Annotated in this window: 58 protein-coding genes and 3 pseudogenes (1 of these 61 cut by a window edge); 36 read left to right on the top strand and 25 right to left on the bottom strand. The window is 60.6% G+C overall.

Features of this window, described 5'->3' with window-relative positions; genetic code table 11:
- The 8 genes from B5E41_RS18460 to B5E41_RS18425 form a co-directional block, all read left to right on the top strand.
- On the top strand, positions 1-1,368 hold the 3' portion of the coding sequence (locus B5E41_RS18460) for a beta-mannosidase (protein WP_088395562.1). 1,092 nt of this gene lie to the left of the window's left edge; 1,368 of the gene's 2,460 nt are visible here — the last part of the coding sequence; its start codon lies off the left edge, out of view; its stop codon occupies positions 1,366-1,368.
- Between the two features lie 38 nt (positions 1,369-1,406).
- The gene (locus B5E41_RS18455) at positions 1,407-2,168 is read left to right on the top strand and encodes a sugar phosphate isomerase/epimerase family protein (RefSeq protein ID WP_088395561.1); all 762 of its coding nucleotides are present in this window, start codon (positions 1,407-1,409) and stop codon (positions 2,166-2,168) included.
- An 8-nt stretch (positions 2,169-2,176) separates the two neighbouring features.
- Positions 2,177-3,310 (top strand): Gfo/Idh/MocA family protein, encoded by a 1,134-nt coding sequence (locus tag B5E41_RS18450; protein WP_088395560.1) that lies wholly within the window; start codon positions 2,177-2,179, stop codon positions 3,308-3,310.
- A gap of 279 nt (positions 3,311-3,589) precedes the next feature.
- Positions 3,590-4,621 carry an L-glyceraldehyde 3-phosphate reductase gene (gene mgrA, locus B5E41_RS18445; protein ID WP_088395559.1) on the top strand — a complete coding sequence of 344 codons (1,032 nt, stop codon included), beginning with the start codon at positions 3,590-3,592 and terminating at the stop codon, positions 4,619-4,621.
- Between the two features lie 226 nt (positions 4,622-4,847).
- Positions 4,848-6,461, top strand: a complete 1,614-nt coding sequence (locus B5E41_RS18440; RefSeq protein ID WP_088395558.1) for a glycoside hydrolase family 43 protein — start codon at positions 4,848-4,850, stop codon at positions 6,459-6,461.
- Between the two features lie 706 nt (positions 6,462-7,167).
- Positions 7,168-8,094 carry an ABC transporter ATP-binding protein gene (locus tag B5E41_RS18435; RefSeq protein WP_088395557.1) on the top strand — a complete coding sequence of 309 codons (927 nt, stop codon included), beginning with the start codon at positions 7,168-7,170 and terminating at the stop codon, positions 8,092-8,094.
- Positions 8,091-8,852 (top strand): ABC transporter permease, encoded by a 762-nt coding sequence (locus tag B5E41_RS18430; protein ID WP_064803152.1) that lies wholly within the window; start codon positions 8,091-8,093, stop codon positions 8,850-8,852. The genes B5E41_RS18435 and B5E41_RS18430 overlap by 4 nt, the downstream gene beginning before the upstream one ends.
- A gap of 106 nt (positions 8,853-8,958) precedes the next feature.
- Positions 8,959-9,696: an SDR family oxidoreductase gene (locus B5E41_RS18425; protein ID WP_088395556.1), complete on the top strand. Its 738-nt coding sequence runs from the start codon at positions 8,959-8,961 to the stop codon at positions 9,694-9,696.
- Here the strand turns inward: B5E41_RS18425 and B5E41_RS18420 are convergent.
- A complete protein-coding gene (locus B5E41_RS18420) occupies positions 9,647-10,582 on the bottom strand; it encodes a LysR family transcriptional regulator (protein WP_088395555.1) in 936 nt (311 codons plus the stop codon). The genes B5E41_RS18425 and B5E41_RS18420 overlap by 50 nt on opposite strands.
- Before the next feature lie 259 nt (positions 10,583-10,841).
- Between B5E41_RS18420 and B5E41_RS18415 the strand changes: the two genes are divergently transcribed.
- Positions 10,842-11,264 carry a hypothetical protein gene (locus B5E41_RS18415; protein ID WP_088395679.1) on the top strand — a complete coding sequence of 141 codons (423 nt, stop codon included), beginning with the start codon at positions 10,842-10,844 and terminating at the stop codon, positions 11,262-11,264.
- Positions 11,265-11,286: 22 nt separating this feature from the next.
- Here the strand turns inward: B5E41_RS18415 and B5E41_RS18410 are convergent, their stop codons facing one another.
- Positions 11,287-11,724, bottom strand: coding sequence for an EamA family transporter (locus tag B5E41_RS18410; RefSeq protein ID WP_088395678.1), 438 nt, complete (start codon positions 11,722-11,724; stop codon positions 11,287-11,289).
- Between the two features lie 436 nt (positions 11,725-12,160).
- Between B5E41_RS18410 and B5E41_RS18405 the strand changes: the two genes are divergently transcribed.
- Entirely contained in the window at positions 12,161-13,444 is a 1,284-nt protein-coding gene (locus B5E41_RS18405; RefSeq protein WP_088395554.1) for an MFS transporter, read from the top strand.
- A gap of 47 nt (positions 13,445-13,491) precedes the next feature.
- On the opposite strand, the gene B5E41_RS18400 is transcribed toward B5E41_RS18405, so the two are convergent.
- Genes B5E41_RS18400 through B5E41_RS18390 form a run of 3 tightly spaced genes read right to left on the bottom strand, consistent with a single transcriptional unit; the run spans position 13,492 to position 15,206 of the window.
- Positions 13,492-14,193, bottom strand: coding sequence for a TIGR02281 family clan AA aspartic protease (locus B5E41_RS18400; RefSeq protein WP_088395553.1), 702 nt, complete (start codon positions 14,191-14,193; stop codon positions 13,492-13,494).
- Positions 14,190-14,405 carry a DUF1289 domain-containing protein gene (locus tag B5E41_RS18395; protein WP_088395552.1) on the bottom strand — a complete coding sequence of 72 codons (216 nt, stop codon included), beginning with the start codon at positions 14,403-14,405 and terminating at the stop codon, positions 14,190-14,192. The genes B5E41_RS18400 and B5E41_RS18395 overlap by 4 nt, the downstream gene beginning before the upstream one ends.
- A gap of 18 nt (positions 14,406-14,423) precedes the next feature.
- Positions 14,424-15,206 (bottom strand): adenosylcobinamide-GDP ribazoletransferase, encoded by a 783-nt coding sequence (locus B5E41_RS18390; protein WP_088395551.1) that lies wholly within the window; start codon positions 15,204-15,206, stop codon positions 14,424-14,426.
- 159 nt (positions 15,207-15,365) lie between these two features.
- On the opposite strand from B5E41_RS18390, the gene cobT reads away from it, so the two are divergent.
- Positions 15,366-16,382 carry a nicotinate-nucleotide--dimethylbenzimidazole phosphoribosyltransferase gene (cobT, locus tag B5E41_RS18385; protein ID WP_088395550.1) on the top strand — a complete coding sequence of 339 codons (1,017 nt, stop codon included), beginning with the start codon at positions 15,366-15,368 and terminating at the stop codon, positions 16,380-16,382.
- Between the two features lie 115 nt (positions 16,383-16,497).
- Positions 16,498-16,881 carry a diacylglycerol kinase gene (locus tag B5E41_RS18380; RefSeq protein WP_088395549.1) on the top strand — a complete coding sequence of 128 codons (384 nt, stop codon included), beginning with the start codon at positions 16,498-16,500 and terminating at the stop codon, positions 16,879-16,881.
- A gap of 105 nt (positions 16,882-16,986) precedes the next feature.
- On the opposite strand, the gene B5E41_RS18375 is transcribed toward B5E41_RS18380, so the two are convergent.
- Positions 16,987-18,522 carry a sensor histidine kinase gene (locus tag B5E41_RS18375; protein WP_064810556.1) on the bottom strand — a complete coding sequence of 512 codons (1,536 nt, stop codon included), beginning with the start codon at positions 18,520-18,522 and terminating at the stop codon, positions 16,987-16,989.
- Positions 18,523-18,628: 106 nt separating this feature from the next.
- On the opposite strand from B5E41_RS18375, the gene B5E41_RS18370 reads away from it, so the two are divergent.
- From B5E41_RS18370 to B5E41_RS18340, 6 genes and pseudogenes are all read left to right on the top strand, one after another.
- On the top strand, positions 18,629-19,186 hold the full coding sequence (locus tag B5E41_RS18370) for a thermonuclease family protein (protein WP_088395548.1): 558 nt from the start codon (positions 18,629-18,631) through the stop codon (positions 19,184-19,186).
- A 4-nt stretch (positions 19,187-19,190) separates the two neighbouring features.
- Positions 19,191-19,823, top strand: a complete 633-nt coding sequence (locus B5E41_RS18365) for a uracil-DNA glycosylase family protein (protein WP_088395547.1) — start codon at positions 19,191-19,193, stop codon at positions 19,821-19,823.
- Between the two features lie 69 nt (positions 19,824-19,892).
- A complete protein-coding gene (locus B5E41_RS18360) occupies positions 19,893-20,381 on the top strand; it encodes an Lrp/AsnC family transcriptional regulator (RefSeq protein ID WP_004678404.1) in 489 nt (162 codons plus the stop codon).
- A gap of 724 nt (positions 20,382-21,105) precedes the next feature.
- Positions 21,106-22,131 (top strand): porin, encoded by a 1,026-nt coding sequence (locus tag B5E41_RS18350; protein ID WP_088395546.1) that lies wholly within the window; start codon positions 21,106-21,108, stop codon positions 22,129-22,131.
- 399 nt (positions 22,132-22,530) lie between these two features.
- Positions 22,531-23,426, top strand: a pseudogene (locus B5E41_RS18345) (LysR substrate-binding domain-containing protein).
- 206 nt (positions 23,427-23,632) lie between these two features.
- Positions 23,633-23,848, top strand: a complete 216-nt coding sequence (locus B5E41_RS18340; protein WP_088395545.1) for a hypothetical protein — start codon at positions 23,633-23,635, stop codon at positions 23,846-23,848.
- A 176-nt stretch (positions 23,849-24,024) separates the two neighbouring features.
- Here B5E41_RS18340 and B5E41_RS18335 read toward each other — a convergent pair whose 3' ends face one another.
- The 3 genes from B5E41_RS18335 to B5E41_RS18320 all read right to left on the bottom strand — a co-directional run bounded on the left by B5E41_RS18335 (position 24,025) and on the right by B5E41_RS18320 (position 27,195).
- Complete coding sequence (locus tag B5E41_RS18335; RefSeq protein WP_011425692.1) at positions 24,025-24,462, bottom strand: CBS domain-containing protein; 438 nt, start codon at positions 24,460-24,462, stop codon at positions 24,025-24,027.
- 1,183 nt (positions 24,463-25,645) lie between these two features.
- On the bottom strand, positions 25,646-26,329 hold the full coding sequence (locus tag B5E41_RS18325; protein WP_088395544.1) for a DNA alkylation repair protein: 684 nt from the start codon (positions 26,327-26,329) through the stop codon (positions 25,646-25,648).
- The gene (locus tag B5E41_RS18320) at positions 26,326-27,195 is read right to left on the bottom strand and encodes an NAD(P)-dependent oxidoreductase (protein WP_088395543.1); all 870 of its coding nucleotides are present in this window, start codon (positions 27,193-27,195) and stop codon (positions 26,326-26,328) included. The genes B5E41_RS18325 and B5E41_RS18320 overlap by 4 nt, the downstream gene beginning before the upstream one ends.
- A 161-nt stretch (positions 27,196-27,356) precedes the next feature.
- Here B5E41_RS18320 and B5E41_RS18315 point away from each other — a divergent pair, with 161 nt between their 5' ends.
- The 7 genes and pseudogenes from B5E41_RS18315 to B5E41_RS18285 all read left to right on the top strand — a co-directional run bounded on the left by B5E41_RS18315 (position 27,357) and on the right by B5E41_RS18285 (position 30,167).
- On the top strand, positions 27,357-27,749 hold the full coding sequence (locus B5E41_RS18315) for a hypothetical protein (RefSeq protein ID WP_088395542.1): 393 nt from the start codon (positions 27,357-27,359) through the stop codon (positions 27,747-27,749).
- Positions 27,740-27,930: pseudogene (locus tag B5E41_RS18310) on the top strand (alkanesulfonate monooxygenase); the annotation flags it as partial. The gene B5E41_RS18315 and the pseudogene B5E41_RS18310, both read left to right, overlap by 10 nt.
- A 264-nt stretch (positions 27,931-28,194) precedes the next feature.
- Positions 28,195-28,518: an ArsR/SmtB family transcription factor gene (locus B5E41_RS18305; protein ID WP_011425688.1), complete on the top strand. Its 324-nt coding sequence runs from the start codon at positions 28,195-28,197 to the stop codon at positions 28,516-28,518.
- Positions 28,515-28,925, top strand: coding sequence for an SRPBCC family protein (locus tag B5E41_RS18300; RefSeq protein ID WP_088395541.1), 411 nt, complete (start codon positions 28,515-28,517; stop codon positions 28,923-28,925). Before B5E41_RS18305 ends, B5E41_RS18300 begins: the two co-directional genes overlap by 4 nt.
- A gap of 48 nt (positions 28,926-28,973) precedes the next feature.
- Positions 28,974-29,195, top strand: a complete 222-nt coding sequence (locus B5E41_RS18295; protein ID WP_011425686.1) for a hypothetical protein — start codon at positions 28,974-28,976, stop codon at positions 29,193-29,195.
- 10 nt (positions 29,196-29,205) lie between these two features.
- The gene (locus B5E41_RS18290) at positions 29,206-29,676 is read left to right on the top strand and encodes a DUF1801 domain-containing protein (RefSeq protein ID WP_088395540.1); all 471 of its coding nucleotides are present in this window, start codon (positions 29,206-29,208) and stop codon (positions 29,674-29,676) included.
- A 35-nt stretch (positions 29,677-29,711) separates the two neighbouring features.
- Positions 29,712-30,167, top strand: a complete 456-nt coding sequence (locus B5E41_RS18285) for a DUF1801 domain-containing protein (RefSeq protein ID WP_088395539.1) — start codon at positions 29,712-29,714, stop codon at positions 30,165-30,167.
- A gap of 17 nt (positions 30,168-30,184) precedes the next feature.
- Here the strand turns inward: B5E41_RS18285 and B5E41_RS18280 are convergent, their stop codons facing one another.
- The 4 genes from B5E41_RS18280 to B5E41_RS18265 form a co-directional block, all read right to left on the bottom strand.
- On the bottom strand, positions 30,185-30,661 hold the full coding sequence (locus B5E41_RS18280; RefSeq protein WP_088395538.1) for an SRPBCC family protein: 477 nt from the start codon (positions 30,659-30,661) through the stop codon (positions 30,185-30,187).
- Positions 30,658-30,999: an ArsR/SmtB family transcription factor gene (locus tag B5E41_RS18275; protein WP_088395537.1), complete on the bottom strand. Its 342-nt coding sequence runs from the start codon at positions 30,997-30,999 to the stop codon at positions 30,658-30,660. The genes B5E41_RS18280 and B5E41_RS18275 overlap by 4 nt, the downstream gene beginning before the upstream one ends.
- Positions 30,996-31,682 (bottom strand): glutathione S-transferase family protein, encoded by a 687-nt coding sequence (locus B5E41_RS18270; protein ID WP_088395536.1) that lies wholly within the window; start codon positions 31,680-31,682, stop codon positions 30,996-30,998. The genes B5E41_RS18275 and B5E41_RS18270 overlap by 4 nt, the downstream gene beginning before the upstream one ends.
- Positions 31,683-31,784: 102 nt before the next feature.
- Complete coding sequence (locus B5E41_RS18265; RefSeq protein WP_088395535.1) at positions 31,785-32,603, bottom strand: class I SAM-dependent methyltransferase; 819 nt, start codon at positions 32,601-32,603, stop codon at positions 31,785-31,787.
- Between the two features lie 114 nt (positions 32,604-32,717).
- On the opposite strand from B5E41_RS18265, the gene B5E41_RS18260 reads away from it, so the two are divergent.
- Positions 32,718-33,443, top strand: a complete 726-nt coding sequence (locus B5E41_RS18260) for a DUF2270 domain-containing protein (RefSeq protein WP_088395534.1) — start codon at positions 32,718-32,720, stop codon at positions 33,441-33,443.
- Here B5E41_RS18260 and B5E41_RS18255 read toward each other — a convergent pair whose 3' ends face one another.
- The 4 genes from B5E41_RS18255 to B5E41_RS18240 form a co-directional block, all read right to left on the bottom strand.
- Positions 33,444-33,710 (bottom strand): usg protein, encoded by a 267-nt coding sequence (locus B5E41_RS18255; RefSeq protein WP_011425678.1) that lies wholly within the window; start codon positions 33,708-33,710, stop codon positions 33,444-33,446.
- Between the two features lie 211 nt (positions 33,711-33,921).
- Entirely contained in the window at positions 33,922-34,752 is an 831-nt protein-coding gene (locus B5E41_RS18250; RefSeq protein WP_088395533.1) for an ABC transporter permease, read from the bottom strand.
- Positions 34,749-35,555, bottom strand: coding sequence for an ABC transporter permease (locus tag B5E41_RS18245; RefSeq protein ID WP_011425676.1), 807 nt, complete (start codon positions 35,553-35,555; stop codon positions 34,749-34,751). The genes B5E41_RS18250 and B5E41_RS18245 overlap by 4 nt, the downstream gene beginning before the upstream one ends.
- A gap of 113 nt (positions 35,556-35,668) precedes the next feature.
- On the bottom strand, positions 35,669-36,442 hold the full coding sequence (locus B5E41_RS18240) for a transporter substrate-binding domain-containing protein (protein ID WP_011425675.1): 774 nt from the start codon (positions 36,440-36,442) through the stop codon (positions 35,669-35,671).
- A gap of 329 nt (positions 36,443-36,771) precedes the next feature.
- On the opposite strand from B5E41_RS18240, the gene B5E41_RS18235 reads away from it, so the two are divergent.
- Positions 36,772-38,988: an OmpA family protein gene (locus B5E41_RS18235; protein ID WP_088395532.1), complete on the top strand. Its 2,217-nt coding sequence runs from the start codon at positions 36,772-36,774 to the stop codon at positions 38,986-38,988.
- A 159-nt stretch (positions 38,989-39,147) separates the two neighbouring features.
- Here the strand turns inward: B5E41_RS18235 and B5E41_RS18230 are convergent, their stop codons facing one another.
- Positions 39,148-39,906: an alpha/beta fold hydrolase gene (locus B5E41_RS18230; RefSeq protein WP_088395531.1), complete on the bottom strand. Its 759-nt coding sequence runs from the start codon at positions 39,904-39,906 to the stop codon at positions 39,148-39,150.
- Between the two features lie 54 nt (positions 39,907-39,960).
- Complete coding sequence (locus B5E41_RS18225; RefSeq protein ID WP_088395530.1) at positions 39,961-41,736, bottom strand: cytochrome c biogenesis protein DipZ; 1,776 nt, start codon at positions 41,734-41,736, stop codon at positions 39,961-39,963.
- Between the two features lie 357 nt (positions 41,737-42,093).
- Here B5E41_RS18225 and B5E41_RS18220 point away from each other — a divergent pair, with 357 nt between their 5' ends.
- The 7 genes from B5E41_RS18220 to maiA all read left to right on the top strand — a co-directional run bounded on the left by B5E41_RS18220 (position 42,094) and on the right by maiA (position 48,383).
- On the top strand, positions 42,094-43,146 hold the full coding sequence (locus tag B5E41_RS18220; RefSeq protein WP_088395529.1) for an alpha/beta fold hydrolase: 1,053 nt from the start codon (positions 42,094-42,096) through the stop codon (positions 43,144-43,146).
- Between the two features lie 102 nt (positions 43,147-43,248).
- On the top strand, positions 43,249-43,989 hold the full coding sequence (locus B5E41_RS18215) for a response regulator (RefSeq protein ID WP_088395528.1): 741 nt from the start codon (positions 43,249-43,251) through the stop codon (positions 43,987-43,989).
- The gene (locus B5E41_RS18210) at positions 43,986-45,308 is read left to right on the top strand and encodes an ATP-binding protein (protein ID WP_088395527.1); all 1,323 of its coding nucleotides are present in this window, start codon (positions 43,986-43,988) and stop codon (positions 45,306-45,308) included. The genes B5E41_RS18215 and B5E41_RS18210 overlap by 4 nt, the downstream gene beginning before the upstream one ends.
- A gap of 595 nt (positions 45,309-45,903) precedes the next feature.
- Positions 45,904-46,035, top strand: coding sequence for a hypothetical protein (locus B5E41_RS32585; RefSeq protein WP_280950625.1), 132 nt, complete (start codon positions 45,904-45,906; stop codon positions 46,033-46,035).
- Between the two features lie 309 nt (positions 46,036-46,344).
- The gene (locus B5E41_RS18205) at positions 46,345-46,869 is read left to right on the top strand and encodes a hypothetical protein (RefSeq protein ID WP_141098783.1); all 525 of its coding nucleotides are present in this window, start codon (positions 46,345-46,347) and stop codon (positions 46,867-46,869) included.
- Between the two features lie 230 nt (positions 46,870-47,099).
- Positions 47,100-47,516, top strand: coding sequence for an organic hydroperoxide resistance protein (locus tag B5E41_RS18200; protein WP_088395525.1), 417 nt, complete (start codon positions 47,100-47,102; stop codon positions 47,514-47,516).
- A 231-nt stretch (positions 47,517-47,747) separates the two neighbouring features.
- Positions 47,748-48,383, top strand: a complete 636-nt coding sequence (maiA, locus tag B5E41_RS18195) for a maleylacetoacetate isomerase (RefSeq protein WP_088395524.1) — start codon at positions 47,748-47,750, stop codon at positions 48,381-48,383.
- Between the two features lie 48 nt (positions 48,384-48,431).
- Here the strand turns inward: maiA and B5E41_RS18190 are convergent.
- Together B5E41_RS18190 and B5E41_RS18185 are read right to left on the bottom strand one after the other, a co-directional pair.
- Positions 48,432-49,420, bottom strand: a pseudogene (locus B5E41_RS18190) (aldo/keto reductase).
- 13 nt (positions 49,421-49,433) lie between these two features.
- Positions 49,434-49,829 carry a (R)-mandelonitrile lyase gene (locus tag B5E41_RS18185; RefSeq protein ID WP_064803079.1) on the bottom strand — a complete coding sequence of 132 codons (396 nt, stop codon included), beginning with the start codon at positions 49,827-49,829 and terminating at the stop codon, positions 49,434-49,436.
- A 125-nt stretch (positions 49,830-49,954) separates the two neighbouring features.
- Here B5E41_RS18185 and B5E41_RS18180 point away from each other — a divergent pair, with 125 nt between their 5' ends.
- Complete coding sequence (locus tag B5E41_RS18180; protein ID WP_088395523.1) at positions 49,955-50,848, top strand: LysR family transcriptional regulator; 894 nt, start codon at positions 49,955-49,957, stop codon at positions 50,846-50,848.
- A gap of 29 nt (positions 50,849-50,877) precedes the next feature.
- Here B5E41_RS18180 and mobB read toward each other — a convergent pair whose 3' ends face one another.
- Genes mobB through B5E41_RS18165 form a run of 3 tightly spaced genes read right to left on the bottom strand, consistent with a single transcriptional unit; the run spans position 50,878 to position 52,940 of the window.
- Positions 50,878-51,396: a molybdopterin-guanine dinucleotide biosynthesis protein B gene (gene mobB / locus B5E41_RS18175; RefSeq protein ID WP_088395522.1), complete on the bottom strand. Its 519-nt coding sequence runs from the start codon at positions 51,394-51,396 to the stop codon at positions 50,878-50,880.
- Positions 51,393-52,022, bottom strand: coding sequence for a molybdenum cofactor guanylyltransferase MobA (gene mobA, locus B5E41_RS18170; protein WP_088395677.1), 630 nt, complete (start codon positions 52,020-52,022; stop codon positions 51,393-51,395). The genes mobB and mobA overlap by 4 nt, the downstream gene beginning before the upstream one ends.
- Before the next feature lie 9 nt (positions 52,023-52,031).
- Positions 52,032-52,940 (bottom strand): DMT family transporter, encoded by a 909-nt coding sequence (locus B5E41_RS18165; RefSeq protein WP_088395521.1) that lies wholly within the window; start codon positions 52,938-52,940, stop codon positions 52,032-52,034.
- Positions 52,941-53,256: 316 nt separating this feature from the next.
- On the opposite strand from B5E41_RS18165, the gene B5E41_RS18160 reads away from it, so the two are divergent.
- Positions 53,257-54,024, top strand: a complete 768-nt coding sequence (locus tag B5E41_RS18160; protein ID WP_088395520.1) for an SDR family oxidoreductase — start codon at positions 53,257-53,259, stop codon at positions 54,022-54,024.
- 211 nt (positions 54,025-54,235) lie between these two features.
- Here the strand turns inward: B5E41_RS18160 and B5E41_RS18155 are convergent.
- Positions 54,236-54,502 (bottom strand): transposase (locus B5E41_RS18155; protein WP_141098782.1); only part of this gene is annotated, 267 nt, incomplete at its 5' end.

Raw genomic sequence — 54,502 nt, 5'->3', positions numbered from 1 at the left:
TTCTACGATCTCTGCGACCGGCTCGGCCTGCTCGTCTGGCAGGACTTCATGTTCGCCTGCAACCTCTACCCCTCGACGGAGGACTTCCTCGACAATGTCGCGATCGAGGTGGATTACCAGGTGCGCCGGCTCTCTTCGCATCCTTCGATCGCGCTGTGGTGCGGCGATAACGAGCTTGTCGGTGCGCTCACCTGGTTCGAGGAATCACGGAAGGACCGCGACCGCTATCTCGTCTCCTACGACCGGCTCAACCGGACGATCGAGCAGGCGGTGAAGAAGGCGCTGCCCGGCGCGCTCTGGTGGCCGTCGAGCCCGGCCTCCGGCTATCTCGATTTCGGCGATGCCTGGCATGCCGACGGCTCCGGCGACATGCATTACTGGTCGGTCTGGCACGAGAACAAGTCGTTCGACAATTACCGTTCGGTGCGGCCGCGCTTCTGCTCGGAGTTCGGCTTCCAGTCCTATACCTCGCTGCCTGTCATCAAGACCTATGCCGAGGAGAAGGACATGAACGTCGCTTCTCCTGTCATGGAGCTGCATCAAAAGAATGCCGGCGGCAACGAGCGCATCGCCGGCACGATGTTCCGTTATTTCCGCTTCCCCAAGGATTTCCCGAACTTCGTCTATCTCTCGCAGATCCAGCAGGGCCTGGCGATCAAGACGGCGGTGGAATATTGGCGGTCGCTGAAACCCCATTGCATGGGCACGATCTACTGGCAGCTCAACGACACCTGGCCGGTCGCTTCCTGGTCGAGCCTCGATTACGGCGGGCGCTGGAAGGCGATGCATTATCTCGTCAAGCGCTTCTTCCAACCGGTGGCAGTCGCGGCCATTCCCTCCGAGGACGGCAAGACGATCCGTTTCTCGCTGGTCAACGACACGCTTGCCGATGTCAGTGTCGATCTTTCAGTTTCTGTTCTGACGATGAACGGCGAGCGGAAGCACCTGAAAGATGTGCAGGCGGTCTGCTCGCCGGATGCGGCGGTTACGGCTGCGACCATCGACGTCGCCGAGATCGGCGAGGGAACGCTGCTTGCCTGGCAATTCACAGCCTCGAACGGCATGGGCGGCGAGGGGCATTATGTCAACGGCACCTATAAGGCGCTGGAGCTCGAAGCCTCAGGGCTGACGGTCACCCATGAATATGTCGAGGCGAGTGGCGCGATCGACATCAACGTCACCGCGAAGGGACTTGCGCTCTTCGTGATGATCGAAAGCGAAACGGATGGCAAATATTCCGACAACGCCTTCGATCTCGCGGCCGGCGAAAGCCGCCGCATCACCTTCACCCCGGCACATCAGCTCGAACGCGGCAAGCTGCCGGACTTCCGGTTCTACGACCTGCATTCCTGCCAATCGGCGGATTGATCTTCCCCAGCATGGGCACGAGGCCCAAGGAGAACATGATGACGAAACTCAGCTACCAGCTCTATAGCGCGCGTAACTTCCAGCCCTGTTCGGCGATTTTCGAGAAGCTCGGCAAGGCAGGTTATGCCGAAGTCGAAGGCTTCGGCGGCATCTACGCCGATCTCGACGATGCCGGCCTGAAAAGCCTTCGCGCCGAGCTCGACAAGAATGGCCTGGTCATGGCGAGTGGCCATTTCAGCCCCGATTTCCTGGAGAAGGAAGTTCAGAAGTCGCTCAATATTGCCAAGATTCTCGGCATGGACTCGATCTATGCGCCGCACCTGGCGGCCGAACAGCGCCCCTCGGATGCCGCCGGCTGGACGGCCTTCGGCAAGCGGCTGCAGGAGATGAGCAAGCCTTACAAGGAGGCCGGCTACGAATTCGGCTGGCACAACCATGATTTCGAGTTCGTCAAGCTGGCCGACGGCTCGCTGCCGATCGAGCGCATCTTTGAAGGCGCGCCCGACATTTCCTGGGAAGCCGATATCGCCTGGGTCATCCGCGGCGGCGCCGATCCCTTCGACTGGATCGAGAAACTCGGCTCTCGCATCACTTCGGTCCACGTCAAGGATATCGCCCCGGCAGGCGAGGCGAAGGACGAGGACGGCTGGGCCGATGTCGGCCATGGCAAGGTCGAGTGGGCCAAGCTGATTGCAGCACTTCGCGGCACCAAGGCAAAGCACTTCGTCGTCGAACATGACAATCCCAAAGACATCGACCGCAACATCAGCCGTTCGATTGCATCCTTCAAGACTTATTGAGGCACATCATGACCAGGGAACTTGGCGTCGGCATCATCGGATGCGGCAACATCTCCACCACCTACTTCTCGCTCGCACCGCTCTTCAAGGGGCTGAAGGTGCTGGCCTGCGCCGATATCAACGTGCAGGCCGCCGAGGCCCGCGCCAAGGAATATGGCGTGAAGGCACAGACGATCGACGCGCTTCTCGCCAATGACGAGATCGACGTCATCGTCAACCTGACGATCCCGGATGCGCATTTTCCGGTGTCGAAGACGATCCTCGAATCCGGAAAACACGTCTATTCGGAAAAGCCGCTGGTGCTTTCGCTGGAGCAGGGCGAGGAGCTTCGCCGCATCGCCAAGGCGAAGAACCTTGCCGTCGGCTGCGCGCCGGACACCTTCCTCGGCGGCGCCCATCAGCTCGCCCGCAAGTTCATCGACGATGGCGGCATCGGCCGGGTCACTTCGGGCGCCTGCTATGTCATGAGCCCCGGCATGGAGATGTGGCATCCGAACCCGGATTTCTTCTTCCTGCCGGGCGGCGGCCCGATCCTCGATCTCGGCCCTTACTACATCGCCAACCTGATCAATCTGATCGGCCCGGTCAAACGCGTCGGTGCCATGACTTCGATGGCGTCGCCGACACGCACTATCACCAGTGAGCCGCGTCATGGCGAAATCATCCCGGTCAAGACGCCGACGACGATCCAGGCGCTGCTCGAATTCGTCAGCGGCGCTACCGTGACGCTGTCGGCGAGCTGGGATGTCTGGTCGCACCGCCATGCCAATATGGAGCTCTACGGCACCGGCGGCTCGCTTTACGTACCGGACCCGAACTTCTTCGGCGGCACCGTCGAGGCCAGCGGCCGCGACAAGGACATCAAGCCGCTGGAAGACTGGGATCACCCCTTCGGCAAGATCAACCAGGAAAACCCGAACGGGGCGCGCGCCAACTACCGCACGGCCGGCCTTGCCGATATGGCGATGGCGCTGATCGAGGGACGCGACGCGCGCTGCTCGCTCGACCGCACGCTGCACGGCGTCGACGTCATGACCTCGATCCTGAAATCGGGCGAGGAGGGCCGCTTCATCGATCTGACGACGACCTGCACCCAGCCGGCCGCGCTTGGCATCGAAGAGGCGCTGGCGCTGTTGAGGTGATAACGTATCGCCTGAGGTCTGCTGATCGCCAAGTGCGCACTCCGAACGTCATCCTCGGCCTTGTGCCGAGGATCTGCAAACCAGGCGGCGAATGCTCGGCATCGATTGGTCGCGGGCACTCTTGAAGCCGTAGGAACTCGCGCGTTCGCTTGCCGTATCAGCGCGCTTGTTCCAATAGTTCTCGCGCGCTCGGGCTTCCCGAGGATCTATCGAGAGCAGCAGATGCTCAGCACAAGGCCGAGCATGACGATCATAGAGATATTTTAAGGAGACATTCAGATGAGCTGGCAGTCGGCCGCAGACCGTTATTCGAAGATGAAATATAACCGCACGGGCCGTTCCGGCCTGAAACTGCCGGCCGTCTCCCTAGGCCTCTGGCACAATTTCGGCGGTGACACGCCGCATGACCGCAAGATCGACATGTGCCGCACGGCCTTCGATCTCGGCATCACTCATTTCGATCTCGCCAACAATTACGGCCCGCCTCCCGGCAGCGCCGAGACCGCTTTCGGCGAAATTCTGCGCACGGAATTTTCCGGGCTTCGCGACGAGCTGATCATTTCCTCCAAAGCCGGCTACGATATGTGGCCGGGTCCCTATGGCGAGTGGGGCAGCCGCAAATACCTGATCGCCTCCTGCGATCAGAGCCTGAAGCGCATGGGTCTCGATTATGTCGACATTTTCTATTCTCACCGCTTCGATCCGGAGACGCCGCTCGAGGAAACCTGCGGCGCGCTCGACCACATCGTCCGCTCCGGCCGGGCGCTCTATGTCGGCATCTCCTCCTATAATTCGCAGCGCACCCGCGAAGCAGCCGCCATCCTCAAGGACCTCGGCACGCCCTGCCTGATCCATCAGCCGAGCTATTCGATGCTCAACCGCTGGGTCGAGGACGACAGGCTGCTCGATACGCTCGACGACGTCGGCATGGGTTCGATTGTGTTCTCGCCGCTCGCTCAGGGCATGCTGACGACGAAGTATCTCGGCGGTATTCCGGCCGACAGCCGGGCGGCGCAGAATCATTTCTTGAAGCGCGATTTCATCCGTCCTTCGATCATCGACAATATCAGGAAGCTCAACGAGATCGCCGAACGGCGTGGCCAGACGCTGGCGCAGATGGCGATTGCCTGGGTGCTGCGCGGTGGGCGGGTGACCTCGGCGCTGATCGGCGCCAGCCGGTCCTCGCAGATCGTCGATTGCGTCAAGGCGCTGGATAATATTGAGTTTTCGGCTGAGGAGCTGAAGGAGATCGATGTGTATGCCCGTGAGGCTGATATCAATCTCTGGGCGAGGTCGGCCGAGCGGGATTAGGCAAAACAACCGGAGGATGTGGCAGCAGTTGCCACACCCTCCCTCATTCCTGTGCTTGTCACAGGAATCCAGCCACCGCGCGTGCGCGCGGTGAAAAGGGGCCTTTCCGGCCCAAAGACTTGGTCCGGCTGGATCTCTGTGACAAGCACAGAGATGAGGGTGGAGAGGCGAGCTAAATCGCACCTATCTGACGTACGTACCGCAACAATCTAGGAGGAGGCCGTTCATGATCCGCAATCCCATCCTGCCCGGGTTCAATCCCGATCCGTCGATTTGCCGCGTCGGCGACGATTATTACATCGCCACCTCCACCTTCGAATGGTATCCGGGTGTGCAGATCCATCATTCTCGCGATCTTGTAAACTGGAGGCTGGTGCGCCGGCCGCTGGAGCGTGCCTCGCAGCTCGACATGCGCGGCAATCCCGATAGCTGCGGCATCTGGGCGCCGTGTCTTTCCTATGCCGATGGGCACTTCTGGCTTGTTTATACCGACGTCAAGCGTTTCGACGGCAATTTCAAGGATGCGCATAATTACATCGTGACGTCTCCTTCCATCGAGGGCGAATGGTCCGAGCCGGTCTATGTCAATTCCTCCGGCTTCGATCCCTCGCTCTTCCATGACGACGATGGCCGCAAATGGTTCGTCAACATGCAGTGGAACCACCGAACCCAGAGCTTCGGCGGCTCGCCGAAATCGCCCGCCTTCGACGGCATCCTGCTGCAGGAATGGGATCCCGCGACCAAGGCGCTGAAGGGGCCGATCAAAAACATCTTCGCCGGCAGCCCGCTCGGCCTCGTCGAAGGACCGCATCTCTTCAAGAAGAACGGCTGGTATTATCTGACGACCGCCGAGGGCGGCACCGGCTACGACCACGCCGTCACCATGGCGCGCTCGCGCCGCATCGACGGGCCGTATGAGATGCATCCGAACATGCATCTGATCACCTCGAAGGATCATCCGGGCGCGGTGCTGCAGCGGGCCGGGCACGGCCAATATGTCGAGACACCGGAGGGGCAGGCCTATCACACTCATCTCTGCGGCCGGCCGCTGCCGCCGAAACGGCGATGCACGCTGGGGCGCGAAACGTCCCTGCAGAAATGCGTCTGGCGCGACGATGATTGGCTCTATCTGGAAAACGGCACCTCAGTGCCCGATGTCGATGTGTCGGCTCCCTTCAGCGCTGCGCCGGTGGAGAAGCCGATGCGCAGCGAGTACAGTTTCGATGGGCGCGCGCTACCGGCCGATTTCCAGTGGCTGCGTACGCCCGAACCCCAGCGCATCTTCAATCTGACGGACCGTCCCGGCCATCTCAGGCTGATCGGTCGCGAAAGCATCGGCTCCTGGTTCGAGCAGTCGCTGGTCGCGCGCCGGCAGGAGCATCATAGTTTCCGCGCCGAAACCGTGATCGAATTTTCGCCTGACACCTATCAGCAGGTCGCGGGGCTGACGCATTATTACAACCGCCATAAGTTCCACGCGATTGCCGTGACGCTGCACGAAACGCTCGGCCGCTGCGTGACCATCCTCTCCTGCAACGGCGACTACCCGAACGGCCGCCTCAGCTTTCCCGCCGAAAGCGGTGTCGCGATCCCGGCCGAGGGCCGTGTCCAGCTTGCCATGGAAATCCGCGAGAATGACCTTCAATTCTCCTGGCAGACGGAGGGCAAGGGCGCCTGGCAACGGATCGGTCCTGTCCTCGACGCCGGCGTGATTTCCGACGAGGGCGGGCGCGGGGAGCACGGCTCCTTCACCGGCGCCTTTGCCGGCGTGTTTGCCTTCGATACGTCTGGGCGAGGGAAGGCGGCGGATTTCGACTGGTTCAATTATGATGAATTGTGAGGGGTAGCACCTACTGCCTCCCACCCGCCCTCGTCCTTCGAGGCTTCGGCCTTTGGCCTATGCACCTCAGCATCAGGGCTGGTCGTTGTGCCATTTGGCTGCGGACCAGATCGGCATGCTCGGTTGCGCCAAATCCGTTGTCGCCAAGCTCGCTGCTATGTCTTGACACGGCCGCGACCTCTCTCCGACCTTATCCTGAGGTGCCCCGCAGGGGCCCCGAAGGACGAGGTCGGCCGCTGCAACGACGCGCGTACAAAAGAAAAGCCGGCGCAGAGGCCGGCTGAGACGAACGCGGCTGCACAGGGAGACTGGCCGGTTCCAAACGCTTGGTGACTGAACAATAACTTTCATTACATGCCGAGGCAGCGGAAAAGGGCGCAACGAGAACACCGGTAAGACGGCTCCGCAAAGGACTGGGCGGCGGGGCGGATGCCGGTGCTTGCCTCGGCTCTCTTATCGGGCATGAATATCACCGGATGATGACATGCGGAGCCGACCGCTGCCTTTCTTTCAGGGAGAATTGGCGGCGGGCGACGGCAATCGGAAGCCGGCTATCGCAGCCTGTCACCGATGGGTGATCGGCTTGACGAAGGCGACGGTGTTGGTGAGGCGTGAATGCAGTGTTCATGTTCCCGAAGGATGTCAAAGCGTCACGGAGGGACTATATAGCGGGCCGAAATACTTTGAGCATCTGCAAGAGTCCTGCATGACCCCCATTATTTCCGTTCAGAACCTGACGAAGACTTATGCCAACGGGTTCGAGGCCCTGAAGGGCATCAACCTCGATGTCGAGAAGGGCGAGATCCTGGCGCTGCTCGGGCCGAACGGCGCCGGCAAGACGACCCTGATCTCGATCATCTGCGGCATCGCCAATCCGAGCGGCGGCCGCGTGCTGGTGGCCGGCAACGACGTCGTAAAGGATTTCCGCGCGACCCGCTCGATGATCGGACTGGTGCCGCAGGAACTGACGACCGATCAGTTCGAGACGGTGTTCAACACGGTGAGCTTTTCGCGCGGGCTGCATGGCAAGAAGGCCAATCCAGCGCATATCGAGAAGGTGCTGCGGGCGCTCTCGCTTTGGGACAAGAAGGACAACATGCTGCGTCAGCTCTCCGGCGGCATGAAACGACGGGTGCTGATCGCCAAGGCGCTTTCCCATGAACCGGATATTCTTTTCCTTGACGAGCCGACCGCTGGCGTCGACGTGACGCTGCGCAAGGACATGTGGCACGTCGTCGAAGAACTCCGGGCTTCGGGCGTCACCATCATCCTGACGACCCATTATATCGAAGAGGCCGAGGAAATCGCCGACCGCGTCGGCGTCATCAATGGCGGCGAGCTGCTGCTCGTCGAGGAAAAGGCGGCGTTGATGGCCAAGCTCGGCCGCAAGCAGCTCATCCTCGATCTGGCGGAACCGCTGAGCCGGCTGCCAGATTGTTTTGCCGGCAATGGCCTCACTCTCGAAGCGGACGGAAGCCGCCTGACTTATGAGTTCGATGCCGATAACGAGCAGGAAAGCATCGCGACGCTGCTGACCCGGCTCGGCGAGAACAATATCCATTTCAAGGATCTGTCGACGCGGCAGAGTTCGCTCGAAGATATCTTCGTGGCGCTGGTGGGAGCGAGTAAATGAACTTCGAAGCGGTCAAATCGATCTATTTCTTCGAAATGGCGCGCACGCGCCGCACGCTGCTGCAGAGCGTCATCTCGCCTGTCATCTCGACCTCGCTTTATTTCATCGTCTTCGGGGCGGCAGTCGGTTCGCGCATCCAGGAAGTGGAAGGCGTGTCCTACGGTGCTTTCATCACGCCGGGCCTCATCATGCTGACGCTGCTCGGCCAGTGCATCAGCAACGGCTCCTTCGGAATCTACTTCCCGAAATTCACCGGCACGATCTATGAGGTGCTGTCGGCGCCCGTGGCGATGACGGAGATACTGCTCGGTTATGTCGGGGCGGCGGCCACCAAGGGCCTGATCATCGGCGTCATCATTCTTTTAACCGCCAATCTCTTCGTCGACGTCAGGATCGAACATCCTTTCATGATGATCCTGTTCTTCCTGCTGACTGCGATCACTTTCAGCCTGTTCGGCTTCATGATTGGCATCTGGGCCGGCAATTTCGAGCAGCTGAACCTCATTCCCATGCTTGTCGTGCCGCCGCTGACCTTCCTCGGCGGCAGTTTCTATTCTGTCAGCATGCTGCCGCCCTTCTGGCAAGCGGTCAGCCACTTCAACCCGGTCCTCTACCTCGTCAGCGGCTTCCGCTGGAGTTTTTACGGGATCGCCGATGTCAACCCGGCGATCAGCCTGGCGATGATCACCGTGTTCCTGGCGATCTGCCTGGGAACGCTGGGCTGGATCTTCAAGACCGGATACCGGCTGCGCAACTGACGCTGACCGTGCGTCATCGGAAACTCCGATGACGCTATCGATTTCTTCCGTTTTTCTTCCGCTACCGTCGGGGGCATCTGCTCTCTCATTCAAATGGAGATGTGCGATGACTGCGATCAGGATGGAAGGTGCGAAGGTGTTGATTGTCGGTGGCAGTTCCGGCATGGGACTGGCGCTTGCCATGCGCCTGCTTGCCGAGGGAGCGTCGGTGACGATCGCGGGGCGCAGCCGGGAGAGGCTCGCGGCAGCCCGCCGCCACCTCGGCGACCATCCGAAACTCGCGACACGTGCCGTCGATATAGCCCGGGAGGAAGAGGTCGCCGCGCTGTTTCAGCACGGCGAACCGCTGGATCATATCGTCAGCACGGCGGCCGATATCGAAGGCGCTTATCAGCTCGTGCCGTCGATCGAACTGGCGGCGGCGCAACGGGTGGTTGAAAGCAAGTTCTACGGACCGCTGCTGCTGGCAAAGCATGGTGCCGCCCATCTGTCGCCTCTGGGATCCATCACTTATACCTCGGGGGTCGCCGCCTATCGACCGGCAGCGCGTGGCTCAGTGGTCGCAGCCGTCAACGCGGCGCTTGAAGGCCTGGTGAGAGCGCTTGCCGTCGAGTTGGCTCCGATCCGCATCAATGCCGTATCGCCCGGATGGGTCGATACGCCGATCTGGGGCTTTGTCGCCGGCGACGCCAAACAAACAACGCTGGACGCGATGGCGGAGCGCCTGCCGGCGGGCCGGGTCGGGCAGCCGGAGGATATTGCCGACGCAATCCGTTTTCTCATCGGCAACGGTTTTACGACGGGCACGATCCTGCATGTCGAGGGTGGACATCGGCTGGTTTGACCGGCGAGAGATGTTCGCTTGCTGACTGCAGGATAAGGGCGAGCGCCGATGGCTGAACGCGCCGGCGCCGCCACGTCATCACCAACGAAGCGGCTGGCGGTTTGCCCGGCCACGACAATTCGACGATATCGCTCCGCGCCGGAGACAGCCCGATTGCGAGGCGTGGGACAAGCCCATAGCCGGTGCCGGAGGCAACGAGGCGAATGATCGTCGCAATGCTGTCTGCTTCCGTCGCGATGGGCGGCGGCGTCACGCCCGCTTCGGCAAAGGCAGTATCGAACAGATGGCGATAGACGCAGCCGGCTTCGGTCGCCACAAAGTGGGTGGTGCTCAGCGCCGCCAGGCTGTCAAATGAGGATAGCTGCGCGTTGCGGCCCGCGATCAACACCAGCGGTTCGCTGCAGATATGGCGCGTCGCGAAGCGCTCGTCCTCATGGCCGCGATCGAAGGTGAAGGCGACGTCGATCGAGCCGTGCTGCAATTGCGCATGCAATTCGCCACTGCCGCCAACCTTGAGTTTGAGAGCGAGGCCGGGATTCTGCCGACGGAAGCGGGAGAGCCAGGGTGCCAGCCTTTCAGCGGCGATGGTTTCGAGCGTGCCCAATATGACTGATTGTTCGGCATTGCCGGCGGCCGAGCGGACGGCGTCCTTCGCCTCGCCATTCAGCGCCAAGATCTCTTCCGCATAGGCCTTCAAAGCTGCTCCTGCCGGCGTCGGGACGACGCCTTGCCGGGATCGGACAAACAGCTCGGCGCCCAATTCCTCTTCGAGCGCCTGGATCTGGTCGCTGAGGCTCGACTGGGCGAGGTTGACTTCGGCAGCGGCGCGCGTGAGGTTTCCGTGGCGGATGACCGCAAGGAATGTCTTCAGTTGTCGTGGAGTCATGTCAGGTTCCGGCATTGCGCAGGCGTAGAATATCAACAAAGAGGACCGGGCGGCAATGAAGCAGCGTTTGGTTAGAACAGGATTCAGATTTTTAGGCCCGGTTGGCCCTAAAAATCTGAATCCTGTTCTGAATTAAAGAGTTAGAGCACGATGTCGGCCGAAAACCGCTCACACTTTTCGGCATCATGCTCTAGGAAACGCCGCAATTTTAACACGGAAAATGTCCAGCGTTGCTGTTATCAGTCGCGGGGGCAAGGGGATGATCACCAGCAGCGTGTTTGAATTCTTCGCGATTGCCACGCTCCTTTGCTTAAACCCACAAGAAATCCGGTCGCACGAGGCCGCAGCGCCCGTCAAAGTTACTTATGCCGTGGTCATGGGGCAAAACGAGCCGATCTCTGCTGAGGTATCATGCGTCCCGGATGTTTCTTGCGACCTTGTCGACCATGCCAATTCCGCCGTCCATCTCGCGATTACGGTCTCTTCGGGCTTGAAGGGGGGTGAACTGCGCATCTATTGCTCGACTGATCCCTGTTCCTTCGGGGGTTCGCGATCGCGCATCGATTTTTCCGGCCGGCGAGTTACCGCCGACATCTTTTTAGGTGAGTCCGATTTCGGTATCGCGGTTCCGCTGGTTGTAAGGCAGCGACCTATTATCGGCAAAGTCCTTGTCTCCTATTGATGTCTTATCTTGCGCATTCCCCTCAGGCGCTGCTGACGAGGAGAGCGCCTGAGAGAATGAGGAGGGTGCCGGCGGCGAGCTTGCCTGTGTTGATCTCTGAGGCCTCGCCGAGGTAAAGGGCGCCGATGGTGAGCGTCACCAGCACGTTGCAGCTCCAGATCGGCGCGAGTTTCGAGACGGGAACGCCGTAAGCGAAGAGCGCGAAGCTGATCAGGCCGGTGCCGAGGGCGAAGCAGGTGCCGGCGGTCGCGGCCAAACCAAGGCCCTCCAGGCTCCAGGGAGCGGGACGCCAGACCAGCGTCGCGATCAGGCCGGCGATAGCACAGGCGGTGCCGAAGGCGATCAGATAGACGGCGGAGCCGGTGGCGGCCGTGGCGCTCTGCTTCTGGAAGATGGCGGTGATGCCCCAGAAAATGGCGGGCAGGACGCCGCCGACGATGATCGGCCAGAGTGAATTCATCGCGAAACTCCTGTCGCACCCATAGGTCAAAGCCATCGCCCGAAGCGATGGCCGATCGAACATGCGGGGTGCCACCAGACTAGGAGTTTCTTCTTGCTCTTTGTGGTCTTGTTGTTTTGCGGGTGAAGGTGACAGATCCGGCCCGTGCCGTAAAGCTGCATCGCGCCATTGGCGCACGGGTTGGCTGGCTTGCATTTCCAACGGGCGGTGAAACCTCACGTTGACGGGGTAGAAATATTCGTCTAGCCATAGCGGCCATGAAGATCGCAATGGTTCTTGTCGTGGTGATAAAGCGCATGGGCAGGGTGGTGTAACCATCCGGCGATCAGCCCCATGCGCGGTAGATCAAGCTCCTGACGGGGCTTTTTTTGTGCCCTGAATTTCGCCTCGCCTCGACAGACTCTCCACAAATCTCGCTGACAAGACGGGCAGGACCATGACAGGCAATAATTCCGTTCAGACTTCCGGCAGCCGCCTGACCGAGAAAACGGTCACGACATCGACGGCGGCACCCCGACGCACGATCCTCCTGCTGCTGACGGCGCTATCGGTATTGCCGGTCAACATATATCTGCCGGCGCTGCCAAACATCGCTGCCACGTTTCGGGCCGATTTCGCCCTGGTCAATCTTTCGATTGCCGGCTATGCGATCATCAACGCAGTAACGGAAATTGTCGCGGGCGCGATGTCGGATCGCTACGGACGCCGGCCGGTGGCGCTGATCGCCGTTTCGATTTTCATCGTCGCCTCCATCGGCTGCGCGCTCGCTCCCAACATCGGCATTTTCCTGTTGTTTCGCGTGATGCAGGCGTCGATCGCCGCCTGTTTCTGCGTCGCTCTTGTCGTCATCAAGGAGACGGCGGGCGAAGGCCAGGCTGCCAACAGGATTGGTTACGCCGCCATGGGTTGGGCAATTGCCCCAATGCTCGGCCCGAGTTTCGGCGGCGTCCTGGACGAAGCGTTTGGATGGCGGGCGATCTTCGCTGCTCTTGCGCTGCTTGGCGCAGCCATCCTTGCGATTTCCATGCGCGAGCTGAAGGAAACGGCGGGGCATGCGTCGAGACCGAGAGGCAACTACCTTGCCTCTTATCGGCACCTCCTGAGTTCGCCGCGGTTCTGGGCCTATACGCTGTGCATGGCCTGCTCCACCGGCACTCTTTACATCCTTCTCGGAGGCGCATCTTTGGCCGTCGGCACGTTGCTCGGCGGATCGAGCGCGAAACTGGGTTTATTCATGGGGATGGTTCCCGCAGGGTTCATTCTGGGCAGCTATCTGGCTGCCCGATTGACCGAAAAATCGCTCAGCATCACGCTCGTCATTGCGCGCCTATCGACCTGCATGGGTCTGCTGCTGGGGTTGAGCCTGTCGATCTCAGGCGTGACGCATATTCTGGCGTTTTTCGGACCCTGCATGTTCATCGGCATTGGCAATGGCTTGACCTTTCCGGCCGCCAATCTGGGGGTGATGTCGGTTCGCGCCAATCTCGCCGGCACAGCTGCCGGCCTTGCCGCTGCCATGTCGATCGCCGGCGGCGCGCTAATCGCTTCGATCGCCGGGCTGTTTCTCCGGGAGGCCGGCGCGATTCCGACACTGTTCGCGATGTTGCTGACCTCGGCATCGCTCGCCCTCTTGGCCGCGCTTTCGGCGGCGTTCATCGACGGGCGGATTGCTCGGGCCGCTCCGCATGGAGAGCCTGCCGAAACCCGACGGTTCGGGTGAGGTCCGCTATCGAAGGCGGCAGATGGTGAGCGCTGCGACGCCAGGGTTCAATCCCGCAGGCGCAGTTCGTCGGTCTGCATCTGCATGGAGCCCAGCGTTTCCAAGAAGCTCATGCCGAGCAGGCTCTGGTCGAGCCGACCCTCCTCGGCAACGCTGGCTGCGACATTGTTGCGAACGATCGGACCGATCGCCACCTGATCGAGCGTGACGGGGGCTGCGCGGCTGCGGCCGTTGGCGGTCATGACCGTCATCGAGTAGGTGAGGCCGGTGAGATCGATGCCGATGCGTTCGGCATCCTCGTGCGAGAGCGCGACCATGCTGGAGCCGGTGTCGACGAGCATCTCGACCGGTCGGCCATTGACATTGACGTCGGCTTCGAAATGGCCGTTCAACAGCTTGTGCAGGATGATTTCCTCGCCACCCTCGCTCGTCGTGACAACGACGGCGCGGCCGGGAACGAGGCCGGCGAGCACCCGGTTGCCGACCCCGAGCGCTTCCTGGCGATAGAGATAGACGGTGACGAGCGCCAGGATGATCACCAGCCATATCATCATCTGGCGCATGGTTTCGCCGACGCTGCGCCGGCTTCCCCAGATGCCCGCCGACAGCATCAGTGCGATCGGCAGCAGGTAGACGACGCGGCCGAAATCGTCGCTTTGCAGGCCGAGGACGCGGCCGCTGTCGCCGTTGAGGATCAGCACGGCAAGACCGATGCCGATCACGACGAGAATGACGGTGAAACGGATCATGAAGGCCGCCCCGGCGGCTCGGCGAGGCTTGTTTTCGTTCGGCTGGTCGCCGCGGCGGTTGCGAGCCTCGCCGGCAGCTGCGCCATGATCCCGCGCCGTTCGGCATCGGTATAGTTCATCCAGCCACCGATTTCCTGAAGAGTGCGGCCGCAACCGCCGCAAAATCCGGTGGCTGGAACCATGGAGCAGACGTGAATGCAGGGTGTTTGCATGGCTGATATATCGGAGTTTCAAAGAGTGGTGGCAAGGGCGCAAAGGGTGGCGATTTCGCAAATCTGCTGCGTGGCGCCCAGCGTGTCGCCGGTGTGGCCGGCAAGCTTGCGACGGATGAGAGTCGTGAAGACAAATCCGGCAACGCCGGCGGCGAGGAGGCTGGCGACGAGCGGCCGCAGGCCGAATGCCGGCCAGATCAGAAGTGCTGCGAGCAGACCGGCTGAGACGAGCGCAAAATGCATCGCCGCCTCATTCGGCTGGCCGGTCGAGGCGGCCACGCCATTGGCCTTTGCGGCCGGCAGCCGTTGCCAATGCCAGGCGATAGCGCCACGGCTGAGTGCTGCGACGGCGAGAACGGCAAGGGTTGCGGCGAGCGGCGAGGATTGGCGAACAATGGCGGCGAGTGCGGCCGCACGGATCGCGAAAGAGAGGATCAGCGCTATCGCGCCGTAGGTGCCGATCCGGCTGTCCTTCATGATGATGAGGCTCTGTTCGCGGTTCTTGCCGCCGCCGATGCCGTCGGCCGTGTCGGCCAAGCCGTCTTCGTGCAGTGCGCCTGTGGCAAGAGCCTGGACGGAAAGCGTGATCAGGGCCGCCACCAGTGGATCGGCGCGCAGGCCTGAAAGAAGGAGGAGGGCGAGCGCCGGGACGAAGCCGATGATAACACCGGCGAGGGGAAAGGCGCGCACCAGGCGGCCGAGCCTGCCGTCATAGCCTTCGAACAGCGCCGGCGGCATCGGAAGACGGCTCAAAAAGGCGACGGCGCGGGCGGTATCGACCGCATAGTCCTTGATCTTCATTCTGTTTCGTTCTGCCGGAGGGGCTGCGGCGCTTTTGATGTTGTTCGCTTCGTCCGCCGGCTTTAAGAGAGAGCCACCGCAAAGAAGCTGATTTGCTCGACGCAAACAAGTGGTTTGCGAGAAAACAAGAATAGCCGAATTCATAGGAAAACCGCACAGATGAGCGTTTCAGGCCTGCCGTTCGACGATTTCCGTACCCTGCTCCGGGACCTGCCGGGGCCGGATGCCCGCGCACTGGTGGCCGCACGCGAACGCGACGCGCAGCTGACCAAGCCGCCGGGTGCGCTCGGGCGGCTCGAGGAGATTGCCTTCTGGCTTGCCGCCTGGACGGGCCGCCAACCGGCCGTCAACCGGCCGCTGGTGGCGATCTTCGCCGGCAATCACGGTGTCACCAGACAGGGCATCACACCCTTTCCGCCTGCGGTGACGCAGCAAATGGTCGAGAATTTTGCAGCCGGTGGAGCTGCGATCAACCAAATCTGTGTCGCTTATGATCTCGGGCTGAAAGTCTTCGATCTGGCGCTCGATTACCCCACGGGCGATATTACCGAGGAAGCCGCGCTTTCCGAGCGCGACTGCGCCGCGACCATGGCCTTTGGCATGGAGGCGATCGCCGGTGGCACCGACCTGCTCTGCATTGGCGAGATGGGCATCGGCAACACGACGATTGCGGCGGCGATCAACTATGCGCTCTACGGCGGTTCGGCGCGCGACTGGGTCGGACCCGGCACCGGTTCGGAAGGCGAGATGCTCGAGCGCAAGATCGCTGCGGTGGAAAAGGCGGTGGAGCTGCATAGCGACCATCTCGACGATCCCCTGGAGATCATGCGGCGGCTTGGCGGCCGCGAGATCGCGGCGATGGCCGGCGCCATCCTTGCCGCCCGGATGGAGCGCATACCGGTGCTGATCGACGGCTATGTCGCGACTGCCGCAGCGGCGATCCTGAAAGCCGCCAATCCCTCCGCGCTCGATCATTGCCTGATCGGCCATGTCTCCAGCGAGCCCGGTCATCTGCGCGCGATCGAGATGCTCGGCAAGACACCGATCCTGGCGCTCGGCATGCGGCTTGGCGAAGGCACTGGTGCGGCGCTTGCCGCCGGCATCGTCAAGGCCGCCGCTGCCTGCCATTCCGGCATGGCGACGTTTGCCCAGGCAGGCGTGAGCAATAAGCATTAAAGCGCGTCGCGATCTTTCAGATTCGCTTGGCCCGCGCTTTAATTCCTTGTTTTACGCATGTCGTTATCGCAAAACCGCTGCACACTTTTGCGCGGCATGCTCTGGGGGATCAATCTTGACGAAGCCGGCGGTGACGAAGCAGACCGGATTTCGACATTTCATCGCCGCGGCCAGCTATTCCTGGGCAGGTTTCCTGCGCGTGCTGAAAGAGGCGGCCTTCCGCCAGGAGCTCGGTTTCTTCCTCGTTTCGCTGGCGGGGCTGGCGCTGGTGGGGGCCACTTTCGGTGAGATCGTCGTCGCGGTGCTGCTGTTCCTCGGGCTGTTTTCGATGGAGGCGATGAATACCGCTGTTGAAGAGGTGATCGACCGGATTTCACCGGAGATTTCGATCGTCGGCAAACATGCCAAGGATCTCGGTTCCTTCGCGGTGACCTGTATGATCGCCGCCTGCTGCCTCTATCTCGGATTCGTGCTCGGCAAGCATCTGTTTTTCAGTTGAACTAAAGCGCGTCGCATGAAACCTGATTCATGAGACGCGCTTTAGCTCCTTGTTTTTATGCATGTCGTTATCGGGGAACCGCCGCACACTTCCGGGCGACATGCATTAGGCAAAACTCTTGCGCTTGCGCGCGACAGCCTGAGCCTCTTCGACAGCCGGCAGGCTCTGGAGCACGCGCTTGGCGGGCAGGATGGCGATGACCTCGGTGCCTTCACGCAGCTTCGATTTCAGCAGGAACTGTCCGTCATGCTTGGCAAGGATCGCCTGAACGATCGGCAGGCCGAGGCCGGTGCCTTGTTCGGCGCTCTTGATGGCGATCGAGCCTTGGCCGAAGGCCGAGAGGACGACGGGAATCTCTTCTTCCGGAATGCCGGGGCCGTTGTCCTTGATCGAGATGTACTGTCCGCCGCCGGCCGTCCAACCAACCTTGACATGGATTTCGCCGCCCTGCGGCGTGAATTTGACGGCATTGGAGAGGAGATTGAGCACCACCTGGCGCATCGACTTCTCGTCCGCCCAGATGGCTGGCAGCTGCCGCTCGAACTGATCCGAAATGGCGATATTCTTGGCTCGGGCGCGCAGCTGGACCATGCCTATGCAATCCTCGGTAATATCAAGAAGCGAGATCGCTTCTTCGCTCAGTTCGTATTTGCCGGCCTCGATGCGCGACAGGTCGAGGATTTCATTGATGAGATCGAGCAGATGCTGGCCGGAGCGGTGGATATCGCCGGCGTATTCTTTATAGGTCGGATTGGCGAGCGGTCCCATGACTTCGGCCGACATCACCTCGGAGAAGCCAAGGATGGCGTTGAGCGGCGTCCTGAGCTCGTGCGACATGGAGGCAAGGAAACGGGACTTGGCGAGGTTTGCCTCTTCGGCGCGGCGGCGCGCCTCGTCCGACATCGATTTCGCCACTTCCAGCTCGGCGATCAGGTCGTCCTTCTCCGACTGGTAGGAGAGGATCCTGAGGTTGGATTTGAACAGCCGGTCGCTGATATAGTTGAAGAAGACAAGGGTGGTGGTGAAGAGCCCGGTCAGGCTGATTTCGAGGAGGTCGCGTGACAGGCCGCTCTTGGCGCCAAGCGCCAGGACTGCCGGCGCGAAGGCGACCAGCACGGCTGGCGTCAGCATGAAGTTCGACATCGCCGTGACGGAAAGCGCAATCAGCAATGTTGCGCCCTTATAGAGAATGAAGCTGGACGGCTCGCAGGTGTCGCACCCCTGCAGTGCGAAGACGGCCCAGCAGCAGCCGACCAGGAATTGGCCGGCGAGCAGAAGGCGGCGCCATTTGCGGGCGCTCTCGGAGGTGATCTCCTGTCGGCGCGCGCGCCGGGCGAGCAAGATGTTGCCGGTGTGACAGGTGAGCGTCAGCAGCGCCCAGAAGAGCAATTGGGTATCTTGAGTGAAATAGACGCCGAGGGCGGTGATGATGACGACGAAGAGCGGCATGATCGTCGCGCCCTGCATCATCGATGCTATATACATCTTGAGTACGTCACGGTCGAAGGCGGAATTGGACGCATGACCGGACTGAAGACGTTCGCGCGTCTGCCGCACGGCCTTGGAAACGGCCTTGTTGCGGTGGCTGCGCGACCTGTCGACGATAATCTTGTCAGTCGATGTGCTTACGCCGGTACTCATGTGCACGTTGAAACTTCACCCCTGGGTGGATAAGAGCTTAACCGGCAATTCTTAAGAAGATGTTTGCCATCTTTGCCAAGGATTTGTTTTTTAAGGAGGCGAAAGCGTGACACGGGGCCTGCGCCTGATTCGCGACGGCGTGACCGCTTTTGCCCTGCTGGTGCTGCTGGCGCTGATTGCCGCCAAGATCAACGATCGAGCAACAATCCAGCGTGTCGGCGCCTTTCATGCTGCCGATGGCGACAGTCTGACATTGGGCGGGGAGCGCTTCCGCCTCGAAGGCATTGACGCGCCCGAGTTTAATCAGAGCTGTGAACGGGCGGGGAAGGCCTGGGCTTGCGGGCGCGTGGCGCGGGAGGCGCTGCAGGAGATGGTGCTGGCATCGGGAACGCTTTGCCAAGGCGGCCGGCGCGACCGCTACGACAGGCTGCTTGTCGTCTGTCGTAGCGCGACGGGCGGCGACATCAATGCCGGCATGGTGCGCCGAGGTATGGCCGTCTCCTATGGTGGCTACGGCAAGGAGGAGGCCGAGGCGAGAGGGGCGAAAGCCGGGCTGTGGGCCGGGACTTTCGAGCGGCCGCGCGATGTGCGCGACCGTGCCCGTCACGAATCCGGTTACGGCGACGCGCTGCGCTTCGTCAGGCGGATCGTCGGATGGGAGTAAGGTGATGACCGATGAAGCCAAGCTGGAAACTCTGCGGCGGGAAATTGCCGGCTGTCGCATCTGTCGCGACGCTCCGGCAAGCGGACCTCAGGACCGGCTGCCGCACGAACCGCGGCCGGTGGCGGTGATTTCGTCGAGCGCTCGTATCCTGATCGCTGGGCAGGCACCCGGCCTTCGGGTGCATGAGAGCGGTCTGCCGTTCGACGATGCATCGGGCGACCGGCTGCGGTCATGGCTCGGCGTTGACAGAACAAGCTTTTACGACCGCAACCGATTCGCCATCGTGCCGATGGGCTTCTGCTTTCCTGGCTACGACGACAAGGGCGCGGACCTGCCGCCGCGCCGTGAATGCGCTCCGGTCTGGCGGCAAAGGGTGATCGCGGCAATGCCGCAGATCGAGCTGGTGCTGGTCATCGGCCAGTATGCGCAGGCCTGGCATATGGCTGACGAGAGGCGAGGCAGTATGACCGAGACGGTGCGGGCTTGGCGTGACAGCCTGCTGTCCGGCCGGTCGCCGACGGTGCTGCCGCTGCCGCATCCGAGCTGGCGCAACAGCGGCTGGCTGAAACGCAATTCCTGGTTCGAGCAAGAATTGCTTCCTGTGTTGCAGGAGCGGGTGAAAACACTGCTTTCCTGAAACAAAATTCTTTTGCTCGCGCGGAATCGGGTTATACAAAGAAAATAATTCGAAAGGACTGACGTGCGCATGGACCGCCTCGACCGAAAAATACTGCGTCTGCTGCAAGAAGATTCGACCCTTGCCGTTGCCGACCTCGCCAAGAAGGTGGGGCTTTCGACGACGCCATGCTGGCGGCGCATTCAGAAAATGGAGGAAGATGGCGTCATCAAGCGTCGGGTCGCCATCCTCGATCCGGAGAAGGTTAACACCAAAGTCACGGTTTTCGTATCGATTCGCACGGCCACCCATTCGATCGAGTGGCTGCGCCGCTTTTCCGAGGTGGTCGCCGAATTCCCCGAAGTGGTCGAATTCTACCGGATGAGCGGTGATGTCGATTATCTCCTGCGAGTCGTCGTGCCCGATATCGCCGCCTATGACGCCTTTTATAAGCGGATGATCGCAAAGATCGAGATTCGCGACGTCTCCTCCGCCTTTGCGATGGAGCAGATTAAGTATTCGACGCAGCTGCCGCTGGACTACATGATTCTCGAGAACGCAAAGTCCAACGAAGACTGAATCCGAGCGTGCGATCTGCGGCCGCCCTGGAATGGCGGTTGATGATCAAATATCGAAGCATGGTCTGCTACCGCAGGGGGGTATCCTTCTCAAGAAATGGACTTCGAGCGGCATTCTCTTCATCCGTGAGAATGTCCGCAATGAGGCAGCAAGCAGGGCCGGGAAATGGTTCTGACTGCAGAAAAGACTCAAAAATAGCGGAAAAGCGCTTGAAACGCGGCGAAATCCTGAAAAAATACATAGCCTGATAACAATTAAGGGCCTACAGTGCGTACAACCATTGGGCAGTATGTCATCATTTTGACGCATTGGTATCGAATTCAGGATACCATGTTCTAAGCCGTCGCCTTGTTTGTGTTCATTGGCCGGCGGTAGAGTTTTATGAGCTTCACCACTATGTCCGACGAAGATCGGGCGGTGGGGGATTTTAATGAAAGAATATAGCGTTCGCGGCCTGCGATGGAGGGGTTCCGTCGCTGGGCCGTTTGTGCATTTTTTTGCTTAACCAATTGAAGTTGTTGTATAAAAATCACGCTTTCGAGGAAAGTGCCTCGATCGGACCCCTCCCGCGTATATCGAGAATTGCTTGGTAATGCCCGGTATGGGATGACGGTTTGGCGGTTCGATCGATCCGCACGCCGAGATGGCTGTTCAAACTGGGCCGGCTTCAAATTGACTACCCGATGAGACGCCAGCCCCGATCGACAAAGGAATGGATTGGTAAATGAACATCAGAATGGTTTTGCTCGCATCAGCAGCAGCATTTGCTGCATCGACGCCGGTTCTTGCAGCTGACGCTATTGTTGCTGCTGAGCCGGAACCGGTTGAATATGTTCGCGTCTGCGACGCTTACGGCACCGGCTACTTCTACATCCCCGGCACCGAAACCTGCCTCAAGATCGAAGGCTACATCCGTTTCCAGGTCAACGTTGGCGATCGGGTTGGCAATTCGCTGACGCGTGCTAACGACTCCGACTGGGATGCTGTTACTCGCGGCCAGGTTCAGTTCACCGCCAAGAGCGACACCGAGTATGGTCCGCTGACCGGCGTCATCGTCATGCAGTTCAATGCTGACAATGCCACCGACCAGGATGCCATCCTCGACTCCGCTTACCTCGACATCGCGGGCTTCCGCGCTGGTCTGTTCTACAGCTGGTGGGACGATGGTCTCTCGGGTGAAACCGACGACATCGGCTCTATCGTAACGCTGCACAACTCCATCCGCTATCAGTACGAAAGCGGCGACTTCTACGCTGGTCTCAGCGTCGACGAACTGGAAGACGGCTTCTACAAGACCGGCGAAGGCCCGAACAACGTAGGCGTTGCCTTCGGCGTTGGCGGCAAGGCTGGTGCCTTCAGCTACCAGGTCACCGGCGGCTGGGACTTCGACAACGAAGACGGTGCTGTTCGTGCAATGGGTACGGTTGACATCGGTCCCGGTACGCTCGGCCTCGCAGCCGTATATTCTTCCGGCCCGAACTCCTACTACTCCGCAGCCGAATGGGCTGTCGCTGCCGAATACGCAATCAAGGCAACCGACAAGCTCAAGATCACTCCCGGCGTCCAGTACTACGGCGACATCTACGAGGCTGGCGACGACTTCAGCGACGACGACGCTTGGAAGGTTGGTCTGACGGTCGATTACCAGATCGTCGACAACTTCTACGCCAAGGCTTCGGTTCAGTACTACGATCCGGACAATGGCGACGACAAGACGTCGGGCTACTTCCGCCTGCAGCGTTCGTTCTAATCCACTTAGTGAGTGTCCCCGGTTTTCGGGCCGGGGGCGCTTCAAATAAGTTTCTGATCCGAGTGACCTCCGATCAGCTACGGGGACGGGTCCGGTCTTCCCTGCCGGACCGTCCTTGCAGTGTTTTTGACACGCGCTGTTGTGGCTGTATTTTCGGAGCGCCATCCAGGTAAGCCGAACCGGCATGTTGTGTATCGCACGTCGGCATCCTGCAGGCCTTGATCAAGGCCATTCTTTTCTCAAGAGAGTTTTGGATTGACCGTTGGATATTGGCTGGCTTTGCCGCGACGGGTCGCGGAAAGAAGATCCAATGCCGACAATGTGATTACAGCTTTGCTGGAGAGAGCATACAACCTTTTCGGGGCGGCATTCATTCCTACTCTCGGATAGCTTGTTCGCATGGACGATCTCAACGACTATTATTATTTTGCAGCCGTCGTCTCTAGCGGCGGTTTTGCTTCTGCGAGTCGCAATCTGAAAATACCGCGCTCAAAATTGAGCAGGCGGGTCAGCCGGCTCGAGGACGGGCTTGGCGCACGGCTGATAGAGCGGTCGACCCGTCACTTTCGGGTGACAGAGATCGGCCAGGCTTTTACGAAAAATGCCAGACCATTCTGCAGGAGGCCGATCGCGCCAAATCGATCGTCACCGAGGCCCAGTCCGATCCGCAGGGCGTAGTCCGGATGGCCTGCCCGCTCGGTCTTGTCGACATCTCCGTCGGGGGTATTCTGCCTGAATTCCTCGAACGCTACCCTAAGATCAAGTTGTAGATTATCGGCTCCGACCGGCGTGCCGACCTCATCAACGAACGGATCGATCTTGAGGTGAGGGCGACCAACGAGCCGGAGACACAGACGAGCCTGAAGATGCGTAAGCTCGACCGGGCGCGGCGAATCCTGGTCGCAAGTCCGTCGCTTATCGAACGTATCGGCGGTTTAGATTGCGTCGACGAGCTGGCCGATCTTCCGACGCTGGCGATGACCCCGTGGGTGTCGTTCCATAGCTGGGAACTCATCGGTCCGAATGACGAAAAACGGGTAATCCGGCATCAGCCGAGGCTGACCTGCCGCAGCATGACCGCCATTCTCGATGCAGCCCGGGCCGGCCTCGGCTTCGGGCTTCTGCTCGAAAGCGCGTGCGAGGCGGATCTGCAGGCCGGGAGGCTCGTGCGGGTGCTGCCGCAATGGCAGTCGGAGGAAGCCAGTTTTTATATCGTCTTCACGACCGCCAAGGGCATGCCGCCGGCCGTGAGAGTGCTGATCGACTTCCTCGTCGAAAAGTCCAGGCATCATTGACGGCCAGGCGAAAGCCTCGGCCCTACAGAGATGCTTTACCGAAGATCTGGCCGTCGATCTAATCCTGGGACTTCAGCCGGGCATGGGGTAGCGCCCTTAGACGACCATGTCCTAGTTAGGCGGGAAAAAGCTCGAGCGGCGGCCTGTCATCGTTCAAGTCGAGCAACTGGCACCGAAGCTGGCGGTTACTGCGGCACGGACAATCAATGGAACGATCCGCCTCGACCAATGTTGAATCTTGGGTGGAGTCCCTGATGATGCGAATGCTGATGATCGTCATTATCGGAGCAATGATTGCTTCAATACTCGGTATCCTGGCGATCAAACCATTTGATCGCGGCAGCGACGCGCCACCACCGGTGATTCAACAACAGGAGCCGAATAGTAGTTCAGCCTCGGCTGAGGTGCCAAGGTCTCGGTAAAACAGAAGCAAACCAAGCTCGTTCCAATTAGCGCTCGATCCATAACAACGGAGCTGCGTAAAGCGTCCTGATGTGCCAATTGCAGAACTCTCGCGCCAAAGGCAATGGAGCGAGAGTTGAGACTTGAATGAGCCGATACCGCCGAACCCGTGGACAGTGTGGCGCGACGCGGACCGTCAGTGAGCCGTCTGTGAATGTGCACCGCCGCGTTGCGAAATGCCGCTTAGTGCCTTGCCTGTTTCCATGGTCTCGCCCTTCATGGCGAGATCACCAAGCGAGATGATGCCGACCAGCCGCTTGCTTCGGTTCAGCACCGGCAAGCGCCGCACTTGAAGATCCCCCATGTTGTGAAGGACGTCTTCGACATCTTCGTCATCGAAGCAGTATTTGACATCGGTACTCATAACGTCGCGGACTTTTGCGTCGGGGCCTTTGCCCTCTGCCACGCCACGAATGGCGATGTCGCGATCGGTGATCATGCCGACCAGCCGGTCATTCTCGCCCACCGGGAGAACGCCGGCATCGAGACGTCCCATCATTGAAGCGACATCTCGCAATGTGTGCTCCGGATCGGTGATCTGCACGTCTGTGGTCATGCAATTGCTGACTTTCATGATAACCTCCCTGGGACCGTCCGCGCCTCTCGCACGGGACAAAAAGAGTGAACGCGCACCATTCGGAAACGTTCCTGTCAAGACCCGGTCGTCTGATTGCATGCCGGAGTGCCGTCGTCGAAATCGACTCGACGCGAACCGCGAAAATTGTGTGGGAGTCTATCTCTTCTTTCTCCTCGCTTATGTTCGGCGGTGCGACGCGTGATCTGCTGAATAACATTTCGATGCCGGTGTTGATGTCGCACTAAACGCAGCCTTGCGACTGGCCATCTGCTCGATGAATTCTTTGAGCATGTTCTCGGCGCTGCGGAGGTTGGTGACATCGATTCCGATCCAAGCAGCGCTTCTGGATTCGGAACCTTCAGTGTGGGAGTGGGTTCTTGTCGGTGAAGCCAGAGGAATTGGCTATGCCTAGAAAAGCTGCTGCCCCCGCCAAGCGGATCGACCCGAAAGAGAAGCCTATCCACCGTTCCGACGACCAGGTGGCGCCCGCAGACCCCGACAATCGCCAACATCCGCCACGAGATACAAGAGAGACGCCGGCGCCGAACCCAAACGACAAAGGGCTCCCGAATAGGCCGCCGGAATAAGTCAGAGACCGAAGCCGGACTCAAGGCGCGCGATCGGTAAGAGCGTCGGCTCCCTCCTGCTCGGCGCAATGCGCACAACAATAAATGATATCGCCCTATTCGACGCCATGCCCGATGATTCGAACGCCGCAATGCGGGCAGGCGGGAGCAAGTTTCTGAATAGCGCATTCGAAGCTATCGAATGTGTAGATTTCATTCCCCAAATTTACTTGGAAGGCCCTGTCATAATCGTTCCCGCACTGGTCGCATTTGGCCATAGCTGAATCCTCCTGCTTACCAACCTCGCGCGCAGCGATAGGTTCCATTTTAGGCACCGGCTCAAGCCTAGTGCCCGACTATGTGGGCGACTTCCTCCAGCTTTTCGAGGCCAGGCTCTCCGCGAAATTGTTACGACGTACGAGCTCTAAGGTTGCGCGTCAGGGCTGCGCCGGGAAGATGCTCTGCAGTACTTGCCAACGTTCGTCAAGGCGCAAGCGCGAAGTTCGCGACCGTCTTTTATGCAGTGCAGACACTCGAGCTCATCGCGGATACTACGAACATCACGAAGCTGGCCCTACATGCGCGACTGCCTCAAGATGAACGGCTGCATCGCGCTATTTTAGCCGCGCCATAAGCTTTTCGCCGCTCAGCTCCCTGACCGCGTCCCTGCCGATCCAGCGCGCGGTTTTATCCCGACTTTCGGCTAAAAGCTTCGCCAGCCCGAGCGCCGGCCCATGGCAGGTGCGATTGCGCTTGCCGATGCTGCGCAATGCCCAATTGACCGCCTTGCGAACGAAGTTTCGGGAATCGCCGGAATGCTCCTCGATCAGCGGCAGCCAGGAGAGGATGGCCGTATCGGTATCGCCCTTTCGATGGACGGCGGCGCCGGCGATCATGGCAAAAGCGGCGCGACGGACAAATTCGCGCTCGTCGGCAGCGAACTCCGGAATGAGCTCGTCCAGGCGCGCCTCGACGAAGAGATCGGCGGCGCAGTCGACGATTTCCCAGGAGTCGAAATCATGAGCCCAGTTTCTTGCTTCTTCCGGCGTCAGCCGCTTCGGCTCGGCGGTATAGAGAGCGAGCAGCCGAGCCTCGCGGATATTGCTTCGCCAGAGCTGCATTGCTCTGAGGTGATTCCTCTTCACCAATCTGGCGACCGTCCTGATGTCAGGATTGGAAATTCCTAGGGCGCGGTCGGTGACGATGCCGAATCGCGCCATTCCGGCAGCATTCTCCTCCGAGCGCAGCGTTTTGAGATGCGCGATCAGTTCAGCCGGATCGGACGAGGGACCGATCATTTCTCAAGCCGGGCGAGCAGCGACGACGTGTCCCAGCGATTGCCGCCCATTGCCTGAACATCACCATAGAACTGGTCGACGAGGGCGGTGACCGGCAGCTTGGCGCCGTTGCTGCGGGCTTCGGCGAGCACGATGCCAAGATCTTTGCGCATCCAGTCGACTGCGAAGCCGAAATCATATTTGCCGGCATTCATGGTCTTGTGGCGGTTTTCCATCTGCCAGGAGCCCGCTGCACCCTTGGAAATCACCTCGATGACCTTTTCGATATCCAATCCGGCGCGCTTGCCAAAATGCAGTGCTTCGGAAAGCCCCTGGACAAGACCAGCGATGCAGATCTGGTTGACCATCTTGGTAAGCTGTCCGGAACCGGCCGGCCCCATGAGGCCAACCATGCGCGCATAGGCGTCGATCACCGGCCGGGCTCTTTCGAAGACGGTCTCATCGCCGCCGCACATGACAGTCAGCACTCCGTTTTCGGCGCCAGCCTGGCCGCCGGAGACCGGAGCGTCGATGAAATCCACACCTTTTTCCTTTGCCGCGGCATAAAGCTCGCGGGCGACCTCGGCGCTGGCGGTGGTATTATCGATCAGCACCGAACCCGGCTTCATGCCGTGCAGAGCGCCGTTCTCGCCTGAGATCACCGAGCGGAGATCGTCGTCATTGCCGACGCAGACGAAGACGAAATCGGCGCCGGCCGCAGCCTCGGCAGGGGTGGGGGCGGATTTGCCGGAGAATTTCTCGGCCCAGGCAGCGGCTTTCTCGGCCGTGCGATTGTAGACGGTGACATCGTGGCCGCCCTTCGTCTTCAAATGACCGGCCATGGGGAAGCCCATGACGCCGAGACCGATGAACGCGACTTTTGCCATATGTCCTATCCTTATCCTGAGTGAGAGGCCTTGAGGATTAACCGAAACGGCGCAAGCAGAAAAGCCGTGAAGACGGACTTCCTTCCGGTTGGCGCATATGAGGCTCGTCGCCATTCGGCCGAGCCCTAGATGGGAACGAGGACAATGTTTCCGGGGGTGACATGAACGAAATTCCAACGATCGAGCCGCGCCGCAAAGGCCGCAGCGGCACGCAGGCGATGCTTATTCCGTCGCGGCAGATGATCGAAGAGCAGATTCGGTTGGCGCCTGAAGGTGTTCTCACCGAGACCGGCGACCTGCGCCGCCGTCTCGCTGCCCAATACGGAGCGGATGCCTGCTGCCCGGTGACAGTGCAGCGGCATTTGCGTGCGATCGCCGAACTATCCTTCGGCGCGATGGAGAAGGGCGAACCGGTTTCGGTGGTGACGCCATTTTGGCGCATGGTGGATCCGGCGAGCTCGCTTGCGAAACGTCTTGCCGGCGGTCCCGCCTTCATTCGCGAGCGATTGGCCGCCGAATACCGAGAGAATAGCGAGGCAGGCGAGAGGAGGTGACTTTCGGCATCCGCCTGCATTTCATTGTGCGGGAAATCGACGAAGAAGCCTGGGAGGCGGCCGAGCGGCTGATCCGCCATCTCGAGACGATACGATCCGCGAGGCGCAGGAATGCTTCGTCCACCAATCCGATTCGGTCGGACAGAAGCGCATGGCCGCTCTTCACGGCGGCCGCCGCGACTCCTGAGTGCAAACAAGATGCAGAGCATGTATCGCCGGAAGCCGTCTGCGGCTTCCGGCGTTTTTCTGATTGCCCCTGAGACTGGCGGGTCGCAATTATGCATAGCCAACGGGCTATTATAAATGTGTCGTGTCTTTTCGATAGTTGTATCGCTGGCGAGTGGGCTATCGGTTTTCCCAATCAGTTTGCCGCCGTCTGGCTTGACATACGTATACCTCGATGGCTATAGGTTTATTCATAGCTGGATAGGTATGGGTTTCTTCAATGTCGAACGTTCAGGACGTCCTCTTCAGGACGCTTGCGGATCCCACCCGGCGCGCGCTTTTCGAGCGGCTGTGCCGAGAGGGGGAGAAGACGGTAGGGGCGTTGACGGCGCAGGCCGGGGTCTCGCAGCCGGTCGTTTCGAAACATCTCGGGCTGCTGAAGCAAGCCGGCCTGGTGCGCGACCGTCATGAGGGGCGGCAGACGCATTATAGCGCGCAGCTCGGCGCGCTTGCGCCGCTCGTCGACTGGACGAGTGAGATGGCCGGCTTCTGGCAAAGCCGCTTCAATGCCCTCGAAGATTTGTTGAAGAGGATGGATCAATGACAGATATATCGACCGAAACACGTTCCGTCGTCATCGAGCGGGAGATGCCTTTTCCGGCGGAAAAGATCTGGCGGGCGCTGACCCAGCCGCACCTGATCCAGGAGTGGTTGATGAAAGGCGACTTCAAGGCGGTCGTCGACCATCGTTTCAACTTCAACGCCGATTGGGGCGCGGTCGACTGCCGCGTTCTGGAAGTCGAGTCCCACAAGACCCTCGCTTACAGCTGGGGCGCCTATGGCCTCGAAACCGTCGTGACCTGGACCCTCACGCCGACGGGCGCGGGTACGCATCTTCGCATGGAGCAGTCAGGTTTCCGGGCGGATCAGCGGCAGGCCTATGGCGGCGCCAGGAGCGGGTGGCCGCAGTTCTTCGACAGACTGGAACAGGTGTTGGCGCGGGTTGACTGATCCGTCGGCGAGCGGGCGGCCCGTCGGGCTCACTTCGAGGAGGCTTCATTGAACTGGAACAACTGGTTTCGGCAGGTCCACCGTTGGCTGTCCATTGCCTTTACGCTGGCCGTAATCGTCAATATCATCGTCATGGTGCAGGAGAAGTCGGCGGTCTGGATTGGGCTCTTGGGATTGCTGCCGCTCGGCCTGCTTCTCGTTACCGGTCTCATCTTGTTTGTGCTGCCCTATGCCACGAAACGGCGCGGCGTCGGAGGCATCGGCGGATAGGAGGAAATCTATGGCGGGCAGAACGTCGAAAGGCGCGGAGAAGGTCACGAAAAACACCGCCGCCAAACCGGCGGGGGCGACACCGAAGCTTCTGTCGGGCGGCAACCCGCAAATTCCCAAGGGTTATGGCGATGCGCCCGTGCAAGCCTACATCGCCGCCATGCCGGACTGGAAAAGTGAGATCGGGCGTCGCCTCGATGCGCTGATCTCCAGAACCGTGCCGGGCGTCTGCAAGGCGGTCAAATGGAACTCGCCCTTTTACGGCGTGGAAGGGCAGGGTTGGTTCCTCGGAATCCATTGCTACGCCAGCTATGTCAAGGTGGCTTTCTTCAAGGGGGTGTCGCTGCATCCCCTGCCGCCAGGCGAGTCTAAGCAGAAAGAGGTGCGCTACCTCGACATCCGCCAAGACGATCCCTTCGACGAGGCGCAGATCGCCTCCTGGGTGGAGCAGGCGAGCCGGTTGCCCGGCGAACGGATGTGAGATTTTTGATGCGCGGCGACGGGAGAACGATAACTATGAAGAAGATGACGGCAACCACGAAGAGGACCGATTCCGAAGAAGGAAGCGGGCAAGCCTCTCCCTCTCAATTGATCGATGCGAGGATTGAGGAGCTCAAGGATTGGCGCGGCGACATGCTCGCGCGGGTCCGCGCGCTCATCAAGCAGGCCGAACCCGAAGTGGTCGAGGAATGGAAGTGGCGAGGGGTTCCGGTGTGGGAGCGCGCCGGCATCATCTGCACCGGTGAGACCTATAAGAACGTGGTCAAGCTTACCTTCGCCAAAGGAGCGTCGCTTGAGGATCCGAACAGCCTTTTCAACTCCAGCCTCGACGGCAACACCCGGCGTGCCATCGACTTTCATGAAGGCGACGAGATCGATGGGGAGGCGTTGAAGGCGCTCATTCGAGCCGCGGCCGCGCTGAATACGTCGGTGCGGACGGCCGGTTCGCGGAAGAAATCAAGCAGCGTGTGACACGTCATCGGGCCGCGTTAGTGAATCGGGCTCGTCTCGCGTTCGAGAAAGAGTTCGAGATTGTCGAGGCCGACCTCGGTGCCCTGAAGGCGGGCTCCGTTGTCGGCGTAGCCGTCGAGGAAAACCACTTGCTCGGTGAAGACCATTCTGGTGCCGCTGGGTTCGACGTCGAAGGCGACGGTGACGAGCGAGGCTGAGATGCGGATTTGCCCGAGCTTCATCTCATAGGCATAGATGATGCGGGTATCCGGCACGATATCGATGTAGCGGGCGTCATAGGCGTGCAGAAGCCCATCGGTGTCGGCGGTATAGTTCCTCTCTGTACCGCCCGGCCTGAAATCGAGCGCATATTCCAGCGGCACCCATTCGCCGTGGCAGGCAAACCATTGCCGCTTGGACTCCGGGGTCGACCAGGCGCGGAAGACCCGGGCGACGGGCGCCGTCAGGCGGCGCTCGATGACGAAGGTGGTATGTTCGGCAGAGCGTATCGTCATTCGGGGAGGATCTCCGGTTCATCGGCGAGAAATTGATCCAGTCTGTCGAAGGCAGCGGTCCAGCGGGTCTTTCGCTGTTCCACCCAGCGCTCGACAGCGGCAAGCGCATCCTGCTGCAGGCGGTAGGTTCGCACCCGGCCGGATTTTTCGGATAGCACGAGGCCGCTCTCCTCCAGCACCTGCAGATGTTTCATCACCGTCGGCAGGGCGACGGCGAGCGGTGCGGCCAGTTCGGTGACCGAAGCGGGGCCGCGGCCGAGGCGGTCGATCATGCCGCGGCGACTGCGATCGGAAAGGGCGTGAAACATGCGGTCGAGATCCGCCTGGCTTTCGATCATTCCGCCGCATCCCGATAACGGGCGGGCAGCCTGTCCTGATAGGGATAGAACTTGAAATAAGGGCGGGCCTCTTCCAGCGCCCTGGCGAAGGAAGGGCGCGCCAGCAGACGATCGTAATAGGCGCCAAGTTTCGGCTGCTCCTGTGAGAACGGGACCAGCGTCTCGGCATAGAAGAGGGCGGGGCCTGCGGCGCAATCGGCCATAGTAAAGGCGTCGCCCGTTATCCAAGGGCTTTCACCCAGCTGCTTTTCGATCATCGCATAGGCTGTGGTGAGCGTCGCTTTGCAGGCGGCCATCTCTATTTCGTCTGCCGTGCCCTCGGGACGCCGGCGATGGCTGACGAGCGTCTGCATCGGCACCTGGACATAATGGTCGAAGAAGCGGTCCCAGAGGCGGACCTGCAGCGCCCGATCGATCTCCAGCGGCAGCAGGCGCACGGGGCCGGGGTAGTGATGGTCGAGATATTCGATGATGATCGTCGTTTCGGGAATGGTGCTGTCGCGCGCCTCGTCCCTCAGCAGCGGCATCTTGCCCATCGGCCAGAAGCGGAAGAGATCGGCACGCGAAGCCTCGTCGGACAGATCGATGAGGCGATTTTCGAAGGGCGTCGCGTTTTCATAAAGCGCGATCAGCACCTTGTGGCAGAAGGAGGCGAGCGGATGCCCATAGAACACGAGCGACATGCGGCGACCTTTCTTATCCGGTAGAAAACTTTACCGAACGACTAAGTATCAGGTCGAAACAGAATGCGCAACAAATAGTTCGCCAATTGTGAAACTATTCTCTCAACCGATATGCCGCGCGATCACCAGGTGACCCGGTGTCGGCTGACCGTCTTCCATGCGGACGTTGATCTCCGATACCTCGACGAGTTCGAAACCAGTCGCTGTCAGACGTTCCCTGACATAGGCATAGGCATGGGCAAAGCGCTGATGCGGCCCGACCATATAGGCGCGGCCGGCAAGCGTCTCCTCGGGCAAGGTTTCGGAGGAGAAGATGAACAGACCGCCCGGCGTCAGGTTTTCGGCGGCGCCGAAGAAGAGCGGTTCGAGCGCGCCGAGATAGGGCAGCACGTCTGTGGCGGTGATGAGGTCGAAGGCATCCTCGTCATTGTCGTCGAGGAAATCCTCGACCTCGGCGACGAAGAGCGTCTCGTAAAGATCTTTTTCGTGGGCGATCTCGACCATCTTCTCCGATATGTCGATGCCGGTCATGTCCTCGCACAGGTCGCGCAGCGCGCCGCCGGTGAGACCGGTGCCGCAGCCGAGATCGAGCAGCCGCTTGAATGGCCCTAGCTTCAATGCCTGCAGGCGCTGGCGCACCAGCATCGGCACGTGATAGCCGAGTTGCTCGACGAGCACGTCCTCGAAGATCTCGGCATGCTGATCAAACAGGGTCTCGACGTAGGCGTCGGGCGCCTTGACCGGAATTTCGCCGCGGCCCATCGCGGCGATGCGCACGGCGGCTCCGCCGTGGTCCTCGGGGTCGATCGCCAATACGTCCTCATAGGCCGCCACGGCCCCATCGACATCACCTGATTTCTCCAGCGCCAGTGCGCGGTTATAGGCCTCGGCAAGGGCTTCTTCGTCGATCTTCTTTGCCATCGCGGTTCATGTCCTTTTGTTTTCAGGCATGGCTCTACGGTGGCTTTCGATGTTTTGCAATGGCGCGGCTACAGGCGCAGAATGGCCAAAAAGAAGACGACGGGAGGAAATGCCATGAAAGCGGAGCAAGACAGGATGCCACCGGCAAGGGAAGAAGAGGGTGAGCGCCCCTTGCTGCTGCCCACAACGCCGGGCGAGATCACCAATACGCTCAGCCATTATTACCGCGGCGAACTCGGGCGGATGACGAGCTGGCGCGACCGCATCGACCGGACGTCCAACTGGGCGATTACCGTGGTGGCGGCGCTGCTTTCGGTGTCGCTGTCGACGCCGACCTCGCATCATGGCGTGCTGCTGTTCGGTATGATGCTGGTGACGCTGCTTCTGATAATCGAGGCGCGGCGCTACCGCTTCTTTGATATCTACCGCGCCCGAATCCGGCAGATCGAGCGCTGTTATTTCGCGCAAATCATGGCGCCGAACGCTTCGGCCGGCAGCGAATGGGCTGCGGTGATCGCCAACAGCCTGCGTCATCCACGCTTCCTGCTCAGTTATGGGGAAGCAATGCATCGGCGGCTCAAACGCAACTACGGCTGGATGTATTTTATTCTGCTGCTTGCCTGGTGCCTGAAGATTTCGACGCCGAAACTGCAAACGGAGGGTGTACCGACGCTACAGGCGCAATCGTGGACCTATGTCATCGACAATGCCGTGCTCGGGCCGGTTTCCGGCCTTGCGGTCATCGCAGCAGTCGCCGTCTTCTATCTCGGCATGCTCTATTTCGCGCTGCGTCCGGATCGCAACGAGGGCGAATTCGGCCATGGCGAGGCGCATGTCTGATCAGTGCAAGATGAACTCACCCTTCAGCGCCCGCCACTCGGTTGCCGAAATCAGCTTGCGGTGGACGTAGCGCACCGAGTGTAACGGCCCGTCGAGCTTCTCCTGCCAAAATTTCAGGAAACCGCGCATCTCAGGAAAATCGGGTGCGAGGTCATAATCCTGCCAGACGTAAGTCTGCAGGATCGTCGGGTGATCCGGCAGGTGGTAGAGGATCTGGGCGGTCGTCAAACCGTAACCCTGCAGTTGCTTTTCCATGTCCTTGTGCATCGTATTCAGCTTCTTCTCGTTCCCGCTCACGCTTTATTAGCGCCACGTGAAATGGAAGCACGCGAGTGGTTAATGCAAGCTTAACAGATGCGTTGCAAAGGAAGTATTCTTTTTTATTTTTCAATGGTTTGGCAGCATGGTGATGTGAGTGCTGCCAAGCTGCTTTAGCAATCCGCCGTTCCAAAACTGCGATACGCTTTTGGCGTCATGCTCAGCGCTTGAGATGCCGCGTCAGTCGACGCTCGATCCAGGCCCAGAGATGGCGTAGCGCCTCGACGATGGTGAGGTAGAAGATCGCTGCCCAGAGATAGGTCTGGTAGTCGAAGGTGCGGGAGAAGGCGTAGCGGGTTTCGCCCATCAGATCGAGTACGGTGATGATGGCGACGACCGCCGAGCCTTTGATCAAAAGGATGATCTCGTTGCCGTAGGGGCGAAGCGCCACGATGAAGGCCTGCGGCAGGATGATCTTGCGGAAGGCGATGATCCTATGGATGCCGAGGGCAGCCGCTGCTTCGCGCTGGCCGTGCGGCACGCTCTCGATTGCACCGCGCAGAATTTCCGCCTGATAGGCCGCCGTATTGATCGTCATGGCAAAAAGGCCGCAATACCAGCCCTCGCGGAAAAACCACCAGATGCCGACGGCTTCCAGCTGCGGGCGGAAGACGCCGAGGCCGTAATAGACCAGGAAGAGCTGTGCAAGCAGCGGCGTGCCGCGGAAGAAATATATATAGCCATAGGCGAACCAGTTAAGAGCCCGGTTCTTCGACAGCCGCGCCATAGCGAGCGGCAGGGAAAGGATGGCGCCGCAAACGACGGAGATGGCAACCAGGCTGAGCGTCACCCAGAGTCCGTGCAGATAACGCGGTCCGTAGCGGGTGAATTTCTCCGGATCCCAGCCGTTGATGACGGTGAAGATCAGCAGCGCGGCGAACAGAGCCCAGACCGCAACGAAGACGTAGCCGCACAGGCGTGCCGCCGTGACCGGCTTTGCCACCTTGCGAGGTGCAGGCTGCGGCGGGATCAATGTCTCAGCGTAGCTCATCGGCGGACCTCCGAACGTTTGGCCCAGCGGTCGACATAGGCAAGCAGGAAGGAGGAGAGGATAGCGAGCACCAGATAGAGACAGCAGGCAATACCATAGAAGAAGAACGGTTCCTTGGTCACCCGCACAGCGACGCTCGTCTGGCGCAGGATGTCGGCAAGGCTGATGATCGAGACGTAGGACGTGTCCTTCAGCAGCACCATCCAGAGGTTCGTCAGACCGGGGAGGGCGATGCGAACAAGCTGCGGCAGGATGACGAGCCGCAGCGTGCGGCCGCGATGCAGGCCGAGCGAATCTCCCGCCTCATATTGGCCTTTAGGAATAGCGCGGAAGGCCGAAAGCAGCACCTCCGAGCAATAGGCGGAGAAGACGACCGACAAAGCGATCACGCCGGCCAGGAAGGCGTTGATCTCGACCGGCGGCCCGACATAGCCGGCAAGCTCCAGGAGAGACTGGATGAGCATCTGCATGCCGTAATAGATGATGAATAGCGTCAGAAGCTCCGGCAGGCCGCGGAAGATCGTCGTGTAGATGCCGGCCGCCAGCCGCAGCGATTTTTCTTCCGACTGCTGCCCGAGAGCCACGAGGAAGCCGATGACAAGGCCGATCGGCAGGGTAACGATCGCCACCGATACTGTGACCTGCAGACCAAGGGCGATTTCGTCGCCCCAGCCGGTATCGCCACAAGCAAGAATCGTCGACTGACCTAACCAGGTGAAGATGCCGACGGGTCCGCAAAGCGGATCGAAAATGTGCACAATCCAGCTCCAGAAGGAGCCGAGCGCGGAAAACAATCCGCCCATGCGAGAATTCCCCTCACGGCTTTTGCCGTTTTGATCTTGCCACCTTTGTCAAACAAAAATGGCGGAAGAGCAAGCCTTCCGCCATTCGCTTGATCGGCCAGATACCGAATTTCCTATTCGCCGTAAACGTCGAAATCGAAGTACTTGTCCTGGATCTTCTTGTACTCACCGCTGGCGCGGATCGCAGCGATCGCGGTGTTGAGCTTTTCCTTCAGCGGATCGCCCTTGCGGATGGCGATACCGGCGCCGTTGCCGTTGATTTCCTTGTCGACCGGCAGGGTCGTCAGGATCTTGCAGCAGGCGCCGGCGTCGGACTTGACCCATTCGGAGAGAACGACAACGTCGTCGATGACCGCATCGACACGGCCGCTGGAAACGTCGAGCTTGTATTCGTCGGCCGTCGGATAGAGCTTCAGTTCGGTGTCGGCCAGGTGCTTCTCGGCGTAGTTTGCATGCGTCGTGGAAGTCTGTGCGCCGATCACCTTGCCCTTCAGGCCGGCAACGTCGGTGATCTTCGAATCCTTCGGCACGGCGATGGCCGGAGGGGTGTTGTAATACTTGTTGGAGAAGTCGACGAGCTTCAGGCGCTCCGGCGTGATCGACATGGAGGAGACGATCATATCGAACTTCTTGGCGTTCAGAGCCGGGATGATGCCATCCCAATCGGTGCTGACAAAGGAGCATTCGGCCTTCATCTCGGCACAGAGCGCCTTGGCGATATCGATGTCGAAGCCCTGGATGGTGCCGCTGGCATCGACGAATTCGAAGGGCGGATAGGTCGAATCGGTGCCGATCACGTATTTCTCGCCATCGGCCATGGCCGAACCGGCAAAGAGCGACATTGCCGCGATCGAGGCTGCCGCGAAGATACGGGTAGAGATATGCATGAGGATCCTCTCAGTTGTTAGCCATCGCGCTTTTTTCTCTTGGCTGACGGCTGCTGTTCAACGGTGACGGGCACCGCCTTGCCGCGATAATCAGACTTTTTTTCATGGAAATGCAACAGAAATCCCATGCAATTGTGCGGTGCAAATGACAGGCGAGATGAACGAAAGCAGACTGCAACATTCACGGGAGGTTAATCCGCGAATTCCTAGAAACGGAACAAATCGGCGGTTTGGCGCTTTGCCAATTCGCCGTTTCGCCTCATTGCGAAACTAGGGCGAACCGAGGCCTGTCGGCCTTCAGGAAGCTCAAACAGGATCGAGGAAACCCGATGGGCAAGAAATCAAGATTGTTTGCAAGCGCAGCTTTCCCGCTGCTTTCCCTGTCGCTGGCGCTGCAGCCGGCATCGGCAATGGCTGCCACACGCGGCTCCGCGCCCGAGGCCGCGGCCGCGCGGCAGATCGAACAGGGCAGTTTCGAAGTGGCACAGGACGCGCCCTCCGAAGAGGAGCTCTTGAAGAAGAAGCGCAAGCAGAAGCAGGAAGCCCCGGCCGAACAGGCGCCGGCGGCCGAGCAGCCGAAGGAGGCTCCTGCCGGGAAACCGAAGGCCGAGCGCAAGGAGGCTCCTGCGCCCGAAACCAAGGCAGAGCCGGAACCGCCGAAGGCCGAAGCGCCGAAGGAGGAGCCCGCGCCGAAGGCCGAAAGCAAGCCGGAGCGGAAAGCCAAGCAGGCAACCCAGCCGGAGGCCGAGCCGCAGCAGGAAGAACAGCAGCCGGTAACGCAGGAAAAGCCGAAAAAGCCGAAGAAGCAGCAGGCTGAGCAGGCCGAGCCGGAGGCTCAGCCAGAGCCTGAACAGCAACCGGCCGCAAAGCAAGCCCAGCCGGAGACGGAACAGGCCCAGCCCGAAGTCAAGCCGGAAGGTAGCAAACGGGAAAAGGGTCAAGACAAGGCCCAGAGCCGAGATAAGGGCAAGGCTAAGACCGAGACTGCCGCACCCGAGGCGGTGACGCCGACTGAGGAGCAGGCCAAACCCGCAGTCGAGCCGGAGGCAAAACCCGCTGCCGAAGCGCCTGCCAAGAAGCCGAAGAAGGGCGAGGCTGCAGCACCGGCGGTGAAGCCAGCCGAAGACAAGGCGGCCGCTCCTGAAGCTGCGCCCGCCGAAGCGCCGACGGAGGGCACAGCTGCAAAGCCTGCCGCCAAACAGCCCGCCGGTGAACAACCCGTCGCCAAACAGCCCGCCGGCGAACAGCCCGCTGGCGAACAGCCTGCCGCCAAACAGCCCACTGCGCCCGCCACCGACACGGCCCAGCCGGCGCCGGATACCAGCGGCGGCCAGCAGGTGGAGCAGGCTCTTCCTGCGCCGGAAAAGGTTTCACCCGAGGAGTTGCAGCGCCGCAAGGCGATTGCCGCCGACCCGGCCAAGAGCAACGAAACCGTCGTGCTGCCGGTCGAGAATGGTGCGGCCGTGCTCGACAGCGACAAGGATGCCGATCGCAGCAAGGGCCGCGAAAGCCGCCGTGACCGCGACAAGCTGCGGGCCGAGAGCCAGGAGGTGAAGGTGCCGACCTCGGATGCCGATGCGCAGGCCGCTGCGGCGGCGGCTGCGCCGGCGATAAAGCTCGAGGCAGTGACCAGCGAGAAGGGCACGAGGCTCGACACGCGGCCGCAATTTGCCCGTCCCGAGGGAGCGCGCATCGACGACCAGACCGACGATAACCGGGTGATCATCCAGTACAATAACCAGGTGATCGTGCGCAGTGACGACGACAGACGGTTCGTGCGTGACGGCGAACGGCCGATCTATGAAGAGCTGCCGGACAACCGCTACCGCGAGACCATCACGCGGCCTGAGGGCTATCGCATCGTTACGATCCGAAACCGCTACGGCGACATCATCCAGCGGTCGCGCGTCGATGCCCGCGGGCGCGAATATGTGCTCTACTACTCACCTGATCTTTACGAGGATCCTGATCGCGGCTATTTCGATGACCCGGGTGCTGATCTGCCGCCAATGCGGCTGCGTGTCCCGCTCAACGACTATATCATCGATACCAGCAGCGATCCTGACCGGGACTACTACGAATTTCTCAGCGAGCCCCCAGTCGAGCAGGTGGAGCGTGTCTATTCGCTTGACGAGGTGAGATATTCCGCCCGTATTCGCGACAAGGTACGCCGTATCGACCTCGATACGATCACCTTCGCGACCGGAAGCGCCGAGATCCCGATGACCCAGGCTCGCACATTGCGCAAGGTTGCCGACGCGATCAACCAGGTGCTGAAGAAGGATCCGAGCGAAACCTTCCTGATCGAAGGTCATACGGATGCTGTCGGTTCAGACCAGAGCAACCTGGTCCTTTCCGACCAGCGAGCGGAATCGGTCGCCAACGTGCTCTCAGACGTTTACGGCATCCCGCCGGAAAACATGGCGACGCAGGGCTATGGCGAGCGTTACCTGAAGGTCAACACACCAGGCCCCGAACAAGAAAACCGGCGCGTCACCATCCGCCGCGTCACCCCACTGGTTCGCCCAGTCGCAGCCAACCGGTAAATGCTGTGCCCCTCTCCATTCGTGGAGAGGGGGATCTGGCTTTCGCTTTGCGGCTCGGGCACGGGAAGAGTGGAATGATCCTGCTCGAACTCCTCGGTCCGAGGCTAAAGGTTGGATACGGGCGGCACGTGCAGTTCTCGCACCAGCCGCCCGTCCTGCCTACCTGCCGGTTTTGCTTGCCGCCTGCTCGATGACCTCGGCGACCTTTTCCGGTTGGGATGCGAAGACGGCGTGGCTGGCTTTGATCTCAGTCACTTCGCTGCCGGCTCGTTTCGCCATGTCGCGTTCGAGGTCAGGGTTGATGGCGTGATCCTCCGTGGCGATGATCGACCTGCTCGGCTTCGTCCGCCATGCCGGCTCGCCGATCTTGGCCGCAAAAGCCTGTTTCGCAGCGAAGACCTGGGACTTTGCCAGAAAGTCGGACTCTGCTTTGGGCAGGTCGGCGGCAAAATCAGCCGCGAAGGCGCCCGAGTCGAGATAGAGATATTTTCCGTCTTTTGTTTCCTTGATGTCCATGCTGCCGGCCGGCTTCGAACCGGCGAGACTTAGCAGGCTTTCCCCCTTGTCGGGCTGGAAGGCGGCGACGTAGACGAGGCCCACAACGCCTGGATTGTTGCCGGCTTCGGTTATGACCATGCCTCCGTAGCTGTGGCCGACGAGGAGCGTCGGTCCTTCCTGGAGGTCGAGGACCCGCTTCGTCGCCGCCACATCGTCGTCGAGTGAGGTGAGGGGCTCCTGGACGATGGTGACGTTGAAGCCGCGCTTTTCGAGGATCTCGGTCGTTTTGCGCCATCCCGAGCCGTCGGCCAGCGCGCCGTGGACGATCACGATGTTCTTGACCGCGGCAGCCTCGGCTGCGAACGCAATTCCGGCGGTGGCGAAGGCAAGGGCTGCGATGAAAGTCAGATGCTTGTGCATGAGGTTACTCCTTGTGGTCGATGTTGAAGAGCGGAATGTGGAACCGCCTCGGGTTCAGCCGAAGGTGAAGGCGTAGGCCTGGACGCCTGGATCGAGGAAGCGGACTTCGAAGTTGCGGGCGGTGACGGTGCCTGACTGGCGCACGAGCTGATAAAGCCTGGTCGCAGTCACCGTGCCGTTGCCGTCGGCATCGATGTCTGAGCCGTGATCGGGGCCTGGCGCCTTGCCATCGAGCCTCACCTGGAAACGGATCGGTTTGGCGTCGGCGCCGGGTCCGAGAACGAGATGCAGATCGCGGGCGCTGAAGCGATAGGCGATGCCGCCGCCCGCCTGGTCGAGCGTTGCCTGATCCTTACCGATGGTCCAGGTGCCGGACAGGCCCCATGCGTTGATGCCGGGCTCGGTGATCGAATAGTTCTGCGGCGTATCGGCTTGCAGCCCTTCGGGGGAGACGAAATTTTCGGTCTGTGCGTAGCCGAGGTAGGTCTCGCCGGAACGGATATTGGCGAGGTCGGGACCTGCTTCCACGCCTCTGGCGTCGGGCGCGACCGGTGCCGTATCCGCCATCTGGCTGCCGGCTTCGCGCAGCAGATCCTGGATGGCTTTTTCGGTCCTGCCGTAGTTGCCTTCGCCGAAATGATGATAGCGGATCTGACCTTTGGCATCGATCAGATAGGCGGCAGGCCAGTAGCTGTTTTCAAAGGCGCGCCAGATTTTGTAATCATTGTCGATCGCAACCGGATAGCCGATCTGAAAGTCGCCGATGGCCTTCTTGACGTTGTCGATTTTCTTCTCAAAGGCAAATTCCGGGGCGTGCACGCCGACGACTACCAGGCCTTGGTCCGCATATTTTTCCGCCCAGGCTCTGACATAGGGAATGGTGCGAATGCAGTTGATGCAGGAATAGGTCCAGAAGTCGACGAGCACCACCTTGCCCCGCAGCTGCTCCTTGGTCAGAGGCTTCGAGTTCAGCCATTCGACCGCGCCGTCGAAGGAAGGCGCATAAGCTTCGACGGGCAGATCACTGTGGAAAGGCTTGCTTCCATCGGCCGCGGGCATGATTATGTCGTTGCTCGCCACCGCAGAGGGTGTGCCGCCGGCTGGCCTGGCATGCAGCCTGTCCAGAACGGCCTGTTCCAGCGAGGCAGTGCTGGCATAGGAAAGGCGCGCCAGCAGGCTGGTGTCGAGACCGAGCGCGATAACCGCGACGCCCGCCAACACGGCAGCGCCGACAGCCTGGCGGATTCGATCACCAAGACCGAGCGAGCGCTTCATCGCGGCGAAGATCTTACTGCCGACAAGCAAGGCGACGGCAAGCGAAGTCGCAGCACCGGCGGCATAGGCGATCAAGAGCGCGGTCGTCTGCAGGTTGGCGCCCTGCAATGCAGCGCCGGTCAGCACGAGGCCGAGAATTGGTCCGGCGCAGGGTGCCCAGAGCAGGCCGGTGGCGACGCCGAGAATGAGCGCGCTCCTGACGGTCGGCGCGGTGCGTCCGCTACCGCAGGCGTTCAGAAGATTGTTGCCGAGATCGACGATAGGGCGGGCAAGCGTGCTTGCGAAGCGCGGAGATAGCAGGCTCGCTCCGAAGAGCGCGAGCAGGACGATCGCTGCGAGGCGGCCATATTCATTGGCACGGATCGCCCAGCTGCCGCCGACCGCTGCAAGCGTGGCCACCAGCGCGAAAGTAGCAGCCATCCCGGCCAGCATGGGCAGCGTGCTCCTGGCGAAAGGCTGGCCGGCTCGGGCGAACACGAAGGGGAGGATAGGGAGGATGCAGGGGCTGAGAATGGTGAGCACGCCTCCGAGATAGGCAATGATCAGAAGTGTCATCATCGTTTCCTTTGAAACCGGTTGATCGGGCTCTGGACGGCGATGGGCCTGAACCAGCAACGGCCGGGAGATAGTCGGGCGGAGGTATCTCCGATGTGTCTGGTTTGACAGGAAAATGTACCGAACTATTGCGCTGAACGCGGGCGATACAAAAGAATACAAACTGCCTTCTCCGCAGAGGCGGCGTCGAAAACTGCGATAGCCCGCCGGATGCCCTGCCGAGGTGGCGCGTTTGTATCAGAATGTATCTCGGCAGGCGGAGGTTACACTCGCATTCAAAAACCGCAGCCTGTGACATATGGGCGATACAAGCCGAACGTCATCTGAGCGCCATGATCCATTCGACAGGAGAGACCGATGTCAGAGCAAATCAATCATCACCGCCGCCGTTTTTTCGGCATGACGGCAATCGCGCTCGCAGCCGTGGAATTCGGCGTGGCCGGCGCGGCCGCAGCCCCACAGCCGCAGTCTTCCAGCGCAGCGCTGCCTGACGTAAAGGCCGGGACCAATACGTCGTTTGAAGCGCTGAAGCAGGTCAAGACCGATGTGCTCGATATCGGTTATGCCGAGGCCGGAAGGGCCGATGGTCCGGTCGTGCTGCTGCTACACGGCTGGCCATATGACATCTACAGCTTTGTCGACGTCGCGCCGCTGCTTGCCTCCGCCGGCTACAGAGTGATCGTGCCCTATCTGCGTGGCTACGGCACGACCCGCTTCCTCGATCAGAAGACACCGCGCAACGGCCAGCCTTCGGCGCTTGCCGCCGATATGATCGCACTGCTCGATGCGCTCAAGATCGAAAAGGCTGTCGTTGCCGGTTACGACTGGGGCGGACGGACCGCCAATATCATGGCAGCGCTGTGGCCCGAGCGCTGCAAGGCGATGGTGTCGGTGAGCGGCTACCTGATCGGCAGCCAGGAGGCCAACAAGAAGCCGCTTCCACCGAAGGCGGAACTTGCCTGGTGGTACCAGTTCTACTTCGCCACCGAACGCGGACGCCTGGGCTATCAGAGCAATACACACGACTTCGCAAAGCTCATCTGGCAGACGGCATCGCCGAAGTGGAATTTCGATGATGCGACTTTCGACAGATCGGCGGCCGCCTTCGACAATCCCGACCATGTGGATATCGTCGTGCACAATTATCGCTGGCGCCTGGGTCTTGTCGAAGGCGAGGCGAAGTATGATGCCTATGAGAAGAAGCTTGCCGCCCTGCCGATGATCTCGGTGCCGACGATCACGATGGAAGGCGATGCAAACGGTGCGCCGCATCCGGAACCTTCCGCCTATGCCGGAAAATTTTCCGGTAGATACGAGCATCGCACGATCGGCGGCGGTATCGGCCATAACCTGCCGCAGGAGGCGCCGCAGGCCTTCGCCCAGGCGGTCATCGACGTCGATCGCTTCTGATCGGCAACAGAGGCTCGTTGCTCGGGTCGGCGGAATATGCGTAGGTCGCGTCTGGCGCTTCGACATCGTGGGCGCGGCCGCAAGCGTTGAGGAAAGGCAATTATGGATCATGTCGATCAAATTCTGATCGTCGACGACGATCGTGAAATCCGCGAACTGGTCTCCGGCTATCTGCAGAAGAACGGCCTCCGGACGAGCGTTGCGGCCGACGGGCGCCAGATGCGCAGCTTTCTGGAAGCCAATGCCGTCGACCTCATCGTGCTCGACATCATGATGCCCGGCGACGATGGGCTGGTGCTATGCCGGGAATTGCGCGCCGGCCGGCACAAGGCAATCCCGATCCTGATGCTGACGGCCCGCACCGACGAGATGGACCGGATTCTCGGTTTGGAGATGGGCGCCGACGACTATCTTGCCAAGCCCTTTGCCGTGCGCGAGCTTCTTGCCCGCATCAAGGCGGTGCTGCGGCGCGCGCGGATGCTGCCGCCCAACCTGCAGATCAGCGAGGCGGGACAATTGCTGACCTTCGGCGACTGGCGGCTCGATACCGTCGCCCGTCATCTTTTCGATAAGGACGGGACCGCGATTGCTCTGAGCGGCGCCGAATACCGCCTGCTTCGTGTCTTCATCGACCACCCGCAGCGCGTGCTCAATCGCGACCAGCTTCTGAGCCTGACGCAGGGCCGTGACGCCGAACTCTTCGACCGCTCGATCGATCTTCTCGTCAGCCGCCTGCGGCAGCGTCTCGGGGACGATGCGCGCGAGCCGACCTATATCAAGACGGTGCGCAGCGAAGGTTATGTCTTCTCTGTTCCGGTCGAAATTTCGGAGCCGCGCCGATGAGCGCGAGCATGTCTATCCTGTCGGGCCTGATGTGGCCGAGAACGCTGCGATCGCGGATCTTTCTCATCCTGCTGATCGGCCTGGCTTTCGCCTATGGGCTTTCCTTCAGCGTTCTCTACATGGAGCGCTACATGTCGGCCAAGGCGGTGATGCTCGGCACGCTGGAGAATGACGTCGCAACATCGATTGCGGTCCTCGACCGCCTTCCGGCAAGCGAGCGCGGCGACCTCCTGGACTGGCTGAGCCGCGGCAACTACCGTTTCGAACTTGGACCTGGCCTACGCGGTGTGCCCGACAGCTCCAGCAAGGCGAGGGAGATTGCAGGAAAGATAGAGGCGGCCGCTGGGCATCGCTTTCCGATCCGCGTCGAACGGATTCCGGGTGAGGTGAACCGGCTGCAGGCGCATCTGACTCTGAGTGACGGCACTCCTCTGACGATCGATGTCACGCCGAGAGGCGTCATGCCGATCGCCGCATGGCTGCCCTATGTCTTCGCGATCCAGATGGCGCTGCTCGTTCTCTGCACCTGGTTTGCAGTCCGCCAGGCGATCCGGCCGCTCGGCGAGCTCGCCGCCGCCGCCGATGCGCTCGACCCAGATAAGGACGGTCAGGCTTTGAGTGAGGCCGGGCCGAGCGAGGTGGCGCATGCGGCAAGAGCATTCAATGCGATGCGGGAGAGGATCGCCCACTATCTCGAGGAACGGGTCCAGATATTGGCGGCGATCTCGCATGATCTTCAGACGCCGATCACCCGCATGCGGCTGCGCGCCGACATGGCGGAGGATTCACCCGAGAGGGACAAGCTGGTGCACGATCTCGCCGAGATCCAGCGTCTTGTCCAGGACGGCATAGCCTATGCGCGCAGTGCCCACGGCAGCGGGGAAAAGAACGCTCGCATCGACCTCGCATCGTTCGTCGACAGCATAGCCTACGACTATCAGGACACTGGAAAGGCCGTGACCGTCGTCGGGCTGGTTGAAGGCGCCGCCTTCACCAGGCCGCACGCCCTTCGCCGCATCCTGTCGAATTTCATCGACAATGCCTTGAAGTTTGCCGGCGCCGCCGAGATCAGCGTCGAGCGCGGCGCTGACAATTCCGTCGTCATGAGCGTCATGGATCGCGGACCCGGCATTCCGGATGATATGCTCGAAGCCGCAATGCAGCCCTTCTTCCGGCTCGAGCAATCCCGTAACCGGGAGACGGGGGGCACAGGTCTCGGGCTGGCAATTGCTCAGCAGCTGACGGCGAAGATCGGCGGATCTCTGAGGCTCTACAATCGCTCGGGTGGCGGACTGGTGGCTGAAGTCACCATTCGATGATCTTACTATACGATGGACTAGCCGACCTACTTTCAACCGTTCATGCGATGGTCGAGGCCAACACCAACACTATGCCCAAAAGGGCCTGAAGGAATCGAGCTGTCTTTTTTCTGCCTCGGACATCTTACCTTTGTAACCAGGCGCTCGATACCATGGTTCGGTATTCTGCTTACGCTTCCACCACATTGGTACTTCCTCCCCGGCGCACGCCTAAGCATAAATTCAGCATTTGATCTATTGGGTGCAGATGTCCATTGAGATGGGCGCACGGAGCTGATTAGCTCATCTCTGCGGTTATCGAGACGGCTGTGGTTTACGTGCCGCCCGAAACTTGATTCGGTGAATCGTCAAGTGCGAATCTATTAGCAGCAGGCCAACATATTTTGCCTCCACGGCAAACGCGACGTATGTTCCGCACTTGTTCGCGCCAGTTATCCCCCCGGTTGCCTGTGGACAACTGGGTCATAAGCCACTGAATTGATTGATGAATTTTTTTTTGGCCTGTGAATAGCTGGCTTTGCGTAGTTTTCATCCTTGCGCCAAATCACTGAGCCTGCCTACAGTAATAGCGTCCAGTAAGGGAAAGGAGAACATCATGTTCTACAAAACCTGGCTGGCGATAGCGTTCGCAACGGTGGCTGCCTATTACATTGGCCACAGTTATGCACTTATGAAAGAAGCCGTCTCAGCATATCACCGAGACGGCTCTGGCAACGCAGAGAAGTAAGTCCGAACGCTTAAGCCCGGGAGGGACTGGTCTTGACCACCGGTCCCTCTTGGCCCTCTCTGCAAGGACAGCTTTCAACAAATCCCTTGTCAAGTCAAACTTTACAAGACTCCGAGTAGGTTTTTTCCTACTCCGCGTCAGGGATTAGAACCTAAATCCCTTTCTCCCTGTGGATTGAGTCATATTCGCAAAGGAATTCCAGACCTCGTAAGATTTCTCCACAGTCGAATCCTTGAATTCCGGTGTCAATAATTGCGAATTGCAAGGACTCAGTTCCATGCTAGGTTGCCTTCGATCCAGGGGTCCCGCATGTTTAAGGTCATCAGCAAGCTATTTTCGAAGACGCCATCGACACCTTTAGTACCCTCGATGTCTCCTGAGGAACAGGCGGCATTTGAAAAAGGTCGAGAGATTTCGCGAGCACAGACTGCTGAGATCGAGCACTTCATCGGCTGGCGCTACGAGCAAATTCGCACCGGCTATTTGGCCGTCATTCAGAAGCAGTTCGACAGCGCTCGGCAGCAAGAGGAATACTCGCCAATGCTCGTCGCAAGGGCCGATTATTCCGAGTTCCTCGGACAAGTGAAGAAGGCTCAAGATCAGCTCAAGGCCGAGATATACCAGCACTTCTACGAGTGGACTGACCTAAACAAAGAGCTGGGTGTTGAAGACCTGATTGAGAAATGGCTGGACCAGACGCTTACAGACAAGTTCACGGCGCTCAGTCTCAATGGCCTCAAAGTACTCACGGACAACGCGGATATCCTTAAGACCACTGACGACAACTGGCGACGTAAATTTCCGGAACTCGCTGCCGTCCAGCCACTAGATTAAATCCAGGTCTCGCCCTCGAATCTTGCACGTTCCAGTGCCGCGCCCTGAGGGAACCGGAAACGTAAGAATGTTTTGTACGGGAAAATGTCATGGACGCCGGATGCTACCTTTTGTGACATTTCGGCGGTTTCCGGAAACATGCCGGATATATCGATCCGTCAAACCACACTCCGTCAACCCGGTCGCGTCGGCGGCCAGTCGCATGAAGCGACGCAACAAGGAGTGTTTCCATGATCAAGATCGACAAGGTTCTTTATACCGGCAGGACCCGCACAACCGGCGGGCGCGACGGCGCCTCGCAGAGCGATGACGGAGAGCTGGACATCAGGCTCTCGCCTCCCGGCAGCGCCCGCCCCGGCACCAATCCCGAACAGCTTTTCGCAGCCGGTTGGTCGGCCTGCTTCATTGGCGCGATCGGCATTGCCGCCGGCAAGTTGAAGGTCAAGGTGCCGGCAGAGACCGCCGTGAATGCAGAGGTCGATCTCGGCACGGCCGATGGCGACTATTTCCTGCAGGCCCGTCTCAAGATCAGCCTGCCTGGCATCGAAGCGGATGTCGCAAAGGCGCTGATCGATGAGGCGCACCGGACATGTCCCTATTCGAAGGCGACACGCGGCAATATCCAGGTCGAATTGAGCGTTGCGTGACTGGCAGGAGCCGAAAGCAAAAGGGGCGAGGCCGGTCGTGGCGTCGCCGACGGAGGATTAAATGAGATTGATGATCATCTGCGCCTTGGGGGCGGCAGTGTTTGCCGCGCCTTGCATCTACGACATTCGCTCGCAGGAGCCTTCGCCGCTTGCAGGCCTCGTAAAAGCGGCATCGCCAACTTCTGCGGCGCAAGGGCGGCCATTCATCCGAGACCATCAGGGAGAAAGACAATGAAGCTCTATCAAAACGAAATCTCCTCGGCGACGTCGCGCGTCAGAATCGCGCTCGCCCTGAAGGGGCTGACGGCCGAGGCATTGCCGGTCACCATTCTTGGAGAGGAGGCCGAGAGCCGGCAGGCCGAATATCGCAAGATCAATCCGCAGGGGCTGGTGCCGGCCTTGCTGACAGATAACGGCGTGCTCATCACCCAATCATTGGCGATCATCGAGTATCTCGACGAAAGCAAGCCTGAGCCGCCGCTGTTGCCTCAAACGGCGGAGGGCAGGGCGCTGGCCCGCTCGATCGCGCTGGCGATCGCAGCCGAGATCCATGCGCTGCTGCCGCCGCGGATCGGGCTACATCTCAAGACCACCTTCAATGCCGATGCCGATGCGGTCGCCGCGTGGAGCCGTCACTGGGTCGACGAGGGGATGGCGGCTGTGGAGACGATGATTGCCGGCCGCCGGCAAGGCGCCTTCGCAGTCGGCGACAGGCCAAGCATTGCCGATATCTTCCTTTTTCCGCAAGCGATCAGCGCTCGGCGCATGGGCTTCGATCTCGCCCGGTGGCCGAATATCGCGGGGATTGTGGCCAAGCTGGAGGGGGTACGGGCTTTCCAGGAGAACGCCCCGGCGCCGCGACGGTGATGCGGTCAATGAAGAAGCGGCCGTCAACGAAGGCGGCCGTTTCTCTTCTCAGCGGTTGACCCTTGCCTGCAGATGCGCGGGATACCGGTCGCCTTCCACCTTGATCTTGGCGAGCGCGCTTTCAATATTGGCGAGATCCTCAGCCGTCAATTCGACCTCGGCGGCCCGGATGTTTTCTTCCAGGCGATCCAGCTTGGTGGTGCCGGGGATCGGTACGATCCAAGGTTTTTGCGCCAGCAGCCAGGCTAGAGCGACCTGGGCCGAGGTGGCCTTCTTGTGCGCGGCGATTTCCGCGAGGAGATCGACGAGCGCCTGGTTGGCTTTGCGCGCCTCGGTCGAAAAGCGCGGCACGATGTTGCGGAAGTCCTTGCTGTCGAAGGTGGTCGCTTCGTTGATTGCACCGGTAAGGAAACCCTTACCGAGCGGGCTGAACGGGACGAAGCCGATGCCGAGCTCTTCGAGTACCGGCAGGATATCCTGCTCGGGCTCGCGCCACCACAGCGAATATTCGCTCTGCAGCGCCGTCACCGGCTGGACGGCATGGGCGCGGCGGATCGTCTGCACGCCGGCCTCCGAGAGGCCGAAATGCTCACCTTACCTTCTGAAATCAGTGCCTTGACCGTGCCTGCAACATCTTCGATCGGAACATCGGGATCGACGCGATGCTGGTAGAACAGATCGATGACGTCAGTCTTCAAGCGCTTCAGCGCCTGATCGGCAACCGCGCGGATCTGCTCCGGCCGGCTGTCCATGCCGCTCTGGCCGCCGTTTGCATCGAAGTTGAAGCCGAATTTGGTGGCGACCACCACCTCGCTGCGGAAGGGAGCGAGCGCCTCTCCCAAAAGCTCTTCGTTCTTATAAGGTCCATAGGCCTCGGCGGTGTCGAAGAAGGTTACGCCGCATTCGAACGCCTGTCGGATCAGCGCGATCGCTTCGCGCGTGTCGGTCGCAGGACCGTAGCCGTAGCTCAGTCCCATGCAGCCGAGACCGATGGCCGAGATCTCAAGTCCGCTCTTTCCCAGTTCACGAGTCCGCATAGTCGTTTCCTTTCTAAGCCTGATATTGGGCGTCGGTGACAGGTTCCATCCAGTCGACGACCTTGCCGTCGAGGTGTTCCTGGACGGCGATATGGGTCATCGCCGTCGTCGGTGCTGCGCCATGCCAGTGGCGCTCCCCCGGCGCGAAGCGGATGACGTCGCCGGGGCGGATTTCCTCGATGGGGCCGCCTTCGCGTTGGACGCGTCCGCAGCCCGATGTGACGACCAGCGTCTGGCCGAGCGGATGCGTGTGCCAGACGGTGCGCGCGCCAGGCTCGAAAGTGACGCTGGCGCCGGCGGCGCGGGCGGGCTCGATCGCCGCAAACAAAGGATCGATGCGCACGTTGCCTGTAAACCACTCAACCGGTCCCTTGGCCGAAGGCTGCGAGCCATTTCGCTTGATATCCATCTTGTCTTCCTTCCCTTATCGGAATGACGCCGTCCGGCGAACTTGCGGTGACAGGGTAGTTAGCGCGTGTGCTTGGTTTCGATTAGATGGTATAAACGACAAGGACCCATGAGGGATTTTCATAAATGTCGCGCCCTGCCGTCAACGACCTTATCGCTTTCCTCGCCGTTGCCCGGGCGCAAAGCTTCACCAAGGCGGCGGGCAAGCTGGGTGTTTCACAATCAGCGCTCAGCCACACCATTCGCGGCCTTGAGGAGCGGCTGGGTCTGAGATTGCTGACACGGACGACGCGCAGCGTCTCGCCGACGGAGGCCGGCGAACGCCTGCTCGTCTCCATCGGGCCGCGGTTGGATGAGATCGAAAGCGAGTTGGCCGCATTGAGCGCTTTTCGGGAAAAGCCGGCGGGCACGATCCGCATCAATGCGGGCGAACATGCAGCCGATTTCGTCTTGTGGCCAGTCCTGGAAAAACTCCTGCCGAATTATCCCGACGTCAATGTCGAGATCATCGTCGATTATGGCCTGACAGACATCGTTGCCGAACGCTACGACGCCGGCGTGCGGCTGGGGGAACAAGTGGCGAAAGATATGATTGCCGTCCGCATCGGCCCCGACATGCGCATGGCTGTGGTCGGCACGCCCGCTTATTTCGCCCACAGGCCGAAGCCGCTAACACCGCAGGATCTGACCGATCATAATTGCATCAATCTGCGTCTCCCGACCTATGGCGGCGTTTATGCGTGGGAGTTCGAGAAGGACGGACGCGAGATCAAGGTTCGAGTCGACGGGCAACTGGTCTTCAATAATATAGCGCTCCGGCTGAGCGCGGTTTTGGCGGGGATGGGACTTGCCTTTCTACCGGAGGACCTGGTCGAGGCGCCGCTGGCCGAGGGCCGGCTGGTGCGCGTCCTCGAGGACTGGTGTCCGCCGTTTCCGGGCTACCATCTCTACTATCCGAGCCGCCGGCATACCTCCCCGGCATTTGCTCTTGTCATCGATGCGCTTCGCTACAGAGGATAGATCTCGTCGCCGGCCGGATTCGAGACCCTCTATCGGATCTCCTCAAGCCCGACGGTCGCTGCGATGAAATCGGCGATGGCGCCTGTGTCGTCGAGATCGAAGATGGGCAGGAACGTGTCCATGACGGCGTGATCGGCGGCGATCGCGCAGATATGGGGATCGCTCGGCGCCAGCGGCTCGCGATTGGCGGCTTCCAGGCGGCGGGCCTCGATCTTCGGGATCGGTTCGCGCTTGTAGCCTTCGATCAGCACGAGATCGCAGGGGGCGAGACGGGCGAGGATTTCTTCGAATGCAGGTTCTGGCGCGCCGCGCAGTTCGTGCATGATGGCGTAACGCGTGCCGGAGACGATGGTGACTTCGTGGGCGCCGGCCTGGCGGTGGCGGTAGCTATCGGCCCCGACCTTGTCGATATCGAAATCATGATGCGCGTGCTTAATCGTCGAGATCCGGTAGCCGCGGCGAGTGAACTCCGTCACCAGCCGAACGGCAAGCCCTGTTTTGCCCGAGTTCTTCCAGCCGGCAATGCCGAAGATTTTCGGTGCGGTCATGTGCGCAGGGCCTCCAGCCAGCGTTGCGCCTCGATGAGATCGTCAGGCGTGTTGATGTTGAAGAAGGGGTCGAGCAGGCTGGCGCGGGTCGGATGCAGCGGAAAGTCCACTTCCGTAACGTCATGCCGCAACAGGAAGTCGCGCACGCGGCGTTTCTCGTCGGCAGCGATCCAGGCTTCCAGGTCGGCGGCCAGTGTCACCGGCCAGAGACCGAAGACAGGATGACTGCGGCCCTCTGAGGCGGCAATGGCGATCTGCGACGGGCGCTCCAGGGCTGCGGCCAGACGGGCGACGAGATCGATGGGAAAGAACGGGCAATCCACAGAGACCGTGACGACGTGGGTAATCGCCGGAAGGCCGGCGCCGTGGACCATGGCCGCGTGTATGCCGGCCATCGGCCCGGCCTTGCCAGGAATGTGGTCGGGAATAGCAGGCACGTCCTCGGCGACTGCGTCGGCATTGACGGCTACCGAGCTGACCTGCTGCGAGAGACGGAGCAGTACATGGCGGAGCAGGCTGTCGGTTCCGAGCATCACCTCCGCCTTGTCGCGCCCCATGCGTTGCGAGCGGCCGCCGGCCAGCACGACGCCTGCTATTACGGATCTATCGAGCGGGAATTCAGTCATCATCCTGCCTCAAACCGGTGAGCGCGGCGCCGATTCCTGCGCGATCGGGGGCACGCGGCGCTTGGCTTCACGATAGAACGTATAGAGGCCGGAAGCGATGACGATTGCGGCACCCAGGAGCGTCCAGCTGTCGGGCACTTCGGCGAAGAAGAAAAAGCCGAGCAGCGAGGAGAAGATCAGGCTGGTATAGCGGAAGGGCGCGACGAAGGAAATTTCCCCGGTACGCATGGCGAGGATGACCGATTGGTAGCCGACGAGCACCAGCACCGAGGCGAGCAGGAGATGTCCAAGCGAAGTCGCGCTGACCGGTTGCCAGCCGCCGAGTACGGGGATGAGAAGCGCGCCGAAGAAGGAGATGGAGGTCGCGGTGATGACGGTGATCATCAACGACGGGATCTCCGGATCGATCGAGCGGGTGGCGAGATCGCGGCCGGCCGTCGTCAGCACCGCGGCGACGCAGAGGAGCGCGGCGGGGGTGAAGCCTTCGGGGCCGGGGCGGATGATGATAATGACACCGAGGAGGCCGACGAGGATCGCCGACCAGCGCCGCCAGCCGACGGGCTCGTTGAAGAAGAGCGCGGCGCCAAAGGTGACAACCAGCGGCAGCGACTGCAGGATCGCCGAGGCATTGGCGATCGGCATCATGCCGAGTGCGGTGATATAGGTGACGGCGGAAAACATCTCGCAGACGATGCGCAGGATGATGATCGGCTGCAGCACGACGCGCCAGGAGCGCAGAGCGCCCATTTTCCTGGCGATGAGATAGACGAGCAGGCTGGTGAAGAGGCCGCGCAGGAACATGATCTCGCCGGCGTTCATATAGGCGACCACCGATTTGGAGAGGGCATCGCTCGCCGAAAAGCCGGCCATCGCCATGCTCATATAGATGGCGCCCTCAGTATTGCGTGACCGCGGCATGAAGAGATTCCCTTACCTGTGCGCCCCTTCTTAGTCGGGAAGATACGTGAAGGGAATCGAATGAATGTCACACCCGGGATAAAATCGATGGTGCGGCGCACAAGGGTGCTGACGCAGCGGCATGCGCCTCTGCGGAAACCGCGGCAACTTACCGTTTTATCTGATGAAACCGGTATTTCGGATCTGCCATAACGGGGCACTGATCCGGCCAAAACCATCTGTCATCGGCGAATTTTGTTTTTGCGGCGGGAAACGGGTGGCTGCACCGTCAGATGTTTGAGATCTGGGATGTCTCAACAACTGAGGAGAAACGGATATGACACTTCTTAACGGTAAAACCGCGATCGTCACCGGTGCAAGCTCGGGCATCGGCTGCGCGGCGGCGAAGGTTTTTGCACGGCAAGGCGCGAAGCTGGTGATCAACGGTCGGCGGCAGGATGCACTCGATGCCGTCGTCGCCGAAATCGAAGCAGAAGGCGGAGAGGCTGTCGCCGTTGCCGGCGATGTCAGGGACGAGGCGCTGCAGGCAAGACTGGCCGAAACGGCGGTCTCCTGTTTCGGCAAGCTCGATATCGCCTTCAACAATGCCGGCGGTCTCGGCGAGATGGGGCCGGTTGCCGGATTGTCGCCGGAGGGCTGGCGCGAGACGATCGAGACCAATCTCACCGCCGCCTTCCTCGGCGCCAAACACCAGTCGGCGGCAATGGGAGAGGGCGGCGGTTCGCTGATCTTCACCTCCACCTTCGTCGGCTACACCGCCGGCATGCCCGGCATGGGGGCCTATGCCGCGAGCAAGGCCGGCTTGATCGGTCTCGTGCAGGTGCTGGCCGCCGAGCTCGCGTTGCGCAACATCCGCGTCAACGCCCTTCTGCCCGGCGGCACCGATACGCCCGCCAGCATCACCAACGCGCCCGACGCGACGGCTGAAGTGCTTGCCTTCGTCGAGGGATTGCATGCGCTGAAGCGCATGGCTCGGCCGGAAGAGATCGCCAATGCGGCGTTGTTTCTGGCGTCGGATCTATCGAGTTTCGTGACGGGGACGGCTATGCTGGCGGATGGTGGGGTTTCGATTAGCCGGACGTAGGATGGGTGAGGGCGCTCATTTTGTCTTTGCTTGTGTTTGGCGAAACCAGGGAATGAATTATGTGCCCGTAGCCCTCTCATCTGCCTGCCGGCATCTTCTCCCCGCTGGGGAGAAGGGACTCGTGGCAGCCTCGCTCCGTTTGAGACGTTTGCAGTAGGTGTGGTCACCGTGCATCTTACTCCCCTTCGCCCCAGCGGGGAGCAACCATGTTTCATTTTTGCTGGTATTGTGGCGTCCATTCGGTCTTTCGAGAGAGGATTGTGTTGGCGAGAACGATGAGTTTGCGTGCGACGGCTATGACGGCGCACAGGTGATCCTTTCCGTTCTGACGCAAGCGGGCGTAGAAAGAGGCGAGATCCGGATTGTGCCGGGTTGCCGTAAACGCGCACATGAACAGGCTCTTTCGCAGGCGTTCGCGACCACCCTGGATGCGGCGTCTGCCATGATATTTTCCGCTATCATCGTCATAGGGTGCGAC

The sequence above is a fragment of the Rhizobium esperanzae genome, assembly GCF_002204185.1.
GTDB classification, from domain to species: Bacteria; Pseudomonadota; Alphaproteobacteria; order Rhizobiales; family Rhizobiaceae; genus Rhizobium; species Rhizobium esperanzae.
This window is presented reverse-complemented; position numbering and strand designations above follow the sequence as displayed.

What these genes read in the sequence shown, in the direction of transcription:
- B5E41_RS18455 (WP_088395561.1), top strand. Translation starts at nt 1,407, where the DNA reads ATGACGAAACTCAGCTACCAGCTCTATAGCGCGCGTAACTTCCAGCCC.
- B5E41_RS18450 (WP_088395560.1), top strand. Translation starts at nt 2,177, where the DNA reads ATGACCAGGGAACTTGGCGTCGGCATCATCGGATGCGGCAACATCTCC.
- mgrA (WP_088395559.1), top strand. Translation starts at nt 3,590, where the DNA reads ATGAGCTGGCAGTCGGCCGCAGACCGTTATTCGAAGATGAAATATAAC.
- B5E41_RS18440 (WP_088395558.1), top strand. Translation starts at nt 4,848, where the DNA reads ATGATCCGCAATCCCATCCTGCCCGGGTTCAATCCCGATCCGTCGATT.
- B5E41_RS18435 (WP_088395557.1), top strand. Translation starts at nt 7,168, where the DNA reads ATGACCCCCATTATTTCCGTTCAGAACCTGACGAAGACTTATGCCAAC.
- B5E41_RS18430 (WP_064803152.1), top strand. Translation starts at nt 8,091, where the DNA reads ATGAACTTCGAAGCGGTCAAATCGATCTATTTCTTCGAAATGGCGCGC.
- B5E41_RS18425 (WP_088395556.1), top strand. Translation starts at nt 8,959, where the DNA reads ATGACTGCGATCAGGATGGAAGGTGCGAAGGTGTTGATTGTCGGTGGC.
- B5E41_RS18420 (WP_088395555.1), bottom strand. Translation starts at nt 10,582, where the DNA reads ATGACTCCACGACAACTGAAGACATTCCTTGCGGTCATCCGCCACGGA.
- B5E41_RS18415 (WP_088395679.1), top strand. Translation starts at nt 10,842, where the DNA reads ATGATCACCAGCAGCGTGTTTGAATTCTTCGCGATTGCCACGCTCCTT.
- B5E41_RS18410 (WP_088395678.1), bottom strand. Translation starts at nt 11,724, where the DNA reads ATGAATTCACTCTGGCCGATCATCGTCGGCGGCGTCCTGCCCGCCATT.
- B5E41_RS18405 (WP_088395554.1), top strand. Translation starts at nt 12,161, where the DNA reads ATGACAGGCAATAATTCCGTTCAGACTTCCGGCAGCCGCCTGACCGAG.
- B5E41_RS18400 (WP_088395553.1), bottom strand. Translation starts at nt 14,193, where the DNA reads ATGATCCGTTTCACCGTCATTCTCGTCGTGATCGGCATCGGTCTTGCC.
- B5E41_RS18395 (WP_088395552.1), bottom strand. Translation starts at nt 14,405, where the DNA reads ATGCAAACACCCTGCATTCACGTCTGCTCCATGGTTCCAGCCACCGGA.
- B5E41_RS18390 (WP_088395551.1), bottom strand. Translation starts at nt 15,206, where the DNA reads ATGAAGATCAAGGACTATGCGGTCGATACCGCCCGCGCCGTCGCCTTT.
- cobT (WP_088395550.1), top strand. Translation starts at nt 15,366, where the DNA reads ATGAGCGTTTCAGGCCTGCCGTTCGACGATTTCCGTACCCTGCTCCGG.
- B5E41_RS18375 (WP_064810556.1), bottom strand. Translation starts at nt 18,522, where the DNA reads ATGAGTACCGGCGTAAGCACATCGACTGACAAGATTATCGTCGACAGG.
- B5E41_RS18365 (WP_088395547.1), top strand. Translation starts at nt 19,191, where the DNA reads ATGACCGATGAAGCCAAGCTGGAAACTCTGCGGCGGGAAATTGCCGGC.
- B5E41_RS18360 (WP_004678404.1), top strand. Translation starts at nt 19,893, where the DNA reads ATGGACCGCCTCGACCGAAAAATACTGCGTCTGCTGCAAGAAGATTCG.
- B5E41_RS18350 (WP_088395546.1), top strand. Translation starts at nt 21,106, where the DNA reads ATGAACATCAGAATGGTTTTGCTCGCATCAGCAGCAGCATTTGCTGCA.
- B5E41_RS18340 (WP_088395545.1), top strand. Translation starts at nt 23,633, where the DNA reads ATGGAACGATCCGCCTCGACCAATGTTGAATCTTGGGTGGAGTCCCTG.
- B5E41_RS18335 (WP_011425692.1), bottom strand. Translation starts at nt 24,462, where the DNA reads ATGAAAGTCAGCAATTGCATGACCACAGACGTGCAGATCACCGATCCG.
- B5E41_RS18325 (WP_088395544.1), bottom strand. Translation starts at nt 26,329, where the DNA reads ATGATCGGTCCCTCGTCCGATCCGGCTGAACTGATCGCGCATCTCAAA.
- B5E41_RS18320 (WP_088395543.1), bottom strand. Translation starts at nt 27,195, where the DNA reads ATGGCAAAAGTCGCGTTCATCGGTCTCGGCGTCATGGGCTTCCCCATG.
- B5E41_RS18315 (WP_088395542.1), top strand. Translation starts at nt 27,357, where the DNA reads ATGAACGAAATTCCAACGATCGAGCCGCGCCGCAAAGGCCGCAGCGGC.
- B5E41_RS18305 (WP_011425688.1), top strand. Translation starts at nt 28,195, where the DNA reads ATGTCGAACGTTCAGGACGTCCTCTTCAGGACGCTTGCGGATCCCACC.
- B5E41_RS18300 (WP_088395541.1), top strand. Translation starts at nt 28,515, where the DNA reads ATGACAGATATATCGACCGAAACACGTTCCGTCGTCATCGAGCGGGAG.
- B5E41_RS18290 (WP_088395540.1), top strand. Translation starts at nt 29,206, where the DNA reads ATGGCGGGCAGAACGTCGAAAGGCGCGGAGAAGGTCACGAAAAACACC.
- B5E41_RS18285 (WP_088395539.1), top strand. Translation starts at nt 29,712, where the DNA reads ATGAAGAAGATGACGGCAACCACGAAGAGGACCGATTCCGAAGAAGGA.
- B5E41_RS18280 (WP_088395538.1), bottom strand. Translation starts at nt 30,661, where the DNA reads ATGACGATACGCTCTGCCGAACATACCACCTTCGTCATCGAGCGCCGC.
- B5E41_RS18275 (WP_088395537.1), bottom strand. Translation starts at nt 30,999, where the DNA reads ATGATCGAAAGCCAGGCGGATCTCGACCGCATGTTTCACGCCCTTTCC.
- B5E41_RS18270 (WP_088395536.1), bottom strand. Translation starts at nt 31,682, where the DNA reads ATGTCGCTCGTGTTCTATGGGCATCCGCTCGCCTCCTTCTGCCACAAG.
- B5E41_RS18265 (WP_088395535.1), bottom strand. Translation starts at nt 32,603, where the DNA reads ATGGCAAAGAAGATCGACGAAGAAGCCCTTGCCGAGGCCTATAACCGC.
- B5E41_RS18260 (WP_088395534.1), top strand. Translation starts at nt 32,718, where the DNA reads ATGAAAGCGGAGCAAGACAGGATGCCACCGGCAAGGGAAGAAGAGGGT.
- B5E41_RS18255 (WP_011425678.1), bottom strand. Translation starts at nt 33,710, where the DNA reads ATGCACAAGGACATGGAAAAGCAACTGCAGGGTTACGGTTTGACGACC.
- B5E41_RS18250 (WP_088395533.1), bottom strand. Translation starts at nt 34,752, where the DNA reads ATGAGCTACGCTGAGACATTGATCCCGCCGCAGCCTGCACCTCGCAAG.
- B5E41_RS18245 (WP_011425676.1), bottom strand. Translation starts at nt 35,555, where the DNA reads ATGGGCGGATTGTTTTCCGCGCTCGGCTCCTTCTGGAGCTGGATTGTG.
- B5E41_RS18240 (WP_011425675.1), bottom strand. Translation starts at nt 36,442, where the DNA reads ATGCATATCTCTACCCGTATCTTCGCGGCAGCCTCGATCGCGGCAATG.
- B5E41_RS18235 (WP_088395532.1), top strand. Translation starts at nt 36,772, where the DNA reads ATGGGCAAGAAATCAAGATTGTTTGCAAGCGCAGCTTTCCCGCTGCTT.
- B5E41_RS18230 (WP_088395531.1), bottom strand. Translation starts at nt 39,906, where the DNA reads ATGCACAAGCATCTGACTTTCATCGCAGCCCTTGCCTTCGCCACCGCC.
- B5E41_RS18225 (WP_088395530.1), bottom strand. Translation starts at nt 41,736, where the DNA reads ATGACACTTCTGATCATTGCCTATCTCGGAGGCGTGCTCACCATTCTC.
- B5E41_RS18220 (WP_088395529.1), top strand. Translation starts at nt 42,094, where the DNA reads ATGTCAGAGCAAATCAATCATCACCGCCGCCGTTTTTTCGGCATGACG.
- B5E41_RS18215 (WP_088395528.1), top strand. Translation starts at nt 43,249, where the DNA reads ATGGATCATGTCGATCAAATTCTGATCGTCGACGACGATCGTGAAATC.
- B5E41_RS18210 (WP_088395527.1), top strand. Translation starts at nt 43,986, where the DNA reads ATGAGCGCGAGCATGTCTATCCTGTCGGGCCTGATGTGGCCGAGAACG.
- B5E41_RS32585 (WP_280950625.1), top strand. Translation starts at nt 45,904, where the DNA reads ATGTTCTACAAAACCTGGCTGGCGATAGCGTTCGCAACGGTGGCTGCC.
- B5E41_RS18205 (WP_141098783.1), top strand. Translation starts at nt 46,345, where the DNA reads ATGTTTAAGGTCATCAGCAAGCTATTTTCGAAGACGCCATCGACACCT.
- B5E41_RS18200 (WP_088395525.1), top strand. Translation starts at nt 47,100, where the DNA reads ATGATCAAGATCGACAAGGTTCTTTATACCGGCAGGACCCGCACAACC.
- maiA (WP_088395524.1), top strand. Translation starts at nt 47,748, where the DNA reads ATGAAGCTCTATCAAAACGAAATCTCCTCGGCGACGTCGCGCGTCAGA.
- B5E41_RS18185 (WP_064803079.1), bottom strand. Translation starts at nt 49,829, where the DNA reads ATGGATATCAAGCGAAATGGCTCGCAGCCTTCGGCCAAGGGACCGGTT.
- B5E41_RS18180 (WP_088395523.1), top strand. Translation starts at nt 49,955, where the DNA reads ATGTCGCGCCCTGCCGTCAACGACCTTATCGCTTTCCTCGCCGTTGCC.
- mobB (WP_088395522.1), bottom strand. Translation starts at nt 51,396, where the DNA reads ATGACCGCACCGAAAATCTTCGGCATTGCCGGCTGGAAGAACTCGGGC.
- mobA (WP_088395677.1), bottom strand. Translation starts at nt 52,022, where the DNA reads ATGACTGAATTCCCGCTCGATAGATCCGTAATAGCAGGCGTCGTGCTG.
- B5E41_RS18165 (WP_088395521.1), bottom strand. Translation starts at nt 52,940, where the DNA reads ATGCCGCGGTCACGCAATACTGAGGGCGCCATCTATATGAGCATGGCG.
- B5E41_RS18160 (WP_088395520.1), top strand. Translation starts at nt 53,257, where the DNA reads ATGACACTTCTTAACGGTAAAACCGCGATCGTCACCGGTGCAAGCTCG.